Source organism: Bacteroidota bacterium (genome assembly GCA_026391695.1).
Classification (GTDB): Bacteria; Bacteroidota; Bacteroidia; order Bacteroidales; family JAGONC01; genus JAPLDP01.
This window is the reverse complement of record JAPLDP010000020.1, coordinates 1-57,671: the sequence shown is the minus strand read 5'-3', so window position 1 is coordinate 57,671 and position 57,671 is coordinate 1. Positions and strand designations below refer to the sequence as shown.

Genomic DNA, 57,671 nt, shown 5'->3' with positions numbered 1-57,671 from the left:
TTTATAAATGCTGGTGGAATCTTAGCATATAACTTCAAAAATGATAATTCGCTTTACGAGGCATCAATGACCCAAAACATTATAGAAATAGATGACCTAAAGAAAACATCACTTATATATAGAAATCAAGTTGGTTATTCTATTGGAGGCGGTCTCGAATGCAAACTCAATCATAAGAATTTTTTATTTTTTGAGCTGCGATACAGTAAACTTTATGGATTATCAGATTCAGGTTCGCTGAATAATTCTGAAATTCATTTTATTACTGGAATAAACTTTTAATTATGAAATACTCTCTTGTTTTTGTGATATTATCACTTCTGTTCAGTTTTATGGGTTGTAAGAAGGATGCAGAAATTCAACCGAAACAATATCCATATGTTATAACAAAAAGTGTTACGGATATTGATTCTTCAGGAGCAACATTTGAAGCAGAAATACTTGATTACGGGCAAGAAGAAATTACAGATTTTGGTTTTATATGGAGTGATACGAAAACCAATTATCAATATAGTCTTTTCAATAAAGGAAGTTTAGACAATTTTAAAGTAAGAATTTCGGCTGATTTAGAACAGGGTATTACATATAGTTGTCGAGCTTATATAAAGACAATTAGGAATTTGGTTTTAGGGAACAAAGTAATTTTCCTCAGTCTTGGCTCAGAATCAATAATGATAGGGGATTTTAACCCAAAGGAAGGTTTCGATGGGACTTTGATTAAACTTACCGGTAAATATTTTAGCCAGATTTCAGCTAATAATAAAGTATTTGTTAATCATATCCCGGCAGAGGTGATTTTTTCAACTGGCGACTCAATTGCATTTATAACGCCACCTATGGGTTATGTTGGTGAAGCTGATATATCAATTCAAGTAGGTTCCAAGGATGTGACATCAAATATTAAATTTAAAATATTAGGTCCCCAAATTGACTCTATTTCTTTATTATCAGGAAATTCTGGAGAATCTGTTACTATTGAAGGGAAAAACTTAATTCAAAATGGAGCGAACATTGCAGTTTATTTTGATTCTAATAGTGCTGAAATAGTAAGTTATTCTGAAACTCAACTTGAGATTATAGTTCCTCCACCGACTAATAGTTTGTTGTCTGATATATCAGTGACAATTAAACTTGTAAACGGCCTGAAAACAACAAGTTATAAAGACAGGTTTTTAATAGAAAAGTCATGGGAAAGCAAACAAGCCACCCCTTTTGACTGGTCTTGGGCATATAAAGCATTTACCTTTAACGAAAAAGGCTATATCTTAGAATTAAATACAAAGGAACTTTATGAGTATAGTCCTATCTCTAACCAATGGAATTCAGTTCCTTCCTCACTATTTCCAGGTGATAGAAATGAGGGTAGTTTGTACATTATTACAGCGGAACAGCTTTTTAAAGTAAGCGGATACGATTATACGGGTCAATCTTTAAGTGAGTTATGGGTATTCGACTTTAATGATAAATCGTGGAATAAAAAAAATGATATTCCGTTTAAGTTTTATAATGCTATATTTTTTAATCTGAATAACCAATTATATATTGTTACAGATGAAGGCCAGGTTTGGAAATGTAATTTGGAAAATGGACAGTATATAAGATTGAATGATTTCCCAGATAATTTTAAATATGCTTTTGCTTCTTCTTTTGTCAGTAATGGTAAAGCTTTTGTCGTAACTTATGGCCTCACATGGCAATATAATGAACAAAATGATAGTTGGATTGAAAAATCGACCAATCCGTTTTCGAAACAAAATTATTGTGTACATGCAATAGGTTTTGCTCTTAACAATACGGGGTATGTATTGCACTCTGGGGAAAAATTATATAAATATGATATTATTAATAATAAATGGATTTTAACTTCGATGTACCCAGGTCCCAGTGGATATGATTCATATAAAACAATATTTATCATCGGAGACAAAGCATATATTGCAGCTACATCAAGTAGCTATATTGGTTGTGCTCCACTTATGTATTCATATCAAGAATAAAACTATGCCCTCATGTTGTAGCAATAATAAGGATTTTAGATGGTCAGGTAAGTTTTCCTTCGTAATAAAATTTACCTGTGGATAGAAACTTCAAATTCCCTTACTGTTGCTACAACAAAGCGTTGGGTACCAATTGTAACACAACTTAAAAAACATTAAAGATCATCTAAGATTAAACAAGAATTAAAGAACAATGAGAGCAATAGAACTTTTTAGATTTCCATTATTCTTACTCGGAATATTATTGGTATTCACCATTCCATTTCAAAGTTGTGACCCAGATGATGATGGAAATGATACATGTCCTCTTCTAAAGAAACCGAATATTTATATATATCCTGACGAGAAAATCCAGTTAAGTGTCAGTTTGATTTTTCCTCTTGGCGGGAACATTATTAATTCACTTCCCGATTATGGTTCCGGTTGGAATATTACAGTTGATACAAATGGACTAATTGATAATACATATAATTACCTCTTTTATGAAAGCATACAACCTGATGTTTGGCAGCAAAATGAGGGATGGCTTGTAAAAAAAGCTGATCTGGAATTCTTTTTCACTGAGAACATGACTAAATACGGTTTTAGCGGCCGCGAAATTCCGGATTATCTTGATTACTGGATACCACGGTTGGCTATTTTTGAATGGTATGTGATTTATCCTCAAAATGTGTTGATTATTAACGAAGTAATCAGGCTTAATTTTTCCAAAAAACCGGATAATGTTTTACGGTTATTTTATTTAATAAAAGGATATTATGATATGCCAAACATAAAATTGGCTGATCCTGAAATTGGTAATGGATTTGAGAGAAAAGGCTTTACCGTGACTGAATGGGGTGTGATATTAAAATAACAACTGTTGCCATACCTGAAACCATTGTCTGCAATGAAAAACATTGACCCGATAAAATCATGACACTATGGTGATTTTTATAATAATTTGGTCAGTATGGCTTATTTCAGAGATATTACTGAATAGATTGTTGCGCTCAGGTAATACTGATAAAAAAGATCAGGATAAAGGTTCAATGAGAATTATATGGATTACGATAGGTGTCGCTAATTCCCTGGGAATTGTTTTTTCTGTCTTTTTCCATATTCCTATCAGTAATTTAGTAATCATACCATTCTTTGGACTTTTTCTAATAATCGTTGGGATGGTATTCAGATTTATTGCAATCTGGTCATTGGGAAGACTTTTTACTGTGGATGTTACAATCAGAGCCAATCATAAGATAAAGAAAGACGGCGTATACAGGATCATTCGTCATCCGTCATATTCGGGTTCTTTATTGTCATTCATTGGTTTTGGTATATCCCTGAATAACTGGATAAGTTTAATAATCATTGGAATTCTAGTTACGTTTGCTATGCTCAATCGTATTAAAATTGAAGAAAGGCTATTGATAGCCCAATTCGGAGAGGATTATTTAGATTATATGAAAAGGATATATCGTTTAATACCTTGGATTTATTAATATAATTCATCGAGTGAGATAGTTCAAACTGAATGCTACTGGTAAACTGTTAGCTGCAACCGGCAGAAAATTGTGAAATATCAGAAAATACCATGGACAAACAACAGAATTCAAAAATCAGGGTAATTCTTACCGGATCAACAGGAATGGTAGGAGAGGGAGTATTAAATGTATGTTTACAGCATAGCGAAGTTGAGCGGATATTAGTAATTAACAGAAGAACATGCGGAATAACACATCTAAAACTAAAGGAAATTGTTCATGCCGATTTTTATGACCTGTCTCCAATTGAAAACCAACTGATAAATTACAACGCATGTCTTTTTTGTTTGGGAGTATCGTCACAAGGAATGAAAGAACCGGAATTTTACCGGTTGACATACACTTTAACTATGCATGTCGCTCAAACGCTCTCCAAGCTTAATCCTGATTTGATTTTTTGTTATATTTCAGGTGCAGGGACAGATACTACAGAAAAAGGAAGAATGATGTGGGCCAGAGTAAAAGGCAAAACAGAAAATGATCTGATGAAACTTCCTTTAAGGCAAGTATATAATTTCCGCCCGGCATTTTTGCAACCGACAAAAGGTTTAAAAAATACGTTAAGCTATTACCAATACTTCGGATGGTTGGTGCCAGTGATGAAGACACTTGCGCCAAAGTATATCTGCACGTTAAATGAATTAGGAATAGCCATGATTAATGCTGCAACCAAAGGTTATGAAAAGCAAATTCTTGAAGTAAAGGATATTCTTACTTTATCAAAAAAATAATAGATTGTATACCATAGTTTTAACAAAAGAGATCGAATGAAAAATGTATTAACCATAATTCTTACAACTTTGTCAATTTTGGCCATGAGCCAGAATTATAAACTATTCAATGCAAATTCGAAAAAACTTTACGGTGACCTTCCTTCTGAAGATTCAACTTTCAGTCTGGCATTTGATTCAGTTAAAAGTGTCGGAACCGATTCTGTCTATTTCATTTATACCGGTCTTGGCGATGAAATTGAAACGGACAGTTGCGAGTTTTGGGGAGCAGAATGGTGCATCCAACAAAGCAAACCTTCATGGTTAGGCTCACACGTTATCTGCGATAATATTGGAGGTTACAGATTCCTGACTGCACAAAGCGATACCCTGCACTTCAATTTTTCTCTTCTTCCCGGTGACTCATCACTTTTTTACCAGGACGAATCGCAAGGGTTTTTCATGGTGTTTGAAGGGATTGATACGACGACGGTCATGAATATTGCTGACTCAGCAAAGTTTTACCGGATATCCCATACCGATGCCTCCGGCAATATCATCAATTCGGCATTGAACGGTAAAAGGATCATTGTGGGAAAGGCAATGGGCTTGATTGAATTTTTCAGGATTGATGAGTTCCCGGAGGTTCTACTGCCTCTCAATCTCATCGGTAATGTATCGCCTGATGCCGGATTATTAGGACTCACCAATGAAATGATTTACGATCATCAGCCGGGTGATGAAATTCAATACCGTGATATATATGATATGGAAGAAGGACCTCCGTGGTGTAATTATCACCGATATATCAAGCATCTTTTCCTTGATCGTATCGATACACAGGATTCGATCATCTATAAGGTTGCCAGATTTACTTTTGAGGTGGGTGACAGCGCTCAATTGTGTGATACCATCACCCTGAAATACAAAAAGGATGAAGTCCTCGCATCAATTCCCTTTGATTATATCGATCAAAGCAATAAACTGGTGATTAAGAAATTGTATAAAGCTGATTGTTGCGGGCTGAATTTTTGGACTTATACGATTACCCCTGAATATCTGATTTATTGTGACGATGATAATTGCTGGGGTTCCTACGATATTCCGGGACCACCACCAGAAGAAAAGACCATATATGTTTGTGGATTAGGCTTATACAGTGACGAGAGTTCCATTATCTATCCACCTCCTACCGGATATTGGTACTGGTACGGCATCATCTATTTCAAAAAGAATGAAATTATATGCGGTGAGGAGATCATTGTCGGGATTGGTGACCCTGACAGGTCTGTGGACCTTTTCAATGTCTATCCCAATCCGGCACACGATTTTATCATTATCCAGTCACAGGCGACCGGCAACAGCATCATAACGATCAGTGAAATGAATGGTCAGGAGATAATGAAGTCTATCATCAACGATCCGGTGAGCCGAATTGATATTGGCAGGCTAAAATCGGGAATGTATCTGGTTAAGCTTATTAGCGGAAATAATGTGGAGGTAATGAAGATAATTAAGGAGTGAAAAGCCCTCTCAGTGTAGAGTAGGATATTAACCGCAGAGTTCGCAAAGAAGGCGCAGAGAACGCAAAGTAGTTTTTAAGGCAAAAAGGTCAAAGTACGCATAAAAGCATCTGCGTACTTGGCGTATACCTTTGCGTCCTTTGCGGTTAAACCGACTTTTTCCTGTGTTAGCAATTGATTCGCCGCACTAAGCATTAAATATTCAATGTAATATTTACATATCTAGACAAAAATTTATCTTGCTTTTATTGAGAATTATTCGGATATTTGTTATTAAATGCATAAAAAACGACGAAACAGAAAGCAGGATTAAGGTATTTTACACCGGATTCCATAAAACTGGTACAATATATCTTACCGTAATTGCAAAGCCACGAAAATCATTAAAACCGGAGAACCTGACCAGAACGAATTGATGCAATGGAATCAGGAACTCCGGCCTGATACATAATGCTCTGGTTTTCCCAGGACTGCACGCATCAAAAGTGCCCTCGTCAGCTCATTGGCGCGCTTGAACCAGCGCTCAACATCACTAGGCACAAGCAAACCATAAAGGATCTGAAGCAAAATATCGATGAACCCGAACATTTCAACGGGATTGATAGGGTTGCCCGTCAGCACTTGAAAAATGGAGGGTATAATATGACTAAAACAAAAAAAACCGGTACCAAACAGGCAGACGATTTGCGCCGGCGGGCGGAAGAGATAGCCCGGGAAAAAGCGGCCCAGTCGTCGGAAGATATGCAGACCCTGTCGCCCGAAGAAACCCGGCAGATGCTCCACGAGCTGCGGGTGCATCAGATTGAGCTGGAGATGCAGAACGAGGAGTTACGACGTGCGCAGGAGGGGCTGAAAGCCCCCGAGGCGAGATACCGCACGATGGGGGAAAACGCTAACGAAGCCATCGTCGTTGTCCAGGACGGCATGTTCAAGTTCGTCAATCGCATGACAAGTGAGATAACCGGCTATTCGGTGCAGGAACTCACTTCAAGACCTTTTTCCGAATTCATTCACCCTGAAGACCGGGATATGATGGGACAGCGCCTTCTGGGGCGGTTCAAGGACGATGTTTCTCAATATAGATATTCGTTCAGGTTGACGGCCAAAAATGGAAGTATCCGGTGGGTGGAGATCAATGCCATCTTGATAGAGTGGCAAGGCAGGCCGGCCACCCTGGACTTTCTCAGCGACATCACCGACCGTAAGCTGGCGGAGGAAGCGCTGAAGAAAAGTTCTCAGCTTTTAAGGGATACCGGAGAAATGGCCAAAGTCGGAGGTTGGGAGCTTGACCTCTCGACCAAGGAGGTCTTATGGACGGAAGAGGTCGGTCGGATCCACGGAGTCGAGCCGGGATATAAGCCAAAGCTGGAAGAAGCTTTGAATTTCTATGCGCCCGAATCCAGGCCGGCTGTAGAGGAAGTATTGAAGAAAGCTGCGGAAACGGGCGAACCTTACGATCTTGAATCCCTTTTCATTCCTTCAGGCAGCAAAGATAAGATTTGGGTGCGGTCGCTTGGAAAGGCCGTTTACAGCGGCGGTAAAATAGTAAAACTTGCTGGGACATTTCAGAATATTGATAAATATAAACGGGCGGAGGAGGCGCTGCGGGAGAGCGAAGAAAAACTCAGAGTTCTGTTCGATCAATTGCCGATCGGCGTCTCTCTTTTGGATCAGAACCGCAAAATGATTTACGCGAACCCGGCGCTCGAAAAGATATTGGCCATTTCGAGGGACGATTTACTCAAGGACAAGTATCAAAGCCGGCGATATATTCGCCCCGATGGGACGTCGATGCCTCCGGAGGAATATGCGAGCATAAGGGCTTTTCAGGAACAGCAACCCGTTCACGATGTCGAAATCGGGGTGATAACCGAAAGCGGCCAGACGATTTGGACCAGCGTCAGCGCGGCGCCCTTTCCAGTGGCGAGCAAGGGCGTGGTTCTTGCGACGATAGACATCACCGAACGGAAGCGAGTGGAGGAGGCGTTACAGCAGAGCGAGGTGCGGTTCCGGGAGCTCTTCAATCGAATGAGCAGCGGAGTTGCTGTGTATGAAGCCATCGATAACGGCGGGGATTTCATATTCAGGGATTTCAATCCCGCGGCGGAGAAGATAGAGAAAGTCAGCAGGAAAGACATCCTCGGTGAGCGTGTTTCCGAGGCATTTCCCGGGGTGAAAGCGTTTGGAGTCTTTGAAGTATTCCAGAGAGTGTGGCAAACCGGGAAACCGGAGTATTACCCCGAGAACATTTACAAAGATGAGAAGGATCCCGGGAGCTGGCGAGAAAGTTGGGTTTTCAAATTGCCCACTGGTGAGATAGTCGCTATCTACAATGACATCACCGAGCGCAGGCAGGCTGAAATTCTTGAGCGTGCCATTTATGAAATCGCTCGCGCACCAGAAACGGCAAAAAGTTTAGATGATCTATACCAGTCGGTACATCTGATCATCAAGGGCCTCATGCCTGCGGAGAATTTTTATGTCGCTCTGTATGATGAAAAAGAAAATTTGTTATACTTTCCTTATTTTGTTGACGAAATCGACAAACCGCCTCTGCCAAGAAAATCGGGCAAAGGTTTAACGGAGTATGTGCTTCACACAGGCCGCGCATTGCTTTGGGATGCGGCCCTTGGCAAAAAACTGAACCGCCGCGGAGAAGCAAAAATAGTCGGTGTTCCATCATCGTGCTGGCTTGGCGTTCCTCTTAAAGCCGGAGATAAGACCATTGGTGTAATCGCTCTTCAGCACTATTCCGATCCGAAAGCATACGGTGAGCGGGAAAAGCAGGTATTGGAATACGTTTCTGTCCAAGTAGCAAACGCCATCAAGCGCAAGCAGGCGGAAGAAGCAATGCAACAGTCCATGCATACTATACAAATCGGTTACAGGCTATACGAACAAACAGTCGCAATGATATCCGATATCGTCTGGCGCTATGAGGTAGATGCCCAGGGGCAGTTCGTTCGTTCCTATATATCACCGGTTGCCGATCGCCTGCTTGGTTTGCCTGCAGGTACTATCGGTACTGACTTTGAGAAATATTTTGCCTATGTCCATCCTGATGACATTGCTGCTGTGAAGGAGAAGCTCTTTGCAGAACTTCGTGAACGGCAAAAGATGATAGATACTGAATATCGCCTGGTTAAGCCCGATGGCACAATCATCTGGGCGCTTTCCAGGGGTTCTGCCCATGCCGAAGATAACGGAAATATTGTCGGATTTGGCACCACTGGTGATATTACCGTGCGCAAGAAGATAGAGGAGGAGCTACAGGAAAGCGAAGAGAAATACAGGACACTGATTACGAAAATGCAGGTAGCTTTAGAAATGCATGAAGGTATCTTTAATGACTCAGGAGAAATGGTCGATTATCGTTTTCTGGAGTTAAATGAAAGTTTTGAGATGCTTACAGGTTTAAAAAGGGAACAAGTCATTGGCAAAACTTTTCTTGAAATTTTACCCGGAGCCGAAAAATCCTGGATTAAAAAATATGCACAGGTAGTTAAGACCGGTAAACCGCTTCATGACGAAAATTACTCAAAAACATTTGACAAGTATTATGAGGTGATTGCTTATCGAACCAAGCCAAATCAATTTGCGACAATCTTTTTTGACATCACTCAACGGATACGGTCGGAGAAGGCGCTGCGCGAGAGCGAAAGAAACATCATGGCAATTATGAACGCTTCCACGGAAGCTATTTTGCTGATTGATAAGAAAGGAAATATCCTCACGGCTAACGATGAATTCTGCAGACGCTTCACAATCATACCCGGCATACAAACAGGCATCAACATTTATAATTATCTCCCAAAGGAGGTAAAACAATACTGGCGACAGTGGATCGAACGGTCAGTGAAAAGTGGCCAGCCAGTCCGGTTTGAAGATAACCATTCGGGACGTTTTTTCCTGAATTCGGTATATCCGGTACTCGGGCAGGATGGGAATGTTATATACCTTGCTGTTTTTGAAATGGATATTTCAAAACGAAAAGATGCCGAAGAGGCATTAAAGAAATCAGAAGTGAAATACAGAACACTGCTAAATGCATCACCCGATGGCATTATAATAACTGATCTGAAGGGAAGAATTACCGATGTTTCTGAAATTGGTTTGGAATTATATGGTACCGATAGCAGAAACGATGTGATAGGAAAACATTTTTTAAGATTTGTTCCAACTGGTCTTCTGATAAAAATACGAGAAATAATTGAGAAAACACAGAATGAAGGACTGGCACAAAACATAGAACTTACACTTAAAAAGAAAAACCAATCGTTTTTTATAAGCGAAATCAGCACAACTTTAATTCAGGAGCCGGATGGCACTCCAATGTCATTCATGATCATCGTCCGCGACATTTCACAACGCAAGAAGCTCGAAAAACAACAGATCCACGCCGATCGAATGACAAGCCTTGGAGAAATGGCATCCGGTATTGCCCATGAGATCAACCAACCACTCAACACCATTTCAATAATTATTGATAATATATTACTGGAGGCCTCAAAGAATAATTCGCTCAGCAATAATTACCTCCAGATAAAATCGGAAAAAATATTTGAAAATATTTTCAGGATCGGAAATATTATCGATCATATCAGGGTCTTTTCCCGAAGTCAGGATGATTATATTATCTCATCCTTCAATATCAACGATAGCATCAATAATGCCATATCAATGATTGCGCAACAACTCCGTCATAAGGCAATTGATCTTGTCCTTCATCTTGATAAAAAAATACCTTCAGTACTCGGAAATACGTATAAGTTTGAGCAGGTGATACTGAATTTGATCATTAACGCTAAAGATGCCCTTGAAGAAAAAAAGAAAAATCTTCATGAAGATTTTCCGATGTTTATCGAGATAGGGACATTTAATGACGACCAAAACATTTTAGTTAAGGTGGAAGATAATGGAATCGGGATAAAAGATGAAGATATCGATAATGTTATGCTTCCGTTTTACTCAACAAAAGATTCTGGTATGGGCACAGGCCTGGGACTTTCGATTACGTTCGGAATAATTAAGGATATGAAAGGGAATATAGAAATACAAAGCGAAGTATTAAAGGGAACAAAAATTTTAATTACTTTACCAATTCTTGACAAAAAGTAAAAACTGCCTCAATTTTTTCAACTAATAACAATTTCAGCAAGAAGATGAATGATAATTCCGCCAAAAATAAGTTAACAGAAACCAGGTTTTCAAGTATCGAGAGAATGTTAAAAGTCCTGGTTATTGATGATGAAAAACAGTTCACCGAAGAGCTGCATGAATTTCTTCAAAATATGGGATTTGCTGCTTTTGAGGCTAATACCGGGGAGGAAGGATTAAAAATTTTAAACGCTCATGAAATTGACCTCCTGATTCTTGATGTGCGTTTACCCGGCATGAATGGCCTGGATATTTTACAAGAGGTGAAAATCCAACACCCTGGCATAGAGGTTATTATTGTTTCGGCGCATGGCGATATGGAAACGGTGATCAAAGCCATGCGACTTGGTGCATTCGATTATCTGCGCAAACCTTTCAGGCACATGGACATTCAGATCGCCATTGAGCGTACCCAAAAATACCTTCACATGCACCGAAGGTTGAAGCAGATGGAAGAAAAGAACTCTCTGATCTCAAAAAGCCTCGAAGAAAAAATTGACCGGCAGTTTATCGGGATCAGCCCCCAGATCAGAGAGGTATTCGAGTCGGCCATTACTGCCTCAAAATACGCCGATGCCAATGTACTGATTACGGGCGAAAGTGGAACCGGAAAAGAAAACATTGCCAGAATTATTCACTATTCAAGCCAGAGGAAAGACAATATTTTTTGTGCCATAAACAGCAGCGCCATTACAGAGACGCTTTTGGAAAGCGAGTTTTTTGGCCATAAAAAAGGATCGTTTACCGGCGCCATCAACGATAAAATGGGTTTCTTTGAAGTTTGCAACGGAGGCACCTTATTTCTGGACGAAATCGCAGATATGCCTTTGCCTCTACAGGCAAAAATTTTACGCGCCAGCGAAGAAAAAGTGATTACCAGGATTGGCGATACCAGACAGATTCACACCGACTTCAGGATCATTTCGGCGACGAATCATGATATCGATAAGCTGGTAGAGGGAAAAAAATTCAGGCTTGACCTTCTTCACAGGATCAATACCCTTCATATACACATTCCCCCGCTCAGGGAAAGGCCGGAAGACATCGAGCCCCTGCTAATCCATTTTGCCGAAGACTTTGCCATAAAATTAAATAAACCGAATCCCCATATTTCGAGAGAGGTTTTCGATTCGTTGAAAAAATATGATTTTCCGGGAAATGTAAGGGAGCTGAAAAACATGACCGAAAGAGCCATTATTCTTTGCAAAGGCAACTCACTCAGTATAAATGATTTCCCTGTAAAGCCCCCAATGACGTCGTCAACGGATCAAATGGCAGGTTCGATTAATTTGAAAACCCATGAAATCGAACTAATACGAAAGGCACTGAAAAGCTGCAGATTCAATCAAAAAGCAGCGGCTGATGTTCTTGGAATATCCCGCGATGCCCTCATCCGGAAAATGAAAAAGTACGATATCACCGTTAACAGAGGCGAAGAGTGACCTATTTCCGCACACGTGTGCGTTTATTTCTAAAAAATCGGTCTGGATGCGATATTGCCACTTTCGATACTAAAACTTTTTTTAAAAAAATCGTTTTGTAAAATATTCTGATTCATCCCTTTATCCTGCTCACTCTCAATTTAAAAATTTTTTACTGTTTTCGGAACACGACTTGCAAAGGCCGTACTGCCAAAGAGGTAAACCGTCCCTCAAATGTAAAGTACGGGTTTTTATAAACTAATATAGGAGATTAAAAAAATGGCAGTAGAAAAAACCATCGGGTCATCCAGCCTCGTTGAGGTGATCGACCGTATCCTCGACAAAGGTGTCGTAGTTGATGCATGGGTAAGAGTTTCATTGGTTGGTATCGAACTGCTTGCTATTGAAGCAAGGATAGTTGTTGCCTCTGTTGAAACATACCTGAAGTATGCAGAAGCAATCGGATTAACTGCTAAAGCCGCATAAGGCATTTTGCAGTGAAGCAGTTATTCTTGCTAAAACATCCTTCCAGGTTTTAAACCCGAAAGCATGATTTACCAGGAATTTCGCTTTTTCTCACCAAATAAAAACAAAAAAATACATTAAATTATGAAGGCCGACCCGAAAGTGGATATGGATCGTTTTTTCGAAAATGTCATAATTTCCTACGAGGACCGAATTCAAAAAATTCAGACTGCCTTCCAATCATCAGAAGATATTACGGAATCATCCCACTTCCTTTTCGATAATGTCCATAATTCCTTAAACGAACTTAAAAAGGAAAGAGACATTTTAAATGCCAGGCTTTGCGAAACCCTGGCAAAAAATGGTTCCCTGCGTAAAAAAGATTACAATACGATGATGGCAGGCATTCTCAGCGCACTCGACGAAAAGGAAAAAGAAGCCGGAAATCAGTTCCTCTCATTTATTGAAGCCCAGAAAGAAATGGCTCAATCGTTAAAAAAAACCATACTGGATCTTAAAGATATTGCCGCGCAAAATGCCGGTGAAAAAATTACCCTTGTAAAAGAGCAACTTTCTCAAATCTCAAAACAACAGGAAATGAGAAAGGAAACGGTAATGAAGATATTTATGGATTTTCAAAAGATGCATAACAGAATGATGGAATGCCTTGAAAACTTGCTTGAAAAAGGAGGCCATATTCTGATAAAAGATATAAAAACCGTTAAAGATCAAATAATTAAAGAAATCAACTAACACAGTTAACCAAATATTCATTAAACATAGGAGATAAAAAAAATGGGATTAGCATCAGAAATGAAAAATTTGAGTGAAGAGATACTTGCTTCATTCAAACAACGGATCAAGGAAAATGAAGAGCTTGTAATTGAAGTGCAAAAAACCCTCGACGGATTCCAGAAGGACCATCAGGATATGGCAGCAGCCTTACGAGCATCCCTTGCCAAGGGCGAACAAAAACGGTTGAAGGAAGCTGATATTCTTATGAAAGAAATGATCAGAGATCATAAGAATATGGCAGCAGCCTTAAGATCAGGCCTTGACAAGGACGAAAAAATCAGGTTGAAGGAAGCTGATATTCTTATGAAAAAAATGATCAAAGAACATAAGGAAATGACAGCAGCCTTAAGATCAAGACTTGAAAATGACGAGAAAACCAGGCTTAAGGAATTTGTTGCCCTTATGAAAAGCATCAACGAGAAGATTTCAGAGATTTTCACCTACACCGATGATTTGCTTGCAAAGAGCGAAGTCGAAAGGGTTAAAGAATTTGTTGCCCTTATGAAAAGCATAAACGAGGAAATTTCGGAGATTTTTACATACACCCATGATTTGCTCGAAAAAAGCGAAGTTGAAAGGCTTAAGGAATTTGGTATCCTTATGAAAAGCATAAACGAAGAGGTTTTGAGGATTTTCTCATACACCCATGATATGATCGCAAAAGGTGAAGTAGAAAGGTTTGAGGAATTCAATGTAGTAATGAAAGGGATACGTAATGATGTAAAAAACCTCAAAAAAGCCGTTGCCGAATTGCTGGGCGATTTTGCACAAGACAGAGAAGGGGCATCAGCCGCGTGGAAAAAGATGTCGGACATCCTTGCCCAATTACGGAAAACAGCCGTTACGCCGCCTAAGGCAGAAGTTAAGAAGGCTGAAAAGAAAGAGGTAAAGAAGGAAATCGCGGCTGAAGTAGTAAAGGAAACCCCGGTGCAAGCTAAACCTATACCAGTAGTGCCCATGACACTGGATGAAAAGGTACTGGATTATATCAGCAAGCATCCCAAGGGTGTAAGAATTTCGGAAATGGAAGAACCTCTCGGTGAAACCCGGATGAAGATTGGGTATGTTGCTAAACAGCTATTGGATGATGGGAAAGTACTAAAGGTTGAAAACTTTTACTACCCAAAACCCAAGCTGGAAAAATAACAGATGAGTGATGTTCTTTTATAATAAAGAAAATCATGACAAAAGAAATCGGATGTGCGTATTGTAATGGAACAGGAAAGGATCCCTACGATTTACTCTCTGCGATATCTGGCTGTCAGGTTTGCTTAGGAACAGGACAGGTTGAAGTGGAGGAACCGGCAGTAGCCTGTGTTTTTTGTTCGGGCACAGGTAAAAATCCGTTGGGAGCCAGAGTCCCGTGCATAGTATGCCGGGGGAAAGGAAGTAATTACTGCGAGAGCGATACTATTTGTGACCGGTGCAAGGGAACAGGAAAGGCAAGCGATGGCTTACCCTGTACCCGTTGCAAGGGCACGGGATTCAATTCATAATTCATATTCGACATAGGTCATGAATAAAATAATCACATGTGCATATTGTAAAGGAACGGGGAAGGATTTCTATTATCCATCTGAGGGCTGTCGGGTTTGCTCAAAAACAGGACAGGTTGAAGTGGAGGAACCTGCAGTAGTTTGTGCTTATTGTTCGGGTACAGGTAAAAATCCGCTGGGAGTCAGAAGCCCGTGCCCGGTATGCAAGGGGAAAGGAAGTAATACCTGGGAGAGCAATACAGTTTGTACCCAGTGCAAGGGAACAGGAAAATCAATCGATGGCTATCCCTGTCCACTTTGCAAGGGCAAAACGAAAAGCAATAAGGGTTGGGGTAATTCTTCTTCCGGTTATGGTTATACTCTGGGGTATTAGATTTTTCTTTTTTAGTAGATAAGAAAAGAGTAAAGCTATGATGAACAATGCCGTAAACAATATTAGGAAAGGTTTGCTTAAACGATTGGAAGCAATGGGGAAGCATCACACCCGCAAGGAAGAATTCGTGAATAAAAGGGAAATGATAATACAGGATATTGAAGAGGCCAGAACCATCTGGAAAAATGCAATGGAACAATTGCCCAAAACTGAATTTCAGGAGTTTTATTCAAATAATAAAGAAAAAAATTATGCAGAATAAAATAAGCAACAATGAAACAAATACTGTACTTGAACCAAAACAAATGGCCAATTTTGTTGAGACAAAGTACATTAAAGGCATCACTAACCGTGGTCTTAATTATATAAAAGCAGGTTTCCCTGTGCATTTCAGGGGTCCGTCGGGAACCGGAAAAACAACCATTGCCATGCACCTGGCAAGTAAAATTGGCAGGCCGGTGGTCGTCATTCATGGCGATGCAGAGTATAAAACTTCCGATCTCGTTGGCAGCGAATCGGGTTATAGATTCAGAAAATTAGACGACAGGTTTATCCATTCTGTTCATAAACTTGAGGAGGACATGGAAAAGAAATGGGTGAACAATCGCTTAACGATCGCTGTTAAAAATGGTTTCACACTTATTTATGACGAATTTACCCGCTCGCGCGCCGAAGCAAATAACATCCTGTTACCCATCCTTCAGGAAAGAATGATGACCACTTCAGCAGGAAAAGAAGAGGATTATTATATGAAAGTGCATCCCGATTTTCACGCCATCTTTACTTCGAACCCTGAGGAATATGCCGGCGTTAACCGAACCCAGGATGCCCTGCGCGACAGGATGGTGACCATGGACCTCGACCATTTCGACTATGAAACCGAATTACAGATTACCAGGGCAAAATCTAACCTTTCACTGGAAGATGCTGAAAAAATTGTGAAGATTGTAAGGGGTTTGCGTGAATCGGGGAAAACAGAATTTGACCCGACTATTCGCGGTTCCATCATGATTGCTAAAACACTGGCAACTTTAAATTCAACACCTTCTAAAAATAACGAAATGTTTAGATTAATCTGCCAGGACATTCTCACTTCCGAAACCAGCCGGGTTGGCTCAAAAACCAATCAGGAAAAAGTAAGAATAATTGTTAATGAACTGATCGAACAAAATTGCTGATAGCTTAAAACAATGGTTTAATCACTCAATAAAAAAATATTATGCCAAACGTTCCTCCAATTAAAGGATTCCACAGTGTGAAAACATCGGGCGCCGTCTGCAAAAGCGCTCTTCCTGAAAAGCAGGATTGCGATTTCATCAAACAATACATGTTTGAAAAGGAAAGAACTAGACTGCGCAATGAACAGTCAAGGATACTTATGCGGCTTGAGATCATTCAAAGCCGGCTGAAGGATATTCAGGAGTTTTTTGAAGAAAAAACCGGACAAGTCCTGAATCCTAAACAGAAAAAATTCAAGAAAAAGAATAGCGATGAGGAGAAAACGGAATTTAAAACTTTGTCGATAGACTACTGAATATACAAAAAATAATACACTATGGCTATACCTACTCATTCAATTCAAGCGACCGGCCTCGCCGATATCCTCGAAAGAGTGCTCGACAAAGGGATCGTTATTGCAGGTGATATTAAGATACAAATAGCTGATATTGATTTACTGACCATAAAAATCAGGCTGCTGATCGCTTCGGTCGACAAAGCCATGGAGATGGGCATCAATTGGTGGCAGGAGGATACCTACCTCTCGACGAAAGCACGCGAGAAGGAACTGAACGAAAAACAAGATGTACTAAACAAGCGCCTTGAACAACTGGAAGCAAAAATTAATTCGGCTTAATCATGATTATGGAATAATCATAAAAACATGAACAGATTATTATTTATACTGATATTTTTATTTACATGGAATGGGACACCCCGAACTAGTGGAAACAATATTAATATGGATAATAAATCATCAGAATTTGAAACAGATCTTTTAAGACTGGAAAATCCTGAGATTATAAGCCCTGATTTGTCTAATACTTTAAATAATAAATCATTAACTTTACTTAATAATAATCCCGGAAATTTAAAATGTTTTAAAACCGGCGAATTTAGGGTATTCAATACGTTAGAAGCAGGATATGCTGCTTTGTTGCATGATCTGAATTTAAAGATAACAGGGAGGTCTGTTTGGACAGATTCAACTACTACTATTAATGATTTTATTAATATTTATGCCCCTGGTTCTGAAAATGATGTAAATACTTATATCCAGATATTTTGTTCTGAGACTGGTTTGCAGGCAACTGATTTATTAAATACTCAACATACTGAACTTATAGCCCGGGGTATTATTAAAGTGGAAAATGCTGATTTATATTATCAATTATATTCGTCAAAAAGTGACTTTTAAGTTATAAGCCCTATCCGTCATTTAAAAGGATTAAATGCTTGGCGAAATGGGATTATTAAGATTTTAAGTTAAATGATAAGAAATAAGGTTTAAAATAATTTAATGCTTTAATCTATAAGACATGGACGAAAAAGAAAACAAAAGTAATGGGAAAAATCAGAGTGCTGATTTTGACCTTTTCGGGCTTGGCGGCCTGTTCAAAGGCATCGAAAAATTAATTGACCTTGCCGGAAAACTCGAGGAAAGTGGTGGAATCAGTAAGGAAGGCGAGATCAATCTTGATCACCTCAAAAAAGGCATGAAAGGAGTTTATGGCTTCACCATCACAACGGCAGTTGGAGGTTCGCCAAAAGTTGAGACTTTCGGTAACATCAAAAAAACTCCGGAAGGGCCTAAAGTGGATGAAGAAAGAGAGCCTATTACCGATATTTTTGATGAAAAGAATGAGATCGTGATCATTGCCGAAATGCCGGGTATTGAAGAAACTGACCTTAAAATCGACCTGAAGGAAGACATCCTTGAAGTTTCAGCTAAAAGTAAAAACAGGAGTTATCGAAAGGAAATGCTGCTCCCGGTAAAAGTCAGCAAGCAAAATCTACGACACAAATTCACCAATGGAATCCTTGAGATCAGGATAAAAAAATAATGTGATGGCACTGGCAGGTTTAGAAAACAACGCCCTTAAACTCATCATTTTCGGCGGGAAAGGTGGTGTTGGAAAAACCAGTTGTGCCATCGCCACGGCCTTAGCGTTGTCTGAAAATTTCAAAACCCTGCTCATATCCACCGATCCGGCGCATTCCGTGTCGGATTGCCTCGAACAACAGATTGGCTTTAAAGTTCAGGAAGTTGCCGGCTCAGAAAACTTAACCGCTATTGAGATTGTTGCCGACAAAGCGCTTTCAGAGTTTAAGAAAGAACATCTAAACGTACTGAAAAAGCTTCTTGAAACTTCCACAAATCTTGATAATGAAGACATCGATGAGATGCTGGCTTTATCTATTCCCGGTATCGATGAGGTAATGAGCTTTAAAACCATCATTGATTTTATAGAAGAGGGCGAATATGATAAATATATTGTCGATACGGCGCCAACAGGGCATGCATTGCGACTGATTTCATCTCCTAAATTATTGGATGAATGGATAAAGGTTGCTGCCAGAATGAGGTGGAAATACCGCTTTATGATCACCAGTTTTTCAGGCACCTATCAGCAGGATGAGGTGGATGCTTTTTTGCTGAGCTTGAAAAAAACGGTAAAAAGAATCGAAAATATGTTACGGGATAATACCAAATGTGAATTTATACCGGTATGTATCCCCGAGTCGATGGCTATTATGGAAACCGGCAGGTTACTTTCGGACCTCAGCAGATCTGAAATATTTGCACGGCAGATCATCGTGAACAATGTAATGGTATCGGAAGGATGTGATTTTTGTAAAAGAAGAAAGGCTGGTCAACTGAAATACATACAGCAGATAGGCGATACTTTTAAGGATTTAAATATGGTAACGGTGCCGGTGTTTCCTGAAGAGATTAAAGGGCTGGAAGCATTGAATCTACTGAGGATGTGTCTTTTTAGCGTAGATCGTTGATAAGTTGATAAGTTGAAAGGTTTATGAAATATTCATTTGAAAATCTGGAAGTTTGGCAAACGGCAAGAAAACTGGTAAAGGATATTTGTCAGAAACCAATCAACCAATTAACATATAAACTAATCAACTTATCAACCTATAAACCTATCAACCACTAAACCACAAAGCAATGACCAAAATCAAAGACGAAATAGTACTGCGGGTAAAGGAAGCCTTAGTAAAAGATGTGGGAAGGGCTATTGCCAGGATCGATCCGAAAGATATGAAGGATATCGGGCTGGAGTCGGGCGATGTGATCGTGATTGAAGGCAAGCGTGCCACACCTGTCAAAATCATGCCATGTTATCCCGAAGACAGGGATAAGAGCATCATTCAGATCGACGGGATCACCAGGGAAAATGCCCAGGCAGGCATCGACGAAAAAGTGAAGATTATTAAAACCACCTGCCGGCAGGCCATAAAAATAAAGCTTAAGCCCGATGCACACTCTGGTTCTCTTTTCAAGGCCGATGACGCGAAATACATTGGTTCTTTGATAAATGGCCTGCCAGTGACAAAAGGTGATAAAGTGAAAGCCATCCTATTTGGATCCCGATCAGTGGATTATACTGTAACCGGCACCAATCCGGAAGGCGTGGTGCTGATACATCCAAATACGACCTTTCAACTTGAATTAGCCAAGCAGGACGGGGAACGCAAAAGTAAAGTTTCTTACGAAGATATTGGAGGACTTGGTAACCAGGTTCAACGAATCAGGGAAATGATTGAACTTCCGTTAAAATACCCTGAGATTTTCGAGCGTCTTGGAGTTCAGCCACCCAAAGGAGTTTTTCTTTACGGCCCTCCAGGAACCGGGAAAACGCTTATTGTAAGGGCGGTGGCCAATGAAACGGATGCTTATTTTATCAACATCTCCGGTCCCGAGATCATGGGTAAATTCTACGGGGAAAGCGAAGGGCGGATACGAAAATTGTTTGAGGAGGCTCAGGCACATGCACCCTCCATCATTTTTATTGATGAAATTGATGCCATTGCACCCAAGAGGGAGGACATGGGCGGTGAAAAGCAGGTGGAAAAGCGTGTTGTAGCCCAACTGCTATCGCTGATGGACGGATTGGAATCGAGGGGGAAGGTTATTGTGATCGGGGCAACAAACATACCCAATTCCATCGATCCGGCGCTGAGAAGGCCGGGACGGTTCGACCGCGAAATTTCCATTTCTATTCCCGATAAAAAGGGCAGGCTGGAAATCCTTCACATCCACACCAGAGGTATGCCCCTGTCATTGGATGTCGATATGGAAAAGCTGGCCGAAATCACACACGGCTTCGTGGGCGCTGATCTGGAAGCTTTAGCACGGGAAGCAGCCATGACCGCGCTGAGAAAAATACTTCCCCAAGTCGATTTCCAGATGGCTGAAATTCCTTATGAACTCTTAATGCAATTAGAAGTGACCATGGATAATTTTCTGGATGCAATGAAAGAGGTGGAACCTTCGGCAATCAGGGAAGTATTTGTGGAAGTGCCCGATGTTAAATGGGACGATGTAGGAGGACTTGATGAAATAAAAGAAGCATTGAAAGAAACAGTGGAATGGCCTTTAAAATATGCCGACCTGTTCAAAAAGGCCGATACCAAGCCTCCCAAAGGCATTATTCTTCACGGGAAACCCGGTACAGGCAAAACCTACCTGGCAAAAGCTCTGGCAAACGAGAGCGGTGTCAATTTTATTTCCGTAAAAGGTCCGCAGATCTTGAGCCGTTACATCGGGGAATCAGAAAAAGGAGTGAGAGAACTCTTTAAATTAGCAAAACAGACAGCCCCGTCCATCTTGTTTCTTGATGAAATAGACAGCCTTACCCCCAAGCGTAATAGCGACAGTTCCGGTTCTGGTGTGATCGAAAGGGTGATTGGCCAATTCCTTGCAGAAATGGACGGCATTGAAGACATGAAAGGAGTGATAGTACTTGCCGCAACCAACAGGATCGATTTAATTGACCCTGCATTGTTACGAAGTGGCAGGTTCGATCTGATATTCGAATTGCCGGTGCCCGATTTAAAAACCAGGAAAAAAATATTCGAAATCCACACCAGAAATAAACCCCTCGGTAAAAAAGTAAACCTGAATAGTCTGGCTATGAAATCAGAAAGCCTGACAGGTTCCGATATCGAATTTATTTGCCGGAAAGCGGCCATGCTTGCCATACGCGAATTGATTGATAAAAAACGCGGGATGCCCTCTGAAAGTACCGGGGATATCAACATTCTGGAAAACCATTTTGAAGAAGCGATTCAATTAGTACTAAAACAAAACGCAATGAAGAAATGAAACCCATTAACCTATCAACCCATAAACCCATAAATTAATCAACCATGCCAGCAAAAGGAATATACATATATGGGATCATTCCGAATTTTTACGGTGCTGATCAATTTCGATCCTTGGATAATTCAGGGATTTATCCCATATCTTTTCAGAACATTTCTGCCGTCGTTTCAGAAGGGGAGAGTACACACCTGGATTATTTTGATAGGGAATCGCTGGCACACCTTCTTGTTCATCATCAGGAAGCTATTGAAAATCTCATGGGGAAAGGATTTTCTATGATCATCCCCATGCGGCTCGGAACAATTGTGACCTCTAAAAAAGAGGTTTCCAAAATACTTGAAAACGGCTATGACTTAATTATCGACACTCTGAAAAAAATTGAAAACCTGACAGAAATTGATTTGGTGGTAACCTGGAATGATTTTTCCGGAATCCTTAAAGATATAGCTGACCATCCCGAAATTAAAGCGATGAAAGATGAGATGCTTAAAAAAGGGGACCTCCTTACACAAGTTGAACAAATTAAAGTGGGGATATTGGTAAAAGATAAACTGGATGAAAAGAAAAATGAAGTTGAAAAGAAAATCCTGAGTTCATTGTCACCATTCAGCTTCGATATAAAAACACATGAGGTGATGAATGACCAGATGGTTACCAATACGGCATTTCTTCTAAAAAGAAACAATAATGAAATATTTGAAAAGTCAATTGACCAACTTGATAAAGAATATGAGGGTGCACTGAATTTCAAATTGGTAGGTCCGCTGCCGTGTTATAGTTTTTATACCATCGAAGTGAAAGAGTTAAATCCCGGACTGGTGGAGCAGGCTAAGAACGAGCTTGGCCTGAAAGAAGAAGTTTCGGAAGATGAAATTAAAAAGGCATACCTGGAAAAAGCAAAAGAATTCCATCCCGATGCATGTCTGGACCATGGTGACAAAGAAAACTTCAACAGAATCAATAATGCCTATCACACACTGCTTGATTATTCAGCGGCAGTAAAGCAATCCTCGAAAGAGGAAAACATCTCTTTAGCTAAAGAAAAAGTAATCGAAAATTTAATTTTGGTAAAAATAAAGGAATAGCATGCAGAGAGACGGAAAATATATTTACTGCATCATTGCCTCGAATTACGACTTCAATTTGGGACCGATAGGAATAGGCGGACGCGGCGATCTTGTCACCACCATCGGTTTCGATGGATTATGTATGGTGGTGAGCGATCATCCGCTCAGCAGGTTTGTGGTTAATCCCGAAAATATTCTTACTCATCAGAAAGTGATTGAAGAAGTGATGAAGGAATACAGAAGCGTACTTCCCATCAGGTTTGGTACCATAGCGGCAACTCCCGATGAGATAAGAAACCTGCTCAACCGGCGATACAGCGAATTTATGGAATTGCTCAAACAGTTCGAAAATAAAGTGGAGTTCAATGTAAGGGGCACCTGGAAAAATATGGGAATGATTTACAAAGAGATCGACAAGGAGCATGCTGAACTGCAAAAAATCAGAGCTGAAATAGAGAAACTTGATGATAAGGAAAAGAAAAACGCGAAAATTGATGAAGCCGGAAAATTGGTCGAACATGCATTAATTCAGAAGAAAGAGGATGAAGCCGAAAAAATAATCGATGCTTTCCGGAAATCGGTGTTCGAGTTTAAACACAATAAAAAAAGCAACGACGCCATGTTTATGAATACAGCCTTTCTGGTGAACAGCGCGAGGGAGGTCGAATTCGATAACATCATGGCCGACATTGGCGCCAGATACCAGGATCGGAGCGACTTTGTATATACAGCCCCATTGCCGATCTTTAATTTTATCGACCTGAAAATTTTTCCTGAAAAATGGGAATTATAAAACTAACAGACTGAAAGGCATTTATGAGCAACGAACTGGAAATACCGAAAGAAGGCAAATACATTTATGGGATCATCAGGCATACCGGCCCGATAGACTATGGCCCGATAGGAATCGGAAAACGCGCCGACAGGGTTTTTGGGATCAATTTTAAAGATATCAGCGCCATAGTTAGTAATTCGCCCATCATTCAATATGAAGCACGAAGGGTAAACATGATCGCTCATCAAACCGTGCTCGAAGAGGTGATGAAACAATTTACAGTTCTTCCGGTTCGCTTTTCGACCATCTCCGGACATAACGACGACGCCGGGATTCTGAGAATCCTCGAAAAGGATTATAAAAAATTCGACGACCTGCTTAGTAAGATGGAGGGCAAAAAAGAATTGGGGCTCAAAGTACTTGCCCATGAAGCACCGATGTACGAAAGCATCGTGGAAAAATACGAAGATATCAGGACGCTGCGGGGAAAACTGATGAACCTGCCTGCGGATAAAACCCACTACCAGCGCATGAAAATCGGCGAAATGGTAGCCGAAGCGCTTAAAATGGAGACGGAAAATTATAAAAATATTATTCTTGATGTTTTAAATCCACTTGCGGACGATGTGAAGATAAATAATAACTACGGAGAACTGATGATACTCAACGCCGCATTCCTTATTAAAAACAGCGCCGAACCTAGGTTTGACAAGGCTGTGGATGATTTGGATAAAAAATATGGACGCTTTATGACGTTCAAATACGTAGGGACGTTGCCCCCCTACAATTTTGTTAATCTGGTCATCAAAACGATAGGAGTTTAACATGTTTCTGATCGATGATATATTGCTTGCGCCTTTAAAAGGAGTTATTTTCATCGGAAAAAAAATCAATGAGGTGATCGAGAAAGAAATGTCGGATGAAGGCGCCATTAAAGAAAGGTTGATGGCATTGCAGTTGAAGTTTGAAATGGATGAAATTGATGAAGAAGAATACGATAAAAGAGAAGATGAATTGTTGAAATTACTGGAAAATATCAGAGAAGAAAAACAAAACAAGTAAGGTAGGTTAAAATAGTTTTAAACAATAATTAATGGAGATTGATTTATGAGTAAAATAATTGAAGTAAAAAACGCTGTTTTAGAGTTCCTTAAAGAGAGCATCAACAGCTATGAAGTAACGGTCATAAAACTCGAAAAGGTGAACGAAATCTGGGAAGCCGTGGCAGAAGTTTATGAAGATGATTCATTCCTCAAGTCAATGAATTTACCACCAAAACAGGTACGGCTTTATTATTCGGTACACCTGGATGATAACCTTGAAATTACATCATTTCAAAGAATTACATCTTTTGAAGAAACGGGAAATAATAATCAGTAATTTATGATTGTCGCCATTATCAAGTGATGAAAAAGGATTTAATATACGTGTATTGTATTACAGGTAATTTACCCCAACCCGGTCAGGCTGCCGGGTTCGGGGATTTGAAATACCTTAAGGCCACGGGTTTTTATGCAACCATAAAATATGTTTCAGAAAGCGATTTTTCGGAGGAAAATCTGAAAAAAAACTTATCAGATATTTCATGGGTAGAACCAAGCGTAAGAGATCACATCAATGTCATAAGCAAGATCATGGAAAACAGTGCGGTGATCCCATTTAAATTTGGCACCATCTATCAATCTGAAGATAGTTTGAAAAAATTTATAGAGGATTATTCCGATTCATTGACCGAGAATCTCCATAATATCGAAGGGAAGGAAGAATGGGCGGTGAAAATTTATTGCGACCGTAAAGCGCTGAGCGAACAAATTGATGAATTGAGCGAGGAAGCCGCTGCGCTGGAAAAGCAGATCATGGCAAGTTCGCCCGGAAAAGCTTTTCTTCTGAAAAGAAAAAAAACCGACCTGATCGAAAATGAAATGGACCGGCTTTGTAAGATCTACGGACAGAAATATTATAATGATTTTAAAAATCTAAGCGAATCAACTTGCCTCAATAACCTGCTCCCGAAGGAATTTACCGGAAGAGTGGATACCATGATCCTCAATGCCACCTTTCTTGTAAGTAAAAACAAAGTGGCTGATTTTAATGGTACAGTTGACACACTGAGAAAAAAGGATGGGAATTCCGGCTTTATTATTGAAACAACCGGCCCCTGGCCGCCATTTAGTTTTATCTCCATTAAAGAAAAACAGTAATGTATGAAAATGTAGTTGACAGATCTAAGGATATTACCATCCTTGAATTACTCGACAGGGTATTGAACAAAGGAGTAATACTAACCGGGGATATTGTAATTTCTGTAGCAGATATCGACCTGGTATATGTGGGCGTGAAATTAATGCTGAGCTCGGTTGAAACCATGGAGCAATTGAGGTCCGGAAATTCAGTAATTGTATAGACATGGATAAGATGATTTATGCCATATTATCCGTAAAAAGTAATCATGAAAAGTTAAATACGCTGTTGGTTGATATGAAGGGTATTACTGGGGCGGCCTTATACGGTGTTTCCTTTGATGAAATTTCAGCAGTAGTCAGCGATATCAAAAGAGCTGATTTAATTGCAGATAAAACAAATGCCATTGAGTATGCCGGGGTGATCGAAAACCTGGCGCAACAATTTACGCTTCTTCCCATGCAATATGGTTCCCTTATGGAATCAACCGACGCGATTAAAAAAATGCTCGAAAGAAACTATAATAAAATTCAACACAACCTTCTGAAAGTTGAAAACAAGGTTGAATTCGGACTAAAGGTTTTCTGCGATTCCGAAAAATTAAAGGCAGAACTGAGGGCAAAATCAGAGGCCGATACCAAAACACCCGCCCAACCTGCCCCGGAAATCAAAAATTCAGTGTACGTGGATTACGTGAATAAAAAACTTAAAGAGCACAGGCTTGAGGAATTGCTGTTGACCTATGTTGATTCGGTTATTGCAGAGATCACGGAATACCTTGCCCGATTGAACGCGGTCAATAAATTCAAAAAAATGGCAACCGCAACAACCATAATCGATGCGGTTTTTTTACTTGAAAAGGATAAGAAAGGTGAATTGATACAGGCGGTTGAAGATTTACAAGACCACTATAGCGGGCTTAACTTTGTGTTGACCGGCCCCTGGCCGCCGTACAATTTTGTGGATTTCACGGTAAAGTAAAATGAGCCATGAGTGAAGATAAGATACTATTTACTTCGGGTTCGCTTGAGGAACTTTCGGAGGAGATTGGAAAACTGACAAGCAACGAAGAATCCAGGCTAAAGCTCAGCCCCGACAATGCAGATTCAGGGCTGGCAAAACTGGTTCTCACCCTGGTGGAACTCATCCGGAAACTGGTTGAAAAGCAGGCCATGCGAAGAGTCGACGGCGGATCATTAACGGAAGCTGAAATCGAACGATTGGGAGAAACCCTCATGAAGCTGGAGATGAAAATGGAAGAACTGAAAAAACACTTTAACCTCACCGACAGGGATTTAAACATCAATCTCGGTCCATTGGGCGATTTAATGTAAAGAACCTATTCACAAACTAATAAAAACCACATGTACAATCAAAATGATACTTCAGCGATTCAGTGTAAAATCCATCAGGATAGTTTTACTGCCATGAATGTAATAAAACAAAAAATCAATCATGGAGCATCTGTTTGCATCAAGGCAAAATATGCCGAAGAATTATCGGATAAGGTGGCTTGCCTTATTGATTGTCCGCAGTACGATGATCAAAAACAAGATTGCAAATATTGCCGCATGATTGCGCATTTGCATAAAAAAACAGCAGAATTGATAATCAAAGCTAAATGCCTTTCACAATGAGGACCCTAATATATGTTCCCATCATTCATTCAAGCGCCGACATGGGCTCTCTGGGGAAAGAACTTAAGAGCAAAAGTGTTTCCGGACTCGGAGAAAGTAAATGGCAAAAGCATACCGATACTGTAAATGGCTATTGGGATGCAATTGAATCCTATTTTGAAAACATTGATATATATATTAAGGGGATAAAAATATATCAGGATGGAATGTTTGTTGACGGGGAAATGGCAATGAAAATTATTAACGCAGGCATCAAATCGGGGAGCAAAAATTCTGAAATAGTTTCAAAACTTATCGATCGGGGAGCAATACTTGTCAAGACTGAAGATTTCAAAATGGTGAAAGATGAATACGATGGACTTCAATCTATCTTAAAATCAAGAACCAATATTAAGAAACTCTTTCTACTGCTCAGGTATAAAGTTTTGAAACCAATATTTTTAATCAGGAGGGATAAATTTATTGCCGGCAGGATAGCCGAAACGTTGGGCCAGAACGAAACCGGAATTCTTTTTATCGGGGCTTATCACAATATCATGAAAAGACTGCCCAAAGATATTACTGTGATCGAATTGAAGGAAATTGCAAAAATCCGAAAATATCAAAAAGCAATGCAATCTGATTCTAAAATTAAAACATTACAACTTGAACAACTTGCTCAATATATGATTAAAAAATGATGCAGGAAAAGTATGCGTCATGCTTGCTTTAGATTACGATTCGGGAAATTAAAAAAGCAATGAGGAGATTTGATGTAACTATTTTTCTATTAGGAATTACTCAAGTTAATGGAGGTGCATGATGACCCCAAAGAAGAATCCTTGTCACAATAAAAAATAAAGGAGGAAAAAATGGAACAAAAACAAGTAGAAGTTAAACAAATTAGCGAAAGAGAATTCTGGGTAGGGGAAAGCAGATGGTATCTTGGTGAGGATGATATGCTTTATTTTACCGATGTTGGCGAATGTGATGAGGAAAAAGTAATTGCGTGTAAAAAGGTTTATTTAAAATTTATAAATATGGTTGAAGGAAAAGTAAGTTTGCTTGTAGACGTTAACAAAGCAGGAAAACAATCACCGGAAGCAAGAAAGATATGGAAAGAATTGAGTGAACACGAAAAAACAGCAAAGATTGCTTTATTTGGATTGCATCCGGTTGCAAGAGTGATTGCGTCATTTGTTATGGGGATTTCTAAAAATAAAGATATGCGTTTTTTCAAGACGAAGGAAGAAGCACTGGCCTGGCTGAAGGAATAAGGAATAATACCAATAATCAGAACTGATAAAATTCAAAAAGGATAAATGTATGGATAAAACACTAGAAAAAGACCGTATAAATGAAATCATTGAGACAGTTATAAAAGTAGCAAGAGGAGATTATTCTGTTCAGCTTGAACTTTCAGACAAAAATGATGACATCGATTCACTGGCTATAGGTTTTAATATGATGATTGATGATATTAAGGAAAAGACTGAGGAAATACAAGCTGCAAACCAGCAGCTAAGAGCAAGCGAACAACAACTGAAAGCCGCCAACCAGCAGTTAAGAGCAAGCGAACAACACCTGGTTGCCGCTAACCAACAGTTAACAGCAAAAGAACAACAACTAAGGGCTGCTAACCAACAGTTAATGGCGAAAGAACAGGGATTGCGGGCTTCACAGGATGCATTAATGAGTAAAGTAGGTGATTTGGAGCGGGCTAATAGACTTATGGTGGGCAGGGAACTGCAAATGATCGCACTAAAGGGAGAGGTAAACTCTCTCCTTGAAAAATCAGGACAGCCTTGGAAGTATGAGGCACCAAAAAAGATAAAGGGTGAAATATAAGAAGGGATGAATCAGGTAATTGATGTAGAAACAGGGCAGGTTAAGGCGGGCAGAGAAAATGCAGTCTTGAGAGCGAACGCGATCGGTTCGTGCATTGCCATTACCGCCTATGATTCAGGGAAAAAGGTAGGTGCAATAGTACACGTTATGCTCCCGGGAAGGTCACCAAAAGAAGACTATCCCCACAGAACAAGATACGCGGCTGATGCCATAGATGCGATGATAGACCAGATGGCTTGCCTGGGAGTGAATAAGAATGATCTTGAGGTATGCTTGGTTGGGGGAGGAAATGTGCTCCAAAGGAATGATGATACTGTTTGTGAAGACAACATCAAGTCGGTGGTTAACCTTTTGGGAGAAAAAGGCATCAGAATAAGGGCTAGCGTTTTAGGGGGCACCCAGAGGAGATCTGTTTCTCTCAATCTTGAAAGAGGATGTATATTTTATATCGAAGGAAATGAAGAAGAAAGGCTGTTGCAATATGAATAATGAGTCATTGAATAGAAACTCTATAATCCCTGCCCAACCCCCGATTAAACCGGGGCAGGCAGCCGGGTCTGACGAATCTGTCCGTAGAATGGTAAAGGATTTGGAGGAGGCTCAGCAGGCGAGCCTGAACATCATCGAGGATTTGCAGAAGAGCAAAGAAGAATTAGAGATGGCCAGGAATGCCTATCTGAACATTATGGAAGATATGGATAAAAAAGGGGAGGCATTGAAAGAATCAAAAGAATTTGCTGAATTAATATATAAAGTAACCCCAAGCGCTATATTCACTGTTGATAACGAAAAACGGATTACAAGCTGGAATATTAAGGCTACACAAATTACAGGCTTTTCGCAGGAAGAAATGATCGGGAAATCATGCGCTGCTTTTGCTGAAGAACCCTGCCGTTCAAAATGTGGGCTTTTCGATTCACTAACACAAAAACCTATCAATGCAAAAGAATGTTCCATAATACATAAATCAGGAAGAAGAATTTTTATTTCTAAAAATGTAGATATCCTAAAAGATATAAATGATAATATAATTGGTGGAATAGAAAGCTTTGAAGATATCACAGGGCGCAAACTGGCTGAAGAGGTATTGCGGGAACGTGTCAAAGAATTGAACTGCCTCTACGTCATCGCTGACTTGATTGAGAAAGATGACAGCCTGGAGAAGATATTACAGGGCAGCGCTGATGTTATGCCGAATGCATGGGCCCATCCTGAAATCGCCTGCATCCGCATTATTTTTAAAGGGCGACAATATCAAACAGGAAATTTCCGTAAAACTGACTGGCGGCAGTCCGCCGACCTTAAGGTGGATGGACAGCCTGTCGGCATGATTGAGCTGTGCTACCTCGAAGAGCGACCCATCAGGGACGAAGGGCCGTTCTTAAGGGAAGAGAGAAATCTGATCAATGCGATCGCCGAAAGATTGGGGAGGGTTGTCGAACGCAAACAGGCAGAAGAAGCACTACGGGAGAGCGAGAAGTTACTTTCAACGTTTATAAAGCATTCACCAATTTATACCTACATTAAAGAAGTGACCCCTAATGAAAGCAGAGTAATTATGGCTAGCGAAAATTTTGTGGACTTAACTGGTGTTCTTGGTTCCGAAATGGTTGGCAAGACTATGGATGAATTGTTCCCCGCTGAATTTGCTGCAAAAATTACAGCCGATGACTGGGCAGTAGTTTCTTCTGGTAAGATACTTAAATTGGAAGAGAATTTAAATGGTCGTAATTATACATCTATCAAATCCCCGATTTTTCATGAAGGTAAAAATTTGCTTGCTGGTTATACAATCGATATAACCGAGCGCAAGCAGGCGGAAGATGCGCTGCGAGAAACAGAAGCCAGGTATAAGGCGCTGTTCACAGGCGCCGCAGAGGGAATACTCGTGGCCGACTTGCAAATGAAGCAATTCCGCTATGCCAACCCGGCTATATGCCGGATGTTTGGATACACTGAGGAAGAATTAATTGGGATGGGCGTGGCGGACATTCATCCAAAAGAGTCGTTGGAGCACGTGCTGGCCGAGTTCGAGGCCCAAGCGCGTGGCGAAAAGACGTTGGCGCCCGACCTTCCGTGCCTGCGTAAAGACGGCACCTTGTTTTACGCTAACATCAGCGGTATATCAGTGGTCATAGAAGGACATAAGTGCAATGTGGGTTTTTTCACCGACATCACCGAACGTAAGCGGATACAGGATATGCTTGCCCTAAGTGAGTCGGAGATGAGAACCACGCTTTATAGCATTGGCGATGCAGTTATATCACTGAATCTCAACGGTTGCGTATTGATGATGAATCCGGTTGCAGAGAAACTGACCGGGTGGAGCGAGTCGGAAGCGCACGGCAAACTACTTGAAGATGTGCTTTGCATTGTCAATGAGGAGACCCGCTGCAAGGTTGATAACCCTGTAGTTCGTGTCTTGAATGAAGGCAGTGTCGTGGGAATGGCGAATCATACCCTGTTGATTGCCCGTGATGGCACCGAACACCCAATTGGCGATAGCGCTTCGCCGATATTTGACCAGAATTTCAATGTAACCGGAGTTGTGCTTATCTTCCGCGATTTGACTAAAGAAAGAGAAGCGGAGGGAAAAATCCTCGATCAATTAGCCATCATTGAAACGTATAATGGTTTTGTAGCGCTTGCTGACATGAATGGAAAGCTCATCTATATAAATCCGGGCGGAATAAAAATGCTCGGGGCTACTAAACCTGATGAGATATTGGACAAAAACATCACTGATTTTATTGAGCAAACAAACTTGAAACACGTAACTGATGAATGGATCCCCACCGCCATCAGGGACGGAGTATGGGATGGTGAACATACACTGAAACGCATTGATGGCACAAGCATTCCTGTTGCTCAAACAATATTCTCTATCCGCGATGTCGAGGGAAACCTCAGGCATATGGGTACCATAATAGTGGATATTTCAATTCAGAAAGAAATGCAGGGAAAATTGCTGACCTCTGAAAAACTGGCGGTAATGGGGCGGCTCGTGGCAGATGTAGCTCATGAAATTAATAATCCCCTCGCGATCATTATCGGCAGAACCCAACTCATGCTTCGCCGGATTGATGAACAGCCGTCGCCGTATAAAGGTCAGCTTGAAACAGTATTGCAGAGCGCCAGACGATGCAAAACCATTTTAAGTAATCTGCTTAGCTATAGCAGAACCATCGGTAAGAAAGAAGATGCCGTTAATCTGCCCGATTTAATCCGGGAGGCAGTTGATAATGTAAATTATCAATATGACATGAGCGCTATTGAGGTGGCGTTGAATTTTAATTTGCCAACCAACACTGAAATTACCGGCAACAAGGTCGCTCTGCTCTCCGTCTTTGTTAATCTTATCCGCAATGCACGGCAGGCTATGCGCGAAAAAGGCAACCTGACAATCACTGTTGAAAAGGAAAATGAAATCCAACTACGCATCGAAATTCATGACACTGGCATCGGTATAAGCAAAGAACAGATGACAAAATTATTTCAGCCATTCATTTCCGGATGGAAAGAAGACGAAGGTACCGGACTAGGCCTTGCCACCAGCCTTGGCATTATTGAAACACACGGAGGCAAAATGTCGGCTGAAAGCGAAGGCGAGGGGAAAGGCGCAAAATTTACGATTCTGTTGCCGTATAAATTGAAAGAGGAGAAAACAAATCAGACTATTAACAAATTGGAGGAATAAAATATGAAAAAAGAATTTGCGAATTGGAAAATACTCATGATTGATGATGAACCGGAACTGTTGGATCTGATGAAAGACGTGCTGGAAGAAGAAAGATATCAGGTCTTCTGTGCTTCCAACGGTTCCGACGGCATTCTGCTTAATGAGCAGAAGAATCCGGATTTAATACTACTTGACCTGCGCATGCCTGAAATGGATGGCATTGAGACTTTGCGGAATATCCGTAAAAACGATGACAAAGTCCGTGTGGTCATCCTGACAGGATATGGATGTCCTGATACCATCAGGGACGCGGCCGACCTTAATGTCAGCGAATACTTAAGCAAGCCTTTTGAAAATGAAGATTTGGTAAGCGTAATCAGCAAGGCGCTTGAACTTTAAATAAAGGAGCAGAAATGATGAAAGATCTCAGAAGACTTATTTATGTGCCTATTCTGCATGCACGGGAAGATTCAGGACGCACAGCTTCAATCCTGCATGGAAATGAAAAAAATGATATAAAAAGAGGAAAAATCGATAAGGAGCTGTCGGCAGTTGATGAAATGTGGGAGGGAATTGCTGCCAAAATAGGAGGACTAAACTTACCCTGGAATCAGACACGCATTTATCAGGATGGTGTGCCGGTGTGCGGTAATGAATTGGAAATAGTTACGCGACTTGCCGAGAGTGGCAGTCCTAATTTCTTGTTAATTTTAGATTTAATACAGAAGAGGGCGAAACTTGAGGGCACGGAAAACATAGATTTATTAATACGGGAATACGATCTGCTTAATAAACTGCTGATGAAAAATTCTGATAAGGATCGGAAGGAGACGATTGCAGAATACCAGGCTAAAAGCAGGGAACTACTTACATTGAGGGATGAATTCATCTTAAATCGCATTACAAGCACACTTCAAAAAGGAGAATTGCCCATTGTTTTTATGGGCGTTATGCACCGTTTGGATAAAATGCTTGAAAAGGATTTTTTGGTTTCTTATGTTATTTATCGCCTTCCATTCCGCAGTATTGGAGCAATTTATAACGCCTAAAGAAAAAAAATATGCTTCAGAAACCTTCATTGTTACGCGCCAACCCTATCCTGTTTTCACCGCTATACCTTGACGCGGAAAAAGTTTCCACGGAAAAACTACTTGCTCTTTATCGCGTTGCAAATCTTTTTTCCCCGCAATTGGCTCCCGGCATGGTGAAGTCGATTTTGGACATGGAAAAGCACGGTGAGCGGCTATCGGCGGATTGTTCACCGGAAGAAAGGCGGAAACTGATCCGTGAGATGAAGGGCTTGAGCATGGATATTCAATACGCGCTGAGTGATGAAGGGCAAAAGATGATGGAAATTTCAATTCACATTGTTCCCAGCGAAGTTCTTGAACGGGCGCAACAGGGGAAGATTGATTTAATCCAGTATCAAAAACTGAGCGATGACCTTGATAAATTGATTGTCAAGCTGATTGTAAAGGAAATCCGCCGCCGGTTCACCCTCAAAGTGATGAATTATTTTCAGACTTTTCTAAAAAGCAAACAAGTGCCGTCTTTTATTACCCAATTACTTGACATGGGCTGGATTAACCGCAAGGGACAATTGCTGAAAGGGGCCTCTATTGATGATTTGCTAACAGGGAAATATCGTGAACAATTTGAGCGCTTGATGCCCAAAGAACTCCTGCAGGAGGGTATGCAAATCCGCGAAACCATCAAGACCTGTTTTGCGATCGGCCAGGATAACGCTGATTCCCTGATTCAGGACGCCAAAAAGCGTCATGCCCTGCTTGAGATTACGATTCGTGAAAATAAAAAGCAATGAGGAGATTTGATGTAACTATTTTTTATGAATTATTCAAGTTATAGGAGGTGAATGATGCCCCGATCGTGCAACGCATCATTCATTGCCACGGCGGCCGCGTCTGGGCAGAGGGAAAAGTAAACGAAGGAGCGACGTTTTGGTTCTCGCTTCCGGTGGGCAATCGACAATCGACAGTTGACAATGGTAAGAATGAGAGAGGATGCGCCAATACAGTATATTGAAAGGAGTATAAACCGCAAAGTTCGCAAAGAAGGCGCAAAGAGCGCAAAGAAAATATAAACTGCATAGTTTGCAAAGAAGGCGCAGAGAACGCAAAGTTGTTAATGCGATAAAAAGCGTTGAATACTTTTAAAAGCCTTTGCGTACTTTGCGTATACCTTAGCGAACTTTGCGGTTAACCTGACTTTTATTGGTTTAACTCTTGATTCGCATTATTAAGCATTAAATGTGTAATATAATATGACTAAAGCAAAAAAAACCGGAACCAAACAGGCAGACGAGTTGCGCCGGCGGGCGGAAAAGATAGCCTTGGAAAAGGCTACCCGGATACCGGAAAGTTTAGAAACATTATCACCAGAGGATGTACGGCGTGTACTCCATGAGCTGCGGGTGCATCAGATCGAGTTGGAGATGCAGAACGAGGAGTTACGGCGGGCGCAGGCGGAACTGGAAGCATCGCGTACACGCTATTTTGACCTGTACGATCTGGCGCCGGTTGGCTATTGCACGCTCAGTGAAAAGGGGCTGATCCTTAAGGCTAACATTACCGCCGCGACCCTACTGGACGTGGCCCGGGGTGCACTGGTACAACAGCCGATCACACGGTTCATCTTCAAGGAAGACCAGGATATCTTTTACCTTTACCGCAAACAGCTCTTCGAGACCCATTTTGTAAGCTCAGGGCAAGCCGGTGAGCCGCAGGTATGCGAACTGCGGATGAAGCGTCCTGGCGACAATCCTATCTGGGTGCGGATAGAGGCTACTGCTGCGCATGATGTTGACGGCAGGGCTGTATACCGTGCCGTGCTGAGCGACATCACCGAACGCAAGCGGACCGAGGTAGCGTTGAGGGTGAGTGAAGAGCGTTTCCGACGTATCACGGCGATTTCTTCGGATATTGCATATTCCTGTCGCACCGGGGAGGATGGCCGTTTTTTGATTGACTGGATGACGGATGCGGCAGACCGCATTACCGGCTACTCCAGCGAGGAGATCAAGGCGCAAGGCTGTTGGAGTTTCTTGGTCGTCGAGGAGGATATCGCTCTCTTTAAGGAAAATGTCATAGGTCTGACCCCGGGTTGGAAGAGTTCGTGCGAGCTTCGCATCCGACACAAGAACGGCGACGTGGTTTGGATCCATTCCTCTGCTGAATGTTTTTCGGAACCACAGAATCCAGGGCTTCTCATACTTTATGGTGGTTTGACGAACATCACCGAGCGCAAACTGGCAGAAGAGGAAATAGGAAAGCTGAATTCCGAGCTTGAGCAGCGTGTCAGAGAACGCACAGCCCAGTTAGAAACAGCCAATAAAGAGTTGGAGGCTTTTTCCTATTCTATCTCCCACGACCTACGTGCTCCTCTTAGGGCCATAGATGGATTTGCACATATCCTTCAGGAGGACTATGAACCAAACCTGGACACCGAGGGTAAACGGGCCTGTTCCATCATACAGGAGAGCATCGGGAGAATGAATCTGCTGATCGATGATCTTCTGGCGCTTTCGCGCCTGGGACGCACGGAGATACAATTTTCGCAAATCAATATGGATGCATTGGTGAAGTCGGCCTATGATGAGCTGACAACGCCGGAGGAACGGGAGCGGATCGATTTTCACTTCGAATCTTTATATCCGGCAGTGGGGGACCTTGCGCTGATCCGGCAGGTGTGGATTAACCTGCTCGGCAACGCCATCAAGTTTTCTTCCGGGAGGGAGCGTGCAGTGATCGAAGTGAAAGGTGATAACCGCGGCGACGAAATCATTTATTCAATACGTGACAACGGCGCAGGATTCGATATGCAGTACGCGGATAAGCTTTTCGGCGTGTTCCAGCGCCTGCACAGTACGAAGGAATTCGAAGGCACAGGCGTGGGCCTGGCCATCGTGCAGCGCATTATTCATCGCCATGGCGGCCGCGTGTGGGCAGAGGGAGAAGTTAACGAAGGGGCGACGTTTTGGTTCTCCCTTCCGGTGGGCAATCAGTCGACAGTCGGCAGTTGACAGTCGGCAGTTGACAATTGACAATGGTAAGCGGCCAGTGACTTACGACTTATGACTGGCGACTGCCGACTGTTGATTGAAAAAAGTATAAACCGCAAAGTTCGCAAAGGAGGCGCAGAGAACGCAAAGTTCTTATTGCGATAAAAAGCATCGAACACTGATAAAAGTCTTTGCGCACTTTGCGTATAACTTAGCGTTCTTAGCGGTTAAAATACTTAACCACTAAGACGCATAAACTTTATGAATAAAGCAAGTTAGATATTTAGCGTAATTGTTACATATCCTGCCACACAATATTCTTGTTTTTAAAGAGAATAATGCCTATATTTGTATTGAATAAATGTCGTTCATTTAAAAACAACTGGGCAGCAAGCAGGGTTAAGGCGTGTACACCGGATGCGTGCCTGAACCGGCGTTCGGCCTTACCGCGTGCAAGTATGCCAGGGAGAAGCTGAAGTAAAGTATCGATGAACCCGAACGTTTCGACGGGATTGACAGGGTTGCCCGTCCGCACGCGAAAAATGGAGGATGTAACATGACCAAAACAAAAAAAACCGGTACTAGACCATTGAAATACCCGGCAGAGACAATGCTGCATAATCAGGAGCCAAAATCTATCCCTGCTCAGCATGCTTTGGATGCAGAGGCGGATATGCCAACGAATGCGGGTTTTCCTATCGTGGGCATCGGCGCCTCGGCCGGGGGATTGGCAGCTTTTGAGGCGTTTTTTTCTGCTTTGCCGGCCGACTCAGATCCAGGTATGGCTTTTGTCCTGGTGCAACATCTGGCCCCGGATCACAAAAGCATCCTCACCGACCTGGTCAAGCGCTATACGCGGATGCAGGTCTTCGAGGTCGAGGACGGTACGGTGGTGCGCCCCAACTGCGCCTATATTATCCCGCCCAACCACGACATGGCCTTTCTGAATGGCGCGCTGCAGTTGCTGGAACCCTCCGCACCCCGCGGCCAGCGCCTGCCTATTGACTTTTTCTTTCGCTCCCTGGCGCAGGACCAACGTGAGCGGGCTATCTGCATCGTCCTCTCTGGTACCGGTAGCGATGGTACCTTGGGCGTGCGGGCAGTTAAGGGCGAGGGTGGCATGGTCATGGCACAGAATCCCGAATCCACGGAATTCGACGGCATGCCACGCAGCGCTATAGCCACCGGTCTGGTGGACTTTATCCTGCCGCCGGCAGAGATGCCTGCCCAGCTCATTGCATACGGGGCCCATGCATTCGGCAAGATACCCCGGTATATGACCGTACCGGTCCTCAAGGCCGAGAACGCCTTGAAGAAGACTTTCATCCTGCTGCGCGCCCAAACCGGCCACGACTTTTCGCATTACAAACCAAACACCATCATCCGCCGCATCGAGAGGCGTATGGCTGTAAACCAGATCGAAAATATTGACAAGTATGTGCTTTATCTGCAGCAAAATCCTTCTGAAGTGGAGGCGCTCTTTCGTGACCTTTTGATAGGTGTAACCAGTTTTTTCCGTGATTTGGAGGCGTTTGCCTCGCTCGAGAAGCAGGTCATCCCGCGTCTTTTTGCCGGTAAACACTCGGGTGCATTTGTGCGTGTGTGGGTGCCCGGCTGTTCTACGGGCGAGGAAGCCTATTCCATTGCAATCCTGCTACAGGAGCACATAGAGGCGCTGAAGCAGAGTTTCAAGGTGCAGGTCTTTGCCACCGACATTGACAAGCAGGCTCTTGACACGGCCCGCGCCGGTGTCTATACGGAAAACATCGCCGCCGATATCTCGCCGGAACGGCTGGCGCATTTTTTTACCCAGGAGTCTGACGGCGGCGCCTTCTGCATCCATAAAAGTATCCGCGACATGCTGGTCTTCTCCGAACAGGACCTGGTCAAAGACCCGCCCTTTTCCAAACTCGATTTGATCAGTTGCCGCAACCTCCTGATCTATATGGACGGGGAACTGCATAAGAAGCTCATTCCCCTGTTCCACTATGCACTGAATCCAGGCGGTTTTCTCTTCCTGGGCACCTCCGAGACTGTAGGCCAGTTTACGGAATTTTATGCTATGATGGATCGCAAATGGAAGCTGTATCATCGCAAAGAGGATGTTCACGGCGCACTGCACGCGGCCATGGGCAGGTTTCTCCCGCCGTTGACAGAAGAAGTTATTGTTCCACGGGCCACTGGGAAGGCACCCGGCGAGAGCAAGTTTCCCCTGCGCGAACTGGTCGAACAGGCGCTGCTGCAAGAATATGCCCCTGTCGGCGCCCTCGTCAACGCACGCGGCGACATTTTCTATCTCCATGGCCGCACCGGGACGTACCTGGAACCGGCACCGGGCGAGGCCGGAATTAACAATATCCTGAAAATGGCCCGTGAAGGGTTGCGGCGTGAAATGACCACGGCCTTGCGGAAAGCTGTCGCAGGCAGAAAGCCGGTACTATGCCAGGGGCTGCGGGTAAAAACCAATGGCAACTTCACCACCGTAAATCTGACGATACAGCCGGTGGCAGCGGGTACTGACGCGGTCCTGCCGGGCATGGCACAGTCCGGTGTCGCACCACCCTTGTTTTTGGTCGTTTTCGAGGATATACCGGCAGCGGACCCGGAACGGTTCGCGAAGACCGCTACCATGGAAACGGTTGACGGAATGATCGGGAATCCCACGGATTCCGACGCCCGCATTAAAGCGTTGAAGCAGGAACTGCGCGCCAAAGAGGAGTACCTCCAAACCACCAACGAGGAACTGGAGACTTCCAACGAAGAACTCAAATCCTCCAATGAGGAGATGCAGTCCGTCAACGAGGAGTTGCAATCCACCAACGAGGAATTGGAAACTTCCAAGGAAGAACTCCAATCGGTAAACGAGGAACTGGCCACGGTAAACACTGAACTGCAAACCAAAGTGAGTGATTTGTCGCGGGCCAACAACGATATGAACAACCTGCTGGCCGGCACGGGCATCGGAACTATCTTTGTCGACCATCAACTTCGCATACTACGTTTCACTCCTGTCGTCACGCCGATCATCAATCTGATCCTGACCGATGTAGGGCGTCCTGTAACCCACATTGTTTCGAACCTTGTGGGCTATGACCGTTTGGGGGCGGACGTTCAGGATGTGCTGAAAAGCCTGATTCCTAAAGAGTTGGAAGTGCAGACATTGGCGGGTATGTGGTACATGATGCGCATTCTGCCCTACCGCACCCTTGACAACGTGATCGAGGGTGCAGTGATCACCTTTGCTGACAATACGGAGATAAAAAAGGCCCGGGAATTGCTGCTGGAATCGGAGAGCATGCGCCGCCTGGCTGTGGTGGTACGCGACGCGCATGATGCCATTACGGTGCAGGATTTGAACGGTCGCATCTTGGCCTGGAATCCGGCGGCCACAAGTATGTATGGATGGAGTGAAGCCGAGGCATTGACGATGAATATCCGTGACCGGATCCCGGAGAGCTACCGTGAGAATGAGCTGGCTGTTATTCAGCAACTGGGCCGGGCTAAGGTTCTTGAGCCTTTCCACACACAACGGATCACTAAAGACGGCCGGCTTGTGGAAGTATTGCTGACAGCCACAGCGCTGGTGAATGAAGCCGGCGAAATGTATGCCATCACAACCACTGAACGGGCAGTTGACAGTTGACAGTTGACAGTCGGCAGTCGGCAGTTGACAATTGACAATTGACAATGATAAGAATGATGGAGGTCGCGCTAATACGGTATATTAAATAGCTTTGCACACTCGCGGTTAAACGGGATTGATAGAGTTGCCCGTTCGCACTCAAAAAATGGGGGGTATAATATGACTAAAATAAAAAAAACCGGTACCAAACAGACAGACGATTTGCGCCAGCGGGCGGAAAAGATAGCCCAGGGAAAGGCTGCCCGGATACCGGAAAGTTCAGATGCATTATCGCCAGAGGATGTACGGCAGGTTCTCCATGAGCTGCGGGTGCATCAGATCGAGCTGGAGATGCAGAACGAGGAGTTACGGCGGGCGCAGGTCGAACTGGAAGCGTCACGTTTACGCTATTTTGACCTGTACGATCTGGCACCAGTAGGCTATTGCACGCTCAGTGAAAAGGCGCTGATCCTTGAGGCTAACATTACCGCCGCGACCCTGCTAGGCGTAGCCAGTGGTGCGCTGGTCAAACAACCGATCACACGGTTCATCCTCAAGGATGACCAGGATATCTTTTACCTTTACCGCAAACAGCTCTTCAAGACAGGTTCACCCCAAGTTTGCGAACTGCGGATGAAGCATCCTGACGATAATCCTGTCTGGGTGCGGATAGAGGCTACTGCTGCGCTGGCTGCTGATGGCATGCCTGTATGCCGTGCCGCGATGAGCGACATCACCGAGCGCAAACAGGCAGAGGAGGCGCTGAAGGAGAGCGAAACGCATCTAAAGACCGTATTGGACTCAACACCGAGTGGGATCATTGTGATTGATGCCGAAACGCATATGATAGTTGATGCCAATCCTGTTGCCGCCAAAATGGTTGGTGTGCCCAAAGAAAAGATTATTGGTTCTGTGTGCCATAATTACATTTGCCCAGCAGAGAAGGGATATTGTCCTATCACCGACCTTGGACAGAGCGTAGACCACTCAGAGCGCGTGTTACTGAATGCCGACGGCGAGAGGATACCGATTCTCAAGACAGTGACTTCTGTCATGCTGGATGGTCGCAAACATCTACTCGAAAGTTTCGTCGACATAACCGAGCTCAAGTTGGCGGAGGAGGCGCTGCCAGAAAGCCATAAACAATTCCAAGCACTGACAGAAACCACAAATGACTTTGTCTGGGAAATGGACGCCAACGGTGTTTACACCTATTGCAGCCCGCAAATCAATGAACTCTGGGGATACAAGCCGGAGGATATGATTGGGAGAACGCCGTTCGACCTTATGATACCCGAAGATAGAGAGCATGCTATTAAGATGTTCCGTACATTATCGGAGTCTCCGATCTCGTTCAAAGGAATGGAAACCAGCAACTTTGATAACGCCGGCCGAATTGTTGTGCTGGAAACCAGCGGTGTCCCTTTTTTCGACATTGATGGCAGGTTGCGTGGCTACCGTGGAATTTCCCGCGATATCACCGAGCGCAAGCGGGCGGAGGAGGCACTGCAGGAGAGCGAGGAGCGGTTCCGTACCTTGTATGAGAATTCTACCATCGGTCTCTACAGAACGACTCCGGAGGGCAGTATTCATCTGGCCAACCCTGCTCTGGTCAGGATGCTCGGTTACTCATCTTACGATGATCTCTCAACCAGAAACCTTGAGAAAAATGGCTTCGATCCTTCCTATCCTCGCACGCAGTTCATTGAAATTATCGAAAAGGACGGCGAGGTCAAGGGATTAGAATCCGCTTGGAAGCGAAAGGATGGGACCATAATTTTTGTCAGAGAAAACGCCCGTGCTATCCGGGATTCGCAGGCAAAAACTCTGTATTATGACGGCACTGTTGAGGACATCACCGAGCGTAAGCGGGCGGAAGAGATGCTGCGGTCGAGCGAAGTGTGTTACAGAACCCTGTTTGACGAATCCCTGGACGGGATATGCCTGGCGGATGCGGAAACTGGCCTCATCATTGATTGCAACCAAGCTCTGGCGGCTATAGTAGGCAGAGAGCGGTCGGAATTGATCGGGCAATCTCAAACGATATTGCACCCACCATATAACGACAAGACGGCCACCTCTCCCACATTCAGGCAACACCTGGGCGATAAAGAAGGTCATACTTTGGAAACGCAAGTTGTGACAAGTGCCGGCATCATCAGAGAAGTGGAAATCAAAGCCAATCATCTTAATCTTCAAGGCAGGAAAACTCTGCAGGGAGTATTTCGCGACATCACTGAGCGTAAGCGGGCGGAAGAAGCCTTGAGAAAAAGCGAGGAAAAATACAGGGGTTTGACAGAAAACATCAACTTAGGAATTTACAGGAATACCGTTGGACCTGAAGGCAAATTCATTGAAGCCAATCCCGCCATCATTGGGATGTTTGGGTATAAAAACAAAGAGGAATTCCTGGCTATAAACGTTTCCGACCTGTATCAAAATCCAGAAGACAGGAATATGTTTAATGATAAAATGCTCAAAGAAGGATTTGTCAGAGGCGAGGAATTGTGGCTGAAAAAGAAAGACGGAAGTCTCTTTGTCGGGTCCGTGTCAGCGGTGGCCGTTAAAGACAATCAGGGTGATGTGAAATATTATGATGGAATCATCGACGACATCACCGAGCGCAAGTGGGCGGAGGAAGCGATAAAAGCGGAACGACAACGGTTACATGATGTACTGGAAGCTATCCCGATAATGGTATGCCTGCTGACTCCGGATTATCATGTCGCCTTTTCCAATCACGCTTTCCGGGATAAATTTGGCGAGTCGTACGGGAGGCGTTGCTATGAGTATTGTTTTGGGGAAAAAGAGCCCTGTGATTTTTGCGAGACATACAGGGTGTTAAAAACCGCAAAGCCTCATCATTGGCAAGTAACAACCTTGGATGGCGCCAGCGTTATCGACGTATATGACTTCCCCTTTACAGACACCGATGGTTCTCCTCTCATCCTCGAGATGGATATTGACATCACCGAGCGCAAGCGGGCGGAAGAAGAGCTAAAGCAGAGCGAGCAGCGCTATCGTACCATTGTTGAGACTGTACCAGACGTCATATACACACTTGCCGCCGATGATGGTAGGTTCACATCGCTAAATCCAGCTTTTGAGACCATTACTGGATGGTCGAGAGACGAATGGGTAGGAAAGACATTTGCGACCCTTGTTCATCCAGAGGATATGCAACTTGCAACAGACACGTTTCAGCAAGTCTTGAGAGGCGAGTACCCTCGTCCTTATGAACTGCGGATTCTTGCCAAATCAGGTGAGTACTTAATCGGCGAGTTCACGAGCATGCCCCAGTTTAAAGAAGGGAAAATCGTTGGAGAATTTGGCATTGCTAGCGACATCACCGAGCGCAAGCGGGCGGAAGAGGAAATAAGAAAACTGAATGCGGAGCTTGAACAACGTGTCAGAGAACGCACAGCCCAGTTAGAAGCAGCCAATAAAGAGCTGGAGGCTTTTTCCTATTCAATTTCCCACGATCTGCGTGCTCCTCTGCGTGCCATTGATGGATTTGCACACATCCTTCAGGAAGAGAATGAACCAAACCTGAATTCTGAGGGGAAACGGGCATGTTCAATTATACAGGAGAGCATCGGAAGAATGAATCTGCTGATCGATGATCTCCTCGCGCTTTCGCGCCTGGGGCGTACAGAAATGCAATTTACGCAAATCAATATGGACGCATTGGTGAAGTCGGTCTATGATGAGCTGACGAAGCCGGAGGAAGTGGAGCGGATCGATTTTCATATCCACCCATTATGTCCGGCAGTGGGGGACAATACGCTGATCCGGCAGGTGTGGATTAACCTGCTCGGCAACGCCATCAAGTTTTCTTCCGGGAGGGAGCGTGCAGTGATCGAAGTGAACAGTGATGACCAGGGAGAAGAGATCACTTATTCTATACGTGACAACGGCGCGGGATTCGATATGCAATACGCGGACAAGCTTTTCGGCGTGTTCCAGCGTCTACATAGCGCGAAGGAATTTGAAGGCACAGGGATTGGGCTGGCCATCGTGCAGCGCATCATTCATCGCCATGGCGGCCGCATCGGGGCAGAAGGAAAAGTTAACGGAGGGGCGACGTTTTGGTTCTCCCTTCCGGTGGGCAATTGACAATCGACAATTGACAGTTGACAATGCTAAGTGACTGCCGATCCCGCATTCGCTGAGCTCTGTGGGACGTCGCTTCACTCGGCCGGAGCTTTGTATATCTTATCCTTCGTTTTCTTTTACAAACGGGATTCTCCTACGGAGAATTTCTGAAAACAGTCATTTTTTCATAGAAAAATTAATGGTTGGTTTATTCCATAACATCTAAAAACGATTTACAAAACTTCTACTGCCGGTACTTTAAAAATATGGGTCATCACAATAATGCGTACCTGGGGTTAGAATTCGTGATTTGAATTACCCCGGACTTCAGGCCGGGTTTTCAGACAGGAAAAATGGAAGTTACAGCGGGTGTTGAGGCTTGTTTTAACCACGGAGGAAGCACGGAGGTGATAATCCCAATCCCAAAACTAGAAGCTAGCAGCTTGTAGCTTGAAGCTATTAATCACCCTTATTTGCCGTGTAACTCCTCCACTTCCCAATCAGCAGCTTCATATCCTCCGGCAGCTCTGAGTTGAAGAACAGCCGCTCTCCTGTTGACGGGTGAATGAATCCCAGCGAACGGGCATGCAAAGCCTGGCGGGGACAGATGTCGAAGCAGTTGTCGATAAACTGTTTATATTTTGTGAAGGTGGTGCCTTTCAGGATATGGTCGCCGCCATAGGCATCGTCGTTGAAGAGGGGATGGCCGGCATATTTCATGTGTGCCCGTATCTGGTGTGTGCGACCTGTTTCGAGTTCACATTCGATAAGAGTAGTGTAACCAAAGCGTTCGATGACACGGTAATGTGTCACTGCGTGTTTTCCATGGTCTCCCTCGGGAAATACCGCCATGATCTTCCTGTCCCTGACGTTACGGCCTATGTTGCCGGTGATGGTCCCTTCGTCTTCCCTGATATCACTCCATACCAGGGCGATGTATTGCCGCTGGATAGTATGGTTGAAAAATTCCCGTGCCAGCTTCCATTGGGCCAGTTCGTTTTTGGCGACCAGTAATAGTCCTGATGTGTTTTTATCGATGCGGTGGACGAGGTGGGGAGCGATGTCGGGATTGGCGGCGGCAGCAACCTGCAGGTGAAACACGAGGGCATTCACCAGCGTACCGGTGTAGTTGCCGTATGCCGGATGAACAACCATACCTGCGGCTTTATTGATGACAATAATATCGTCATCTTCATAAAGAATGTTTAATGGGATATTCTCGGGGATGATCTCAATTTCCTTTGGCGGGAAGCTCATCACGATGGAGATGTGGTCGCCGGGTTTGACCTTATAGCTGGATTTTGCAGGTTTGCCGTTGACGAGGATATTCCCTGCCTTGGCGGCTGTTTGTATTTTATTGCGTGAAACGTTCTCGATACGGTGCATCAGGAACTTGTCGATGCGCAGGAGTTCCTGCCCTTTATCGGCAGCGAAACTGAAATGTTCGTAAAGTTCACTTTGGTCGTCTGATAAAACGGGTATGTCGTCCATGCTTGAGGACATGTTGGATGATGAAGTTACTGCGTTATCTGGAAATTATCAGTTTGCCGGTACAAAATTTATTCCGTTGCATATCCCTGACTGTGAGAATATAGATCCCATTATCAAAGGATGAGATATTGAAATCTTTCTCAAAGGGTCCGTTATAGACCGATTGTCCCATGATATTATATACCCGGAGGTCGAACTGGTCAGAGTGGGCGGGGTCATCCATGTCTGGTGGCAGCATCAGGTTAATGGCCGTATATTTTGCCGGGTTGGGGTATATGGCAATCTGGTCAGCTTTGACAGGTATGTTAACCGGGTAGTCATGTATGGATTTACCGAGGAGAGGACGCATCAGCAGTGATCCCTGTTGGATGCTTTTTGTCCAAGTACCGGCGACATTATAGAAGATATTTTCCTGTGCCTGCCTGTTACGGTCAAAGCCGATGTTCAGGTTGTCGCTGGTGGTTTGTGCCCAGCCAACATAAAAAGGGCCGACGACAGGCACAACAGAGTCGCAGTAATAGGTGTAAAACTGGCTGAGGCTTTTGGAGTATTGCGGTTTGAGGCCTGTTTTGGAGTATATGACCTGGCCGGGGAGGCCATTGTCATCATTCCACACCATCAATGAAAAATATTGTTGGTTAGCACCTGTGCGGGTTTCGTTGAAGTACATCTGGACAGCACGCAGAGTGTCGGGTTTATTGAGGATAAAGCGGTATGCCAGCAGTGATCCGGCAGGTGTAAGCCCATAGCCTGCTTCGGGTAAGCCATCGTCATAGGCATAATAATTATAAAAGTTTTGCCGGAAACGTATGGTGTCGCCAAGGTTTTCGCTGGAACCGGTGCCGCTGGAAAGGATGTGGGTAATTGTAAAAGATGCACTGTCAGCATTATAAATTACAGGGTAGAAGCCAAAACATACAGGCGGCCTGCTGAAATTGATGTAATCAAGATACCCATCAGTATAAACGGGCGGGATATCCCAGTTACCCCGCAGGCATGAATCAAGCGGTACACCATGTTCATCCGACAGGATATACTTGTACGTCGAATTATGGCTCAGGGTATCGAGGTTGGTGATGACGATATCGATAGAGTCTTTCATCTCGGTGATCGGATCACTCATGTATTGTTTATATGGCATGGCTTCATAACGCCGCAGCATGCCGGGTGCGGCATCGACAAAACTCAGAAAGGAATAAGTCGTATCCGACCACTTACGGTTCATATCCAGGTATACAAAGTCGATATTCCAGTGGTCGACATTACTTTGCCAGCTTGGCAGCGAATTATCGGCGAGGCTGACATAATTTTTAAAACGGAAGACAAAGTATTTGCTGAAATATCGTGCACTGTCGGTAATGGGTATCATAACCTGATGGAAGTATGATAAAGGATATCCTTCTTTATAAAAGTTGGTATCCAGTGCCATTCCCGGAGTGCTCCAGATGTGATCCCATTCAATTTTTGGTTCAAACACTGAATCGCAGGGCAATGTCACAATATCACCCGCAATGAGCATCAGCTGTGCATTGTGCAACTGAAGCCAGGGATTTACCGAAACGTACACTGAATCATCGGGCAAGGGGCATGGCAACAGGATAGTGTCATTGGGATAATAGGTCTTTTCAATGGTCACCGTAATTGAGTCCATATAAGCAAAGACGCTGTCGCCGGTATAAACGCCAAATTCAAGCACCAGTGAATCGGTGGATTCAGGGGGATTACCATGACCCTGTGGCTGGAAGTAGAAGCTCAGGTACACTGAATCTCCGACAGTCATCGCATGCGGCACAGGATCGAAGACCGAATCAAGCCGTACAGGCCGTGAAGTCAGATAATCGGCAATGAAAGGCATAGGACCGGGAATGACGCCAGGATAGATCTCACCCTTCTCATTGATGGCATCAAGTGTCGCTGTTCCGATGTTGGGAGGATTTATAGCATACGTGGCATTTATGAAGGCATATTTATCCAGCCAGCGCAGCTGTGAAGGATACATGTCTTCTGAACTGAAATCGTCGAAAAAAGGCAGGACAACAGGAGTGAACAGGTTATTATCGACTGATTTCAGTATAGCGGCACTCTTAGGCTGTTGCGAAGCACGCAGCAAAGGATTATATTCCAAATCGGTGATGACCTCCTGTGCAGCTAAAGTAAACACCGACATTAAAAGCGAAAAAAATATGAAGAAATTCCTCATTTAATCTATGCTGTCATTTACACTATTTAAATAATCCAGGTTTATGCTATCCACCCTCAGTGTGTCTTTTCTGAAAAGTTTAATCAGTTCATCAAAGTTGAAATACCTGTCCGATCTGAACCATATCTCAACGGGTGTGCCCATTTCCAGTAATAGGTTTGTGGTGCATGAGGGCATCTGCTGGTATATCCGGGAATGCATCTGGTCTTGTTCATCCAGAAAATGCAGGTTGCCCACATTCAGTGAAGCCTGTTTGATGGCTGTAAGAGCCTCGGCTTCGTTGAAGCCTATCAGGCAGGGCACAGGTACTTTTGATCCCCGTTTGCCCACCAGCAGTTCTATGCTCGATCCTTTCTCGATCATGGTAGTAGGCTCAATGGTCATGCCGTTATATTTCTGGTCGAGTACGGCATTTTCGAATTGGCTGGGTACAAACTGCAGGTTGCCGGCTTTCAGTCCATAGGTCTGTAGCAATGACACGGCTTGGCGCAGTGACAATTCACGCAGATTAGGCATGCTGACCATTTCGGGCAGCATAGCGACCACAGTCAGATATATTTTCCTTCCTTTTTTAACCTTCGATTCAGGAAGAGGATCCTGCATGACAATGCTTCCTTTTTCTTTAGTGTCGTCATACACAGAATCTACGACGATGAAAGTAAGGTCATTATGCGATGGATCGTAATTCAGATCAGCCAGATTCAGCCCGGAATAATTTGGTAATGTAATCACTTCACCATGAAGGGTATAAAGTTTCAGCAACCTGAAAGTGATGAACAACAGCACACCTGTTAACAGGATGACCAATCCAAGGTTCTTGAAAAATGTCCTACTTTTCAGAAATTGCCAGAAGCTCATGTGTATTAACGCGAGATAAATTTGCTGCTTATGACCTTTCCCTCACGGAGGCTTTTTTTTAGTCAACCCCGTCGGGAGTGAGTCTCCTCCAGGCTTTGCACTATTTAACTTGAAAAACCTGATTTTATTGTAATACCCGGGCAAATATACGCATTATTCCATAGTTCCGTTGTTGGATGGTTGATTATTAGCTGCAAGCTACAAGCTTGGCGCTTATATTTTTGATTTTAAATTTATGTTTTTGCTTTTTAATCTTTAATTTTTGATTTGTATAGTGTTGCCTCTTGCTACATTTATATTATTTTTGAGAGCCTAACATGTGATGCCAGATGAAGAAGAATATTGCCCTTGTTACAGGTGGATACTCCGGTGAGCTGGAAATATCCCTGAAAAGTGCCGGAGTGGTCAAAGATCAGATAGACTTGGAGAAATATGAGGTCTACATGGTTTATATCGACAGGACAAAGTGGGTTTATATCGGCGACGGAGGAGAGGAAACGTCTGTTGACAGGAATGATTTCAGCGTCATCCTAAAGGGGAAGAAAATATTTTTTGATGCTGTTTTTATGGCTATCCATGGTACACCCGGTGAAGATGGCAAGCTGCAGGGTTATTTTGACTTGCTGGATATCCCTTATACCAGTTGCGGAACGACCACGTCAGCCGTGACATTCAACAAATATTTCACAAACCGGATAGCCCGTTGCCTTGGCTTGAATACTGCCGATTCGATCTTTATAACACGTTTTGATTCAATAGATGCTGATCATATTTTCCGTAGTGTAGGTTTACCCTGTTTTGTTAAACCCAATAACGGTGGTTCCAGCGTTGGCGTGACAAAAGTTGAACAAGCTTCTGAACTGCCTGCAGCCATCGAAAAAGCTTTCGGCGAAGACCATGAGATCGTCGTTGAAAATTTCATCAGTGGATTTGAAATCACCTGCGGGATGATCAATTTCAAAGGGGCAGATATCATCTTTCCCCTGACGGAAATCGTCAGTAAAAAGGAATTTTTTGATTATGAGGCAAAATATTCTGAAGGCATGGCTGATGAAATCACCCCAGCCAGGGTGACAGAGCCGATAGAAAAGGAATGTAAACGTATATCGGCTTATTTATATCATGAATTAAGCTGCCGTGGCATTGTCAGGTTTGATTATATTGTCAGTGGAGAACGGTTGTTTTTTCTTGAGGTGAACACCGTCCCTGGCCTGTCCGAAGCGAGTATCGTACCCAAACAGATCAGGACAATGGGAATGACACTCAGGGAAGTGTATTCGATGGCGATTGAGGATGCTTTCTGGAGAAGAAGTCTTCAGTCACCAGTCGGCAGTCGCCAGTAACCAGTTGACAGTCGCCGGTAACTTCAAAGACTGCTGACCGCCGACTGCCGACTGCCGACTATATTTTCATTCAGGTATTCAATCATCTTCCTTATCGCCATTGCCCTGTGGCTGATTTTATTTTTTTCTTCCAGGGTCATTTCAGCGAAGGTTTTATCGTATCCGTCGGGCAGGAAGACAGGGTCATAGCCAAAACCCATTGAACCCCGCGGTGATGTGATGATGCGGCCATTGACAATCCCTTCAAAGCGTGTTTCCTTTTCATCGATGACCAGGGATATGACTGTTCTGAAACGGGCTCTTCGGTCAGGAATATCATGCAACTCCTGCAGCACTTTCCGGATGTTATTTTCAAAATTTTTATCTTCTCCGGCATATCTTGCAGAAAGGACGCCAGGCCTGCCATTCAGTGCTTCAATTTCCAGACCCGTGTCGTCGGCAAAACAATTTTTACTAAAATTTCTATAAACAAAGAATGCTTTCTGTGAGGCATTATCCTCAAGGGTATCGCTGGTTTCGGGGAGTTCCTCATGGCAGCCTGCATCAGCCAATCCGATGATTTCAATGGCCGCTGATAAACCCTTCCTGTTTAAATGGGCTTCAATCAGGTTCCTGACTTCTGTTACCTTAAAGTTGTTATTGGTGGCGAAGACAAGGGTGAGCATGGGGAGTGGCGGTCGGCGGTCGGCGGTCGGCAGTCGGGGATTAATAATTTTACTGCCGACTGCCGACTGCTGACTGTCAACTATTTATTAATGGAAAGTAACTCTACTTCAAAGATCAAAGTCGAACCAGCTGGTATCGGTCCCACGGGATTATCACCATAACCCATTTGTGGAGGAACATACAGGATATATTTTGCACCGGGTTTCATGAGCTGTACGCCTTCGCTCCATCCCGGAATGACCGCATTAAGCTTGAAGGTTATAGGCTGGCCGCGGTCGTAAGATGAATCGAAGACGGTGCCGTCGACGAGAGAACCTTTGTAATGAACGGTGACGGAATCAGTTTTGACTGGATTTTTCCCCTGGCCGGGAGTGATAACTTTATATTGCAGGCCACTGGGTAATTCTATCACACCTTCTTTTGATTTATTTTCAGCCAGAAACACGGCGCTGGCTGCTTTTGTTTTCTGGAGGTTTTCCTGCTCTGCTGCTTGCTGTTTTCCCATTATTTCCTGCTGGAAAAGACCCATCAGCGAATCACTCACCTTTGGTGTAAATAATAGTTCTTTGCCTTCAAATTCATCTAATATCGCCTGGTAGATGATTTCTGCATTAAAATCGGTTGGAAACGTTTTCAGCTTGGTAGCGATATCTCTTCCAATGATATAACTAATGGTGTCGCTTCTGTTTTTCATTGCTGCTGATTTGCCTTTTTTCTTCTGGGCGCAACTTTCACTCATGAAGGCCATTACAAAAAGAATAGACAGACTTAGAATCGTGATTTTTTTCATGTGTTAAATTTTAAAATGAAGCGGCAAATATACAGAAGATTTAAAAGGAAAAGAGGTTTGAACAACAAATATGGAAAAAATATGATGTTTAAATCAGAAAAACCGGATTTTAATTGTCGACAAAGATTATTTTGTCATCCGGTATTGCTTCTCCCTCTCTAAACCGCATAAGTACCTGGGCAACGGCGATGACATCTTTCCGGCAATACTTCACGATTCTTGGCAAATCATGATCCTTCCAGTAAATGCGGCATATGTCGGCTCCTGTAATGTCATCCTTTGGGGTTGGGATATCCAGAATCGCTGTCAGCAGATCCAGTGACACATAGTTTTTATGGTCACCGAATTTCCATAACTCCATGGTATCCAGATGCCTTGTCTCCCAAGGCTTGCGGCCTGATGTATCCAGGATTTCAGGCATCCTCAATCCATTGATCATCATACGCCTGGCCAGAAACGGAAAGTCAAATTCCTTACCATTATGGGCACATAATAGCTTATCGGTCCTGTTGAAATAGGTTTTAAGGAGCGTAGCGAACTCTTCAAGAACAGGTTTTTCCTCCTCGCCATAAAAAGATTTGATCCGGAATTCCTGGCCTTTCAGAAATCCTGCCGAGATACATACCACCTTTCCAAATTCAGCATAAATTCCGGCCCTTTCATAAAGAGAAGCAGGTGTATCGTCATCCTTTTTTCTGATCCATTCAGCCTTATGATCCCATAGTTTTTGAAGCCCGGCCGGCATCATGTCATATTCAGGGTAACAGGGAACCGTTTCAATATCGATGATCAGGATATTTTCCAATACAACGTTGTTCAACATAATAGTAATTTAGTGCTTGTTTTATTTATTTATAAAATTAATCATAATCGCCTAAAAACCTCAACTGTATCATTTTTTTTCTGATGCATATCCGCTCCATTGAATCAGTTCTGATATTTTTTATCCTGATGTCTCTTTTTTTTGCCTGTAAAGAGAATAGTGATACTATTGATCCGGAAATTACGATTTTGTCACCCTCCGGTGATGGTAATTTTAATGTTTTTGACACTATTCATGTGCTGGCGTCGGTTTCAGATGAAACGGCTATTGAAAGCATTAAGGTTGCACTTGTAAACGATCATCTCACACCGGTCATTTATGGATTTTCCTATTTTCCGCAGTCGAAAAGTTTTACGATCGATGAACAGTATATCATCAACGATATTCATCTGGAAAGCGGGATGTACTTTCTGATGATCACAGCTTTTGATGGCGTGAATACAGCTAATGGTTATGTCAGGCTGAATATCACTGAAGTACCCATGGAATTGCAAAAGATTATCATACTGACAGATAGGCAGGATGACATTGACATTTATTCAGTAAAGAACAGCACTTCTGCGGAATACCTTTATACTGTGCAGGGTGATTATTCCGCTTCGGATATCAGTTCACGGCATCAGCAGTTATATTTTTCGGGTAATTATACGATAAATATGCAGGTTTATGATCTTGACGGTTTTGCTCCGCTATGGTCTGTTGAGCCCATGATCAATCCTCCGTTCCATTTAAAGAGGAATATATATTCGGATGAGAGCCTGGTTTTCGTTTCTTTCCGGAATGGTTTCATCAGGGCCTATGATGGAAGCGGGGTGATTAAATTTGCCACACCATTTTCGGATGTACTGTCACCTGCACGTGTTTTTCTGCATGATGATATTGTTCTTGCCGACATTGCTGAAAGATCAGGCTATAAGCGCTGGGTGTCGGCGTACTACCTGGTGAGCGGCGTACTGAAAGGGCAGGTTCAGTCCGGTATCGAAGTCATCAATTTTCATTATAAAGACAGCGATGAAGCCTACGTAGTGGGCAATACTTCAGCCGGTGGATGTATCAGGCTTTATAATACTGCGACGAATAACTTATCGGAGCCGCATACGTTTACATATGGCATGATCATGTCGAGTGTGGCTGTTGATCATTCTAATGTGATCATTGGAACAGAAAACGGGATATACTGGTACAGATATGACCACAATAGCCTCCTGCAATATGGGAATGCTTCTTCAGCCGGTTCGTTACTGTTTGATGGACTATTCAGTCAACTCTATGTTGTGCATGGTTTGCAAATCGAAATATATGGTTTTCCTGTGCCCGATCTTATCTCTACTATTACTATGGCTGATACCATCCGTAATGCCCATCTGTTATACAACAAATAATGATTTAGGATGGAAACACGTCTGATCATCACCGGTGACGGTTCTCACACTCTTTTTGTGCCTTCACTGAATGAGCATTATCATTCAAAATTCGGCGCCATAGCTGAGTCTATGCATGTATATATCAACAATGGATTGCTCTTTGTATCAAAGGTAGAAAAGTCGCTTTCCATTTTGGAAGTCGGTTTCGGCACCGGCTTAAACGCTTTCCTGTCGTGTATAGAAGCAGAAAAATGTGGATTAAATATTTCTTATACTGCTTTTGAACCTGATCCTGTTGATAACGAGGTCTGTTCAAAGCTGAATTATGGAGGTATTATACAGGAAACCGCAGGTGAGGAATGGTTTTTATCGCTGCATCGCCTGCCATGGAATAAAAAGGCCAGGTTCCGTGATAATTTTGAACTGCTTAAAATTCAACGCGAAATTTTAGATGGCAATCTGAACGACAATGAGTTTCACTGCATATATTTTGATGTTTTCGGGCCCCATGCGCAACCTGGGATGTGGACAGAAGAGGTCTTCAGCAAGTTGTTCTCATGTTTGAGAGCTGGTGGCATTCTTGTCACTTATTGTGCCAGTGGCTCTGTGAGAAGAGCAATGAAAAGTGCCGGTTTTCAGATTGAAAAATTACCGGGAGCACCAGGTAAAAAGGAGATGACACGGGCAAGAAAAATCATTTAATCTCGAAAAACTTATAATTCATAACAGGCTCTTCATGGGCCAGAACCTGGTCTACTATTGCCCAGGAGGGTCCATTGCGGCACCATTCCACGAACCTATCGAGCATGTCTTCCTCTCCTTCTGCGACAATGATCACCGAACCATCCGGCTCATTCTTTGCGTAACCGTTGATCCCATATTTCAGGGCAGTCTGCCGGGCAGAATATCTGAATCCGACATTTTGTACCCTTCCGTATATCCTGATATGAAGTAATTTGGTCATAATTAAGGATTCAGTCGTTTGACCATCAGGCTTTCTACCTTCTCAAATAAATGAACCGGATTGAATGACCGCCAGTTGATGTCGTCCAGCTCATCACTGAAGGCTATATAATAATCAATTCGTGCATCAAAAAATTCCCTGATGACGTGATCGCGGAATCCCACAGCGGCAATCCAGCCTTCTTCGATATCCTCTAACCATTCCTGGTAATACGAGTCATCAGAAGAATGAAAATTCAGGACATTTTCACCGATGAGGATAAATTTATTGATTTTAGCGTACTCAAGGTGTTCAATGATATTCCTTTTCAGGTACATAATGTCATTATGGAGTGTATCGTTCCATTCGCCCATAAGCTCTATAACGCAGAAATGTCTGGTATAATCAGCAAAGAGGATTTTAATATAGAGTGTTGGAGATCCAATATCATCCCACTGGGGATGAATATAATAATTATAAATGGTGTTTACACATTCGAATTCATTATAGACACGGCCATAGAACGGTGAATTTTCATCTTCGGATGCCACATAAAGGCTGCACCACAGATAAAATGGTTCGACGGTGTACATGTATATGAATTTGAAAGGACATCTTATCCTTTAGTTACATTTAAGAACTGTTTCGATCTGATATTTAGCCTGTTCGACAAAGCTTCCGAATTTTGCGTTTTTATAGGCAGAACAGGCAGCGGTTTTATCATTCTTACCCAGCTGGGCATTGCCCAGTTCAAAATAGAACTTAGCCCTGGCCTCCTTGGTATTGGCTTCCAGTTCTATGCCTTTCTGTGCTGAGGCAATGGCTTTATCCCATTCCGACAGATTATTATAAGCCACAGCATACAGGTAGTAAAGATTCGGGTCGGTGTCGTCATATCCCTTCGACATATCCAGCATGTCCAAGGTAGTTTTAAAGGATTTAGCTTTTACAGCATCATTGGCCTTGACCAGATAAAAGTCTTTCATAGTCTTTTTAGCCGCATTGGTTGTTTTTTCATCTGCAGTTTCTGTAGCATAGGCAATGGCCTTATCCATGGCATCCTTCATAGCTTCGGTATTATTCTGTTTCTTGAAGATCATACCTTTGGTAAGAAATGCCCGAGCATATTTCGGATTAAATGACAGGGCCTTATCGAGGTTGATTGTGGCATTGGCGAAATCCTCGGCTTTATAGAAACTATTACCCAGCGACAGATAAAGTTTAGAAAGGTTATCGATAGCTTTGCCTTTAGTTTGCTCATCGCCGTATGTTTCGGAAAATTGCAGGGCTCTCTCGAAATTCGCAATGGCCGAGTCAAGTTTCTGAGATGTATAGAGCTCGGAGGCATATTTGAACTGCAACGCAGGCAATTGTGTCTGCGCCAACTGACATACCTTAGCGGCTGCTGTGTCATTTACCTGTTTACACATGCCAACGACTTTTGTAAAACTGTCAACAGCAGCTTTTGTATTGGTATTGGCCACTTTGGCACCTTCATTATAAAGGTTGATGATTTCTTCAGCACTCTGGCTATAAAGTGTTAGCGACAAGCCGGCAAAAAGAATACAGGTGCCAGTTAATTTCATGACTGTGTTTTTCATAGGGTGATTGTTTGAATGTTCTGATTTTGAAACTATTTAATACCGCAATGTACGCAAAGGCTTGCGCAAAGATCGCAATGTTATCACACCCCTGCGGTCAGTTTTGCTGTACATAATGCCTGCAAAAATATAAAAATCCTGAAAGAAGGCATGCATAGGTCAATTTATATACCAAGGTTTTCTGTTGTCTTTCCTAAATTTTAGGTGATTAGAATATCTTCGGATACTTTCCCAGCAGGCTGGCCTGACGGCTTTCACTGGCAAACCGGTGGTCATTGAGAATTTCTTTCCTGCTGAATTTTATATCAGATTGTAAAAAGTCTGCCAAATTTTTTTTTATTTTATGCAACAAAATTACAATAAATAAGTTTAAATGAATGCCGTTATTATTAAAGCTAACCATTAAATATAATGGATAGATAAAATATATTATCTTTCTTTGACTAAGATTTGGATCGGGAAGTAGCTGAAATATAATATATTGCATTAATCGTAAAGGATCGTGAATTTGTGGCACGTAATTTCATTATACCTTTTCTTAATATAGAAACACTAATAAATATGTTATGAAGACCAGCAAAACGCTTTCTGATTTTGAATCAGAAGTTTTCGGCTACTATGAGCAATTAGTTAAAGGGAAAAGCGACGAAATGGCATCGGCGAAAGAGGATGATAAGGATTTTGATTGGTTTTGTCCGATTTAATTGTCTCCGATATTTCAAGATCATTCTTATAAAATTCAGGGTGCCGTATTTAGCCTGAATAATTCATAAATCCAAAATTCGGATAAAAAGCTATACTATTTCCAGGACGAATACAAAAAATTAGGCAAGCTGGGATAATTTGTAAGATATTGATGCAGTTTTTGTTTTGACAAAATTCATTGTTCAG

56 protein-coding genes (1 of these 56 running past the window's edge) are annotated in these 57,671 nt (G+C 42.9%); 46 read left to right on the top strand and 10 right to left on the bottom strand.

The genetic code is table 11. The features are described 5' to 3' along the window. From NT175_01280 to NT175_01085, 40 genes are all read left to right on the top strand, one after another. Positions 1-282: the 3' portion of a porin family protein gene (locus NT175_01280; protein MCX6233346.1), read on the top strand. The gene continues 843 nt to the left of window position 1, outside the view; the window shows 282 of its 1,125 coding nt (coding positions 844-1,125); the start codon falls outside the window, past its left edge; its stop codon occupies positions 280-282. A 2-nt stretch (positions 283-284) separates the two neighbouring features. Continuing rightward, entirely contained in the window at positions 285-1,997 is a 1,713-nt protein-coding gene (locus NT175_01275; GenBank protein MCX6233345.1) for an IPT/TIG domain-containing protein, read from the top strand. 193 nt (positions 1,998-2,190) lie between these two features. Continuing rightward, positions 2,191-2,853 carry a hypothetical protein gene (locus NT175_01270; protein ID MCX6233344.1) on the top strand — a complete coding sequence of 221 codons (663 nt, stop codon included), beginning with the start codon at positions 2,191-2,193 and terminating at the stop codon, positions 2,851-2,853. 67 nt (positions 2,854-2,920) lie between these two features. Next, positions 2,921-3,478, top strand: a complete 558-nt coding sequence (locus NT175_01265; GenBank protein MCX6233343.1) for an isoprenylcysteine carboxylmethyltransferase family protein — start codon at positions 2,921-2,923, stop codon at positions 3,476-3,478. A gap of 92 nt (positions 3,479-3,570) precedes the next feature. Next, the gene (locus NT175_01260) at positions 3,571-4,251 is read left to right on the top strand and encodes an epimerase (protein MCX6233342.1); all 681 of its coding nucleotides are present in this window, start codon (positions 3,571-3,573) and stop codon (positions 4,249-4,251) included. Positions 4,252-4,287: 36 nt separating this feature from the next. Next, positions 4,288-5,754: a T9SS type A sorting domain-containing protein gene (locus NT175_01255; protein ID MCX6233341.1), complete on the top strand. Its 1,467-nt coding sequence runs from the start codon at positions 4,288-4,290 to the stop codon at positions 5,752-5,754. Between the two features lie 641 nt (positions 5,755-6,395). Next, positions 6,396-10,871: a PAS domain S-box protein gene (locus NT175_01250; protein MCX6233340.1), complete on the top strand. Its 4,476-nt coding sequence runs from the start codon at positions 6,396-6,398 to the stop codon at positions 10,869-10,871. Positions 10,872-10,915: 44 nt separating this feature from the next. Then, on the top strand, positions 10,916-12,352 hold the full coding sequence (locus NT175_01245) for a sigma-54 dependent transcriptional regulator (GenBank protein MCX6233339.1): 1,437 nt from the start codon (positions 10,916-10,918) through the stop codon (positions 12,350-12,352). 258 nt (positions 12,353-12,610) lie between these two features. Then, positions 12,611-12,817 carry a gas vesicle structural protein GvpA gene (gene gvpA, locus NT175_01240; GenBank protein ID MCX6233338.1) on the top strand — a complete coding sequence of 69 codons (207 nt, stop codon included), beginning with the start codon at positions 12,611-12,613 and terminating at the stop codon, positions 12,815-12,817. A 123-nt stretch (positions 12,818-12,940) separates the two neighbouring features. After that, positions 12,941-13,549, top strand: a complete 609-nt coding sequence (locus NT175_01235) for a hypothetical protein (protein ID MCX6233337.1) — start codon at positions 12,941-12,943, stop codon at positions 13,547-13,549. A 60-nt stretch (positions 13,550-13,609) separates the two neighbouring features. Further along, a complete protein-coding gene (locus NT175_01230) occupies positions 13,610-14,737 on the top strand; it encodes a hypothetical protein (GenBank protein ID MCX6233336.1) in 1,128 nt (375 codons plus the stop codon). Positions 14,738-14,772: 35 nt separating this feature from the next. Then, positions 14,773-15,087 carry a hypothetical protein gene (locus NT175_01225; GenBank protein ID MCX6233335.1) on the top strand — a complete coding sequence of 105 codons (315 nt, stop codon included), beginning with the start codon at positions 14,773-14,775 and terminating at the stop codon, positions 15,085-15,087. Positions 15,088-15,106: 19 nt separating this feature from the next. Further along, on the top strand, positions 15,107-15,460 hold the full coding sequence (locus NT175_01220; GenBank protein ID MCX6233334.1) for a hypothetical protein: 354 nt from the start codon (positions 15,107-15,109) through the stop codon (positions 15,458-15,460). A 37-nt stretch (positions 15,461-15,497) separates the two neighbouring features. Beyond that, on the top strand, positions 15,498-15,722 hold the full coding sequence (locus NT175_01215) for a hypothetical protein (protein ID MCX6233333.1): 225 nt from the start codon (positions 15,498-15,500) through the stop codon (positions 15,720-15,722). After that, positions 15,712-16,638 carry a gas vesicle protein GvpN gene (gvpN, locus tag NT175_01210; protein ID MCX6233332.1) on the top strand — a complete coding sequence of 309 codons (927 nt, stop codon included), beginning with the start codon at positions 15,712-15,714 and terminating at the stop codon, positions 16,636-16,638. The genes NT175_01215 and gvpN overlap by 11 nt, the downstream gene beginning before the upstream one ends. A gap of 41 nt (positions 16,639-16,679) precedes the next feature. After that, positions 16,680-16,994 (top strand): hypothetical protein, encoded by a 315-nt coding sequence (locus tag NT175_01205; GenBank protein MCX6233331.1) that lies wholly within the window; start codon positions 16,680-16,682, stop codon positions 16,992-16,994. Between the two features lie 21 nt (positions 16,995-17,015). Beyond that, on the top strand, positions 17,016-17,315 hold the full coding sequence (locus NT175_01200) for a gas vesicle protein (protein MCX6233330.1): 300 nt from the start codon (positions 17,016-17,018) through the stop codon (positions 17,313-17,315). 105 nt (positions 17,316-17,420) lie between these two features. Next, positions 17,421-17,876, top strand: coding sequence for a hypothetical protein (locus tag NT175_01195; protein ID MCX6233329.1), 456 nt, complete (start codon positions 17,421-17,423; stop codon positions 17,874-17,876). 121 nt (positions 17,877-17,997) lie between these two features. Beyond that, positions 17,998-18,522: an Hsp20/alpha crystallin family protein gene (locus tag NT175_01190; protein ID MCX6233328.1), complete on the top strand. Its 525-nt coding sequence runs from the start codon at positions 17,998-18,000 to the stop codon at positions 18,520-18,522. A 4-nt stretch (positions 18,523-18,526) separates the two neighbouring features. Continuing rightward, positions 18,527-19,471, top strand: coding sequence for an ArsA family ATPase (locus NT175_01185; GenBank protein ID MCX6233327.1), 945 nt, complete (start codon positions 18,527-18,529; stop codon positions 19,469-19,471). Between the two features lie 169 nt (positions 19,472-19,640). After that, entirely contained in the window at positions 19,641-21,800 is a 2,160-nt protein-coding gene (locus NT175_01180) for a CDC48 family AAA ATPase (protein MCX6233326.1), read from the top strand. Positions 21,801-21,844: 44 nt separating this feature from the next. Further along, positions 21,845-22,885, top strand: a complete 1,041-nt coding sequence (locus tag NT175_01175) for a GvpL/GvpF family gas vesicle protein (GenBank protein ID MCX6233325.1) — start codon at positions 21,845-21,847, stop codon at positions 22,883-22,885. 1 nt (position 22,886) lies between these two features. After that, on the top strand, positions 22,887-23,660 hold the full coding sequence (locus tag NT175_01170; protein ID MCX6233324.1) for a GvpL/GvpF family gas vesicle protein: 774 nt from the start codon (positions 22,887-22,889) through the stop codon (positions 23,658-23,660). 23 nt (positions 23,661-23,683) lie between these two features. After that, complete coding sequence (locus NT175_01165) at positions 23,684-24,466, top strand: GvpL/GvpF family gas vesicle protein (protein MCX6233323.1); 783 nt, start codon at positions 23,684-23,686, stop codon at positions 24,464-24,466. Position 24,467: 1 nt separating this feature from the next. Beyond that, complete coding sequence (locus NT175_01160; protein MCX6233322.1) at positions 24,468-24,704, top strand: gas vesicle protein GvpG; 237 nt, start codon at positions 24,468-24,470, stop codon at positions 24,702-24,704. A gap of 45 nt (positions 24,705-24,749) precedes the next feature. After that, positions 24,750-25,022: a gas vesicle protein gene (locus tag NT175_01155; protein ID MCX6233321.1), complete on the top strand. Its 273-nt coding sequence runs from the start codon at positions 24,750-24,752 to the stop codon at positions 25,020-25,022. A 26-nt stretch (positions 25,023-25,048) separates the two neighbouring features. Further along, positions 25,049-25,843 carry a GvpL/GvpF family gas vesicle protein gene (locus NT175_01150; protein ID MCX6233320.1) on the top strand — a complete coding sequence of 265 codons (795 nt, stop codon included), beginning with the start codon at positions 25,049-25,051 and terminating at the stop codon, positions 25,841-25,843. Beyond that, a complete protein-coding gene (locus NT175_01145) occupies positions 25,843-26,046 on the top strand; it encodes a gas vesicle protein (GenBank protein ID MCX6233319.1) in 204 nt (67 codons plus the stop codon). The genes NT175_01150 and NT175_01145 overlap by 1 nt, the downstream gene beginning before the upstream one ends. A gap of 2 nt (positions 26,047-26,048) precedes the next feature. Then, a complete protein-coding gene (locus NT175_01140; GenBank protein MCX6233318.1) occupies positions 26,049-26,804 on the top strand; it encodes a GvpL/GvpF family gas vesicle protein in 756 nt (251 codons plus the stop codon). A gap of 8 nt (positions 26,805-26,812) precedes the next feature. Beyond that, positions 26,813-27,157 (top strand): gas vesicle protein K, encoded by a 345-nt coding sequence (locus NT175_01135; protein MCX6233317.1) that lies wholly within the window; start codon positions 26,813-26,815, stop codon positions 27,155-27,157. Between the two features lie 30 nt (positions 27,158-27,187). Beyond that, the gene (locus tag NT175_01130; protein MCX6233316.1) at positions 27,188-27,460 is read left to right on the top strand and encodes a hypothetical protein; all 273 of its coding nucleotides are present in this window, start codon (positions 27,188-27,190) and stop codon (positions 27,458-27,460) included. 41 nt (positions 27,461-27,501) lie between these two features. Continuing rightward, on the top strand, positions 27,502-28,140 hold the full coding sequence (locus NT175_01125) for a hypothetical protein (GenBank protein ID MCX6233315.1): 639 nt from the start codon (positions 27,502-27,504) through the stop codon (positions 28,138-28,140). Between the two features lie 171 nt (positions 28,141-28,311). After that, on the top strand, positions 28,312-28,716 hold the full coding sequence (locus NT175_01120) for an STAS/SEC14 domain-containing protein (protein ID MCX6233314.1): 405 nt from the start codon (positions 28,312-28,314) through the stop codon (positions 28,714-28,716). 49 nt (positions 28,717-28,765) lie between these two features. Then, positions 28,766-29,287: a HAMP domain-containing protein gene (locus tag NT175_01115; GenBank protein ID MCX6233313.1), complete on the top strand. Its 522-nt coding sequence runs from the start codon at positions 28,766-28,768 to the stop codon at positions 29,285-29,287. 6 nt (positions 29,288-29,293) lie between these two features. Then, positions 29,294-29,776, top strand: coding sequence for a chemotaxis protein CheD (locus tag NT175_01110; GenBank protein MCX6233312.1), 483 nt, complete (start codon positions 29,294-29,296; stop codon positions 29,774-29,776). After that, the gene (locus NT175_01105) at positions 29,745-32,984 is read left to right on the top strand and encodes a PAS domain S-box protein (protein MCX6233311.1); all 3,240 of its coding nucleotides are present in this window, start codon (positions 29,745-29,747) and stop codon (positions 32,982-32,984) included. The genes NT175_01110 and NT175_01105 overlap by 32 nt, the downstream gene beginning before the upstream one ends. 3 nt (positions 32,985-32,987) lie before the next feature. Next, a complete protein-coding gene (locus NT175_01100; protein MCX6233310.1) occupies positions 32,988-33,365 on the top strand; it encodes a response regulator in 378 nt (125 codons plus the stop codon). Between the two features lie 14 nt (positions 33,366-33,379). Beyond that, positions 33,380-34,015 (top strand): hypothetical protein, encoded by a 636-nt coding sequence (locus tag NT175_01095; GenBank protein ID MCX6233309.1) that lies wholly within the window; start codon positions 33,380-33,382, stop codon positions 34,013-34,015. A gap of 11 nt (positions 34,016-34,026) precedes the next feature. After that, on the top strand, positions 34,027-34,788 hold the full coding sequence (locus NT175_01090) for a hypothetical protein (GenBank protein MCX6233308.1): 762 nt from the start codon (positions 34,027-34,029) through the stop codon (positions 34,786-34,788). Between the two features lie 459 nt (positions 34,789-35,247). Beyond that, a complete protein-coding gene (locus tag NT175_01085; GenBank protein MCX6233307.1) occupies positions 35,248-37,005 on the top strand; it encodes an ATP-binding protein in 1,758 nt (585 codons plus the stop codon). 274 nt (positions 37,006-37,279) lie between these two features. Here NT175_01085 and NT175_01080 read toward each other — a convergent pair whose 3' ends face one another. Further along, positions 37,280-37,519, bottom strand: coding sequence for a hypothetical protein (locus NT175_01080; protein MCX6233306.1), 240 nt, complete (start codon positions 37,517-37,519; stop codon positions 37,280-37,282). 21 nt (positions 37,520-37,540) lie between these two features. Between NT175_01080 and NT175_01075 the strand changes: the two genes are divergently transcribed. Both NT175_01075 and NT175_01070 read left to right on the top strand, forming a co-directional pair. Continuing rightward, positions 37,541-40,627, top strand: coding sequence for a PAS domain-containing protein (locus tag NT175_01075; protein ID MCX6233305.1), 3,087 nt, complete (start codon positions 37,541-37,543; stop codon positions 40,625-40,627). Between the two features lie 159 nt (positions 40,628-40,786). Beyond that, the gene (locus tag NT175_01070; GenBank protein ID MCX6233304.1) at positions 40,787-44,722 is read left to right on the top strand and encodes a PAS domain S-box protein; all 3,936 of its coding nucleotides are present in this window, start codon (positions 40,787-40,789) and stop codon (positions 44,720-44,722) included. A 438-nt stretch (positions 44,723-45,160) separates the two neighbouring features. Here NT175_01070 and NT175_01065 read toward each other — a convergent pair whose 3' ends face one another. From NT175_01065 to NT175_01055, 3 genes are read right to left on the bottom strand one after another with little or no spacing between them, the layout of a single operon-like run. Beyond that, on the bottom strand, positions 45,161-46,192 hold the full coding sequence (locus NT175_01065) for an RluA family pseudouridine synthase (GenBank protein ID MCX6233303.1): 1,032 nt from the start codon (positions 46,190-46,192) through the stop codon (positions 45,161-45,163). Between the two features lie 34 nt (positions 46,193-46,226). Continuing rightward, complete coding sequence (locus NT175_01060; protein ID MCX6233302.1) at positions 46,227-48,392, bottom strand: T9SS type A sorting domain-containing protein; 2,166 nt, start codon at positions 48,390-48,392, stop codon at positions 46,227-46,229. Continuing rightward, positions 48,393-49,250 (bottom strand): PASTA domain-containing protein, encoded by an 858-nt coding sequence (locus tag NT175_01055; GenBank protein MCX6233301.1) that lies wholly within the window; start codon positions 49,248-49,250, stop codon positions 48,393-48,395. 329 nt (positions 49,251-49,579) lie between these two features. Here NT175_01055 and NT175_01050 point away from each other — a divergent pair, with 329 nt between their 5' ends. Next, a complete protein-coding gene (locus NT175_01050; protein MCX6233300.1) occupies positions 49,580-50,593 on the top strand; it encodes a D-alanine--D-alanine ligase in 1,014 nt (337 codons plus the stop codon). 23 nt (positions 50,594-50,616) lie between these two features. On the opposite strand, the gene rdgB is transcribed toward NT175_01050, so the two are convergent. The 3 genes from rdgB to NT175_01035 all read right to left on the bottom strand — a co-directional run bounded on the left by rdgB (position 50,617) and on the right by NT175_01035 (position 52,872). Then, positions 50,617-51,258, bottom strand: a complete 642-nt coding sequence (rdgB, locus tag NT175_01045; GenBank protein MCX6233299.1) for an RdgB/HAM1 family non-canonical purine NTP pyrophosphatase — start codon at positions 51,256-51,258, stop codon at positions 50,617-50,619. A gap of 80 nt (positions 51,259-51,338) precedes the next feature. Next, positions 51,339-52,049 carry an FKBP-type peptidyl-prolyl cis-trans isomerase gene (locus tag NT175_01040; protein MCX6233298.1) on the bottom strand — a complete coding sequence of 237 codons (711 nt, stop codon included), beginning with the start codon at positions 52,047-52,049 and terminating at the stop codon, positions 51,339-51,341. Positions 52,050-52,158: 109 nt separating this feature from the next. Next, the gene (locus NT175_01035) at positions 52,159-52,872 is read right to left on the bottom strand and encodes a 3'-5' exonuclease (protein ID MCX6233297.1); all 714 of its coding nucleotides are present in this window, start codon (positions 52,870-52,872) and stop codon (positions 52,159-52,161) included. 128 nt (positions 52,873-53,000) lie between these two features. On the opposite strand from NT175_01035, the gene NT175_01030 reads away from it, so the two are divergent. Together NT175_01030 and mnmD are read left to right on the top strand one after the other, a co-directional pair. Beyond that, complete coding sequence (locus NT175_01030) at positions 53,001-54,254, top strand: hypothetical protein (GenBank protein MCX6233296.1); 1,254 nt, start codon at positions 53,001-53,003, stop codon at positions 54,252-54,254. Between the two features lie 9 nt (positions 54,255-54,263). Continuing rightward, positions 54,264-54,938 carry a tRNA (5-methylaminomethyl-2-thiouridine)(34)-methyltransferase MnmD gene (gene mnmD, locus NT175_01025; GenBank protein ID MCX6233295.1) on the top strand — a complete coding sequence of 225 codons (675 nt, stop codon included), beginning with the start codon at positions 54,264-54,266 and terminating at the stop codon, positions 54,936-54,938. On the opposite strand, the gene NT175_01020 is transcribed toward mnmD, so the two are convergent. From NT175_01020 to NT175_01010, 3 genes are read right to left on the bottom strand one after another with little or no spacing between them, the layout of a single operon-like run. After that, positions 54,931-55,200 carry an acylphosphatase gene (locus tag NT175_01020; GenBank protein MCX6233294.1) on the bottom strand — a complete coding sequence of 90 codons (270 nt, stop codon included), beginning with the start codon at positions 55,198-55,200 and terminating at the stop codon, positions 54,931-54,933. The genes mnmD and NT175_01020 overlap by 8 nt on opposite strands. Before the next feature lie 2 nt (positions 55,201-55,202). After that, positions 55,203-55,772, bottom strand: coding sequence for a hypothetical protein (locus NT175_01015; protein ID MCX6233293.1), 570 nt, complete (start codon positions 55,770-55,772; stop codon positions 55,203-55,205). 30 nt (positions 55,773-55,802) lie between these two features. Beyond that, the gene (locus NT175_01010) at positions 55,803-56,780 is read right to left on the bottom strand and encodes a hypothetical protein (protein ID MCX6233292.1); all 978 of its coding nucleotides are present in this window, start codon (positions 56,778-56,780) and stop codon (positions 55,803-55,805) included. Between the two features lie 566 nt (positions 56,781-57,346). Between NT175_01010 and NT175_01005 the strand changes: the two genes are divergently transcribed. Further along, complete coding sequence (locus NT175_01005; protein MCX6233291.1) at positions 57,347-57,484, top strand: hypothetical protein; 138 nt, start codon at positions 57,347-57,349, stop codon at positions 57,482-57,484. Positions 57,485-57,671: the final 187 nt, after the last annotated feature.

Excerpts from the sequence above, each read along its gene's own strand:
- NT175_01150 (MCX6233320.1), top strand. The coding sequence starts at position 25,049 with ATGAAAAAGGATTTAATATACGTGTATTGTATTACAGGTAATTTACCC.
- NT175_01175 (MCX6233325.1), top strand. The coding sequence starts at position 21,845 with ATGCCAGCAAAAGGAATATACATATATGGGATCATTCCGAATTTTTAC.
- NT175_01015 (MCX6233293.1), bottom strand. The coding sequence starts at position 55,772 with ATGTACACCGTCGAACCATTTTATCTGTGGTGCAGCCTTTATGTGGCA.
- NT175_01030 (MCX6233296.1), top strand. The coding sequence starts at position 53,001 with ATGTCTCTTTTTTTTGCCTGTAAAGAGAATAGTGATACTATTGATCCG.
- NT175_01090 (MCX6233308.1), top strand. The coding sequence starts at position 34,027 with ATGCTTCAGAAACCTTCATTGTTACGCGCCAACCCTATCCTGTTTTCA.
- mnmD (MCX6233295.1), top strand. The coding sequence starts at position 54,264 with ATGGAAACACGTCTGATCATCACCGGTGACGGTTCTCACACTCTTTTT.
- NT175_01260 (MCX6233342.1), top strand. The coding sequence starts at position 3,571 with ATGGACAAACAACAGAATTCAAAAATCAGGGTAATTCTTACCGGATCA.
- NT175_01125 (MCX6233315.1), top strand. The coding sequence starts at position 27,502 with ATGGGCTCTCTGGGGAAAGAACTTAAGAGCAAAAGTGTTTCCGGACTC.
- NT175_01100 (MCX6233310.1), top strand. The coding sequence starts at position 32,988 with ATGAAAAAAGAATTTGCGAATTGGAAAATACTCATGATTGATGATGAA.
- NT175_01255 (MCX6233341.1), top strand. The coding sequence starts at position 4,288 with ATGAAAAATGTATTAACCATAATTCTTACAACTTTGTCAATTTTGGCC.
- NT175_01120 (MCX6233314.1), top strand. The coding sequence starts at position 28,312 with ATGGAACAAAAACAAGTAGAAGTTAAACAAATTAGCGAAAGAGAATTC.
- NT175_01275 (MCX6233345.1), top strand. The coding sequence starts at position 285 with ATGAAATACTCTCTTGTTTTTGTGATATTATCACTTCTGTTCAGTTTT.
- NT175_01165 (MCX6233323.1), top strand. The coding sequence starts at position 23,684 with ATGAGCAACGAACTGGAAATACCGAAAGAAGGCAAATACATTTATGGG.
- NT175_01185 (MCX6233327.1), top strand. The coding sequence starts at position 18,527 with ATGGCACTGGCAGGTTTAGAAAACAACGCCCTTAAACTCATCATTTTC.
- NT175_01190 (MCX6233328.1), top strand. The coding sequence starts at position 17,998 with ATGGACGAAAAAGAAAACAAAAGTAATGGGAAAAATCAGAGTGCTGAT.
- NT175_01105 (MCX6233311.1), top strand. The coding sequence starts at position 29,745 with ATGAAGAAGAAAGGCTGTTGCAATATGAATAATGAGTCATTGAATAGA.
- NT175_01245 (MCX6233339.1), top strand. The coding sequence starts at position 10,916 with ATGAATGATAATTCCGCCAAAAATAAGTTAACAGAAACCAGGTTTTCA.
- NT175_01135 (MCX6233317.1), top strand. The coding sequence starts at position 26,813 with ATGAGTGAAGATAAGATACTATTTACTTCGGGTTCGCTTGAGGAACTT.
- NT175_01170 (MCX6233324.1), top strand. The coding sequence starts at position 22,887 with ATGCAGAGAGACGGAAAATATATTTACTGCATCATTGCCTCGAATTAC.
- NT175_01050 (MCX6233300.1), top strand. The coding sequence starts at position 49,580 with ATGAAGAAGAATATTGCCCTTGTTACAGGTGGATACTCCGGTGAGCTG.
- NT175_01180 (MCX6233326.1), top strand. The coding sequence starts at position 19,641 with ATGACCAAAATCAAAGACGAAATAGTACTGCGGGTAAAGGAAGCCTTA.
- NT175_01065 (MCX6233303.1), bottom strand. The coding sequence starts at position 46,192 with ATGGACGACATACCCGTTTTATCAGACGACCAAAGTGAACTTTACGAA.
- NT175_01145 (MCX6233319.1), top strand. The coding sequence starts at position 25,843 with ATGTATGAAAATGTAGTTGACAGATCTAAGGATATTACCATCCTTGAA.
- NT175_01205 (MCX6233331.1), top strand. The coding sequence starts at position 16,680 with ATGCCAAACGTTCCTCCAATTAAAGGATTCCACAGTGTGAAAACATCG.
- NT175_01265 (MCX6233343.1), top strand. The coding sequence starts at position 2,921 with ATGGTGATTTTTATAATAATTTGGTCAGTATGGCTTATTTCAGAGATA.
- NT175_01070 (MCX6233304.1), top strand. The coding sequence starts at position 40,787 with ATGACTAAAATAAAAAAAACCGGTACCAAACAGACAGACGATTTGCGC.
- NT175_01250 (MCX6233340.1), top strand. The coding sequence starts at position 6,396 with ATGACTAAAACAAAAAAAACCGGTACCAAACAGGCAGACGATTTGCGC.
- NT175_01130 (MCX6233316.1), top strand. The coding sequence starts at position 27,188 with ATGTACAATCAAAATGATACTTCAGCGATTCAGTGTAAAATCCATCAG.
- NT175_01115 (MCX6233313.1), top strand. The coding sequence starts at position 28,766 with ATGGATAAAACACTAGAAAAAGACCGTATAAATGAAATCATTGAGACA.
- NT175_01220 (MCX6233334.1), top strand. The coding sequence starts at position 15,107 with ATGAATAAAATAATCACATGTGCATATTGTAAAGGAACGGGGAAGGAT.
- NT175_01095 (MCX6233309.1), top strand. The coding sequence starts at position 33,380 with ATGATGAAAGATCTCAGAAGACTTATTTATGTGCCTATTCTGCATGCA.
- NT175_01110 (MCX6233312.1), top strand. The coding sequence starts at position 29,294 with ATGAATCAGGTAATTGATGTAGAAACAGGGCAGGTTAAGGCGGGCAGA.
- NT175_01140 (MCX6233318.1), top strand. The coding sequence starts at position 26,049 with ATGGATAAGATGATTTATGCCATATTATCCGTAAAAAGTAATCATGAA.
- NT175_01200 (MCX6233330.1), top strand. The coding sequence starts at position 17,016 with ATGGCTATACCTACTCATTCAATTCAAGCGACCGGCCTCGCCGATATC.
- NT175_01215 (MCX6233333.1), top strand. The coding sequence starts at position 15,498 with ATGATGAACAATGCCGTAAACAATATTAGGAAAGGTTTGCTTAAACGA.
- rdgB (MCX6233299.1), bottom strand. The coding sequence starts at position 51,258 with ATGCTCACCCTTGTCTTCGCCACCAATAACAACTTTAAGGTAACAGAA.
- NT175_01225 (MCX6233335.1), top strand. The coding sequence starts at position 14,773 with ATGACAAAAGAAATCGGATGTGCGTATTGTAATGGAACAGGAAAGGAT.
- NT175_01195 (MCX6233329.1), top strand. The coding sequence starts at position 17,421 with ATGGATAATAAATCATCAGAATTTGAAACAGATCTTTTAAGACTGGAA.
- NT175_01235 (MCX6233337.1), top strand. The coding sequence starts at position 12,941 with ATGAAGGCCGACCCGAAAGTGGATATGGATCGTTTTTTCGAAAATGTC.
- NT175_01075 (MCX6233305.1), top strand. The coding sequence starts at position 37,541 with ATGACCAAAACAAAAAAAACCGGTACTAGACCATTGAAATACCCGGCA.
- NT175_01230 (MCX6233336.1), top strand. The coding sequence starts at position 13,610 with ATGAAAAATTTGAGTGAAGAGATACTTGCTTCATTCAAACAACGGATC.
- NT175_01055 (MCX6233301.1), bottom strand. The coding sequence starts at position 49,250 with ATGAGCTTCTGGCAATTTCTGAAAAGTAGGACATTTTTCAAGAACCTT.
- gvpA (MCX6233338.1), top strand. The coding sequence starts at position 12,611 with ATGGCAGTAGAAAAAACCATCGGGTCATCCAGCCTCGTTGAGGTGATC.
- gvpN (MCX6233332.1), top strand. The coding sequence starts at position 15,712 with ATGCAGAATAAAATAAGCAACAATGAAACAAATACTGTACTTGAACCA.
- NT175_01040 (MCX6233298.1), bottom strand. The coding sequence starts at position 52,049 with ATGAAAAAAATCACGATTCTAAGTCTGTCTATTCTTTTTGTAATGGCC.
- NT175_01160 (MCX6233322.1), top strand. The coding sequence starts at position 24,468 with ATGTTTCTGATCGATGATATATTGCTTGCGCCTTTAAAAGGAGTTATT.
- NT175_01060 (MCX6233302.1), bottom strand. The coding sequence starts at position 48,392 with ATGAGGAATTTCTTCATATTTTTTTCGCTTTTAATGTCGGTGTTTACT.
- NT175_01005 (MCX6233291.1), top strand. The coding sequence starts at position 57,347 with ATGAAGACCAGCAAAACGCTTTCTGATTTTGAATCAGAAGTTTTCGGC.
- NT175_01085 (MCX6233307.1), top strand. The coding sequence starts at position 35,248 with ATGACTAAAGCAAAAAAAACCGGAACCAAACAGGCAGACGAGTTGCGC.
- NT175_01010 (MCX6233292.1), bottom strand. The coding sequence starts at position 56,780 with ATGAAAAACACAGTCATGAAATTAACTGGCACCTGTATTCTTTTTGCC.
- NT175_01270 (MCX6233344.1), top strand. The coding sequence starts at position 2,191 with ATGAGAGCAATAGAACTTTTTAGATTTCCATTATTCTTACTCGGAATA.
- NT175_01035 (MCX6233297.1), bottom strand. The coding sequence starts at position 52,872 with ATGTTGAACAACGTTGTATTGGAAAATATCCTGATCATCGATATTGAA.
- NT175_01020 (MCX6233294.1), bottom strand. The coding sequence starts at position 55,200 with ATGACCAAATTACTTCATATCAGGATATACGGAAGGGTACAAAATGTC.
- NT175_01155 (MCX6233321.1), top strand. The coding sequence starts at position 24,750 with ATGAGTAAAATAATTGAAGTAAAAAACGCTGTTTTAGAGTTCCTTAAA.